This window comes from Isoptericola croceus (genome assembly GCF_029382255.1).
In the GTDB taxonomy this organism is placed as follows: Bacteria; Actinomycetota; Actinomycetes; order Actinomycetales; family Cellulomonadaceae; genus Isoptericola; species Isoptericola croceus.
In genome coordinates, this window is sequence record NZ_JARLLG010000005.1 from 1 (window position 1) to 55561 (window position 55561).

The following is a 55561-nucleotide window of genomic DNA, read 5'->3' on the forward strand; positions in this document are numbered from 1 at the left end:
CGGCGTTGAAGTTGACGGTGTCGAGGTCGACGGCGTTGAAGTTGACGGTGTCGAGGTCGACGGCGTTGAAGTTGACGGTGTCGAGGTCGACGGCGTTGAGGTCGACGGCACCGAGGTCGACGGAGACGACCGTGAGCTGACGTCCGAGTTCGACAAGGACCGGGTCCAGCGTGGCGAAGAGCAGACCTTCAGCGCTTCGGGCTTCGAGCCCGGCGAGGAGGTCCAGGCCCGGATCAACTCTGAGCCGCTCAACCTCACGGTCCAGACCGCGAACGCGGACGGCGAGGTCAGCTGGACCTTCATCGTCCCGGCCGACTTCGAGGCGGGTCCCCACACGGGTACCGCCACGAGCATCGACGTCGGCGACGCCACCGTCGCCGCCTTCGTGGTCTACCTCACGCCGTCCGGCGCCGACGGAACCCCAGGTGGCTCCGGTGGCACCGGAACCGGAACCGCATCGGGAGGCACTCCCACCGCAACAGGAAGCAAGGGCGGAATGCTCCCCAAGACCGGATCGGAGGTCGCGACGTATCTCTCGCTCGCGTTCCTCCTGACGGGCGCAGGGGCACTGGCGATGCGTGTCGCCAAGCGTCGGTCGGTGACCGACTGAGTCCGTCGCACGTCCCATGACCTGACGACCCGGCGCGAGATCACTCGCGCCGGGTCGTCAGGTTCACCACCACCCGACTCTCAGACCTCAGGGGAGACATTGGCCGCACCAACGACCACGAGGCCGGTCTGGGTCATGATCGTCGCCGCAGTGCTCGGCATCATCGTCGCGACGCACACGGCCGCCACGTTCCTCTGGATCTCTCCGCAGAACCCGTTCAACCGCGCCGTCGCCGAGCCGCTCGAGTCGGCGATGGACCCGGTGTTCCAGCAGAACTGGTCCCTCTTCGCTCCCACCCCCATCAACGTGGAGAACTCACTGCACGTGCGCGCGCTCGACGCCGAGCTCAACGCGACCGACTGGGTCGACGTCACGGACCTCGAGATCAGCGCCAACTTCACCCATCACGTGCTCCCCAACCGCGGAAGCCGGCCGACGCGAATGCTTGCTGCGCGCGCCTACGCCCAGTTCAACAAGCTGTCGGACGGCGAGCTGAAGGTGTTGGGAAACCACTACCACGAGGACGCCTGGCCCCGGCTGGCCGAGGCTCTGGACGACGCCGACGGCTCGTCGTCCGCGGCCCGGCGCAGCCTGGTGCTCAGCTACGACCGCACGATGGCCGCCTACGCCACCGAGTTCGCGCGGGCCACGGTGACGGAGATCGAGCCTAAGTACGTCCAGTTCCGCGTGGTCCGGCAGCGTGCCGCCTCGTTCGCCCAGCGTGGGGGCACACCCCAGGAACCCACCACGTACTCGTTCGGCCGGCGCCCGATGTACGAGTTTCCGCGTCAGGACTCCGACGCCTTCCGCGACGCGATCGAGAGGTTCCACGGATGATCGTCACGCGAACGGTCCAGGAGATCACAAGCCTGGCAGACCGCGGGCTGGGCTGGGTGAGCGACCGGCGTCGCGCCACCTATGGCACAGCCCTCGTGCGCATCGCGTTCGGTGGGGGCGCGTTCGTCTTTCTCCTCGCTCACCTGCCGAACCGCGCGTACCTGTGGGGCGAGGCCGCACGCTGGGCCGCGCCGCTCGACGACAACGGCGGCTTCACCGCGCCTTTCACCGTCTTCGCCGGCGGACTGCCAGCGGTGCAGCTCACCGTGGCGTACCTGGTCGTGACGGTGCTGGCCGCGCTGGTCACGATCGGTTGGCGAAGCCGATGGGTCACCCCGGTCTTTCTCGTCCTGTGGGTCAGCCTCCTGGAGTCGAACCCGCTGACCGGCGACCAGAGCGACAACATCTTCCGCATCCTGCTGCTCTACCTGTGCTTCGCCGACCTCGGCGGGCGCTGGTCGCTGGATGCGCGCCGTCGTGCCCGGACCGTCGCGCGGTACGGGCAGCCACGCCCCCTCGGCAGGTTCGCCTCGGAGCGCGCGAATGCCCAGGCCGTCCAGCTCGGCACGCTGCTGCACAACTTTGCCGTCATCATGGCGGGCGCCCAGATCTGCCTCATCTACGTCGCGTCCGGCCTCTACAAGGCCCAGGGCCTGCGCTGGCAGGACGGCACGGCCATCTACTACCCGTTGCAGCTGTCGCACTACCGGCCGTGGCCGTGGCTGGCGGACCTGCTCGTCCAGAACACGCTGATGGTGGCGGCCGTCACCTACTTCTCGGTGTTCATCCAGCTGTTCTTCCCGCTGATGCTGCTTCGCCGGTGGACGCGCATCATCGCGATCCTCGGCGTCTTCGCGATGCACACCGGCATCGCCATCGCCATGGGGCTGCCGTTCTTCTCGCTCTTCATCATGGCGGGCGACTGCCTCTTCGTCCGCGACACGACCTTCGCGGCCATCCAGAGCTGGGTGCGGGCCAGAGGTTCCGTCCTGGCGAAGCGCTGGCGACGACGCGCCGGACGGTCGCCGGAGGATCGTGCTGCGGAACCGCAGCAGGAAACCGCCGAGGGCGAGCTTGCGCGGCAGTAAGGGCTCGCCCGGGGTGGCGGGTCACCTGAGGTGACCCGCCACCGGTCAGCCCACGCGGTGCAGCCAGCGCACCGGGGCACCGGCGCCGGCATAGCGGAAGGCCTCCAGCTCGTCGTCCCACGCGCTGCCGAGCACGAGGTCCAACGCCGCCCGCAGGGCGTGCGTGTCCTGGAGCGACTCCATCGCGCTGCGCACCCGGTCTTCCGGGATGACGACGTTGCCGTGCACGTCCGTCATCGCGTGGAACAGACCGAGGTCCGGCGTGTGCGACCAACGCGCACCGTCGGAGCCGTGGCTGGCGTCCTCGGTGACCTCGTACCGCAGGTGGTCCCAGCCCCGCAGGGCAGAGGCCAGCCGGGCACCCGTGCCCTGGGTGCCCTGCCACGGGTGCTCCGCTCGATAGAGCCCCCTCGCCGCCGGCTGGGGTGACCAGTCGAGCGACACGTCTCCGCCCAGCACGTTGCCCGCCGCCCACTCGAGGTGGGGGCAGAGCGCGCGCGGCGCAGAGTGCACGAACAGCACGCCACGAGTGATTGCGCCAGCCATCTTGTCCTCCCTGGGTTCCGAGGTCCGTCTTCCCCTACGTCCTCGACCCATGGAAGCGCTGGTCAGCGCCGTCCTACGGCGTGTCGTGTTGCGTTCTCGTCACATCTTGCCCGACGACCTCGGCGCATGCGAGGGGGATTCCGACATTTGAGGCACCTCAGAGGCGCTCGCGCAGCTCTCGCATCGCCTTCTTGCGGATGCCGCGCTCAAGCCGGTCGAGGTACAGCTTGCCGTCGAGGTGGTCGCACTCGTGCTGCAGGCAGCGGGCCATGAGGTCGGTTCCTTCGACCACCACCGGCTCGCCCTCGAGGTCGATGCCCTCGACACGGGCGTACCAGGCACGTTCGGTCGCATAGAAGAGCCCTGGGACCGAGAGGCAGCCCTCATCGCCGTCCTGGACCTCCTCGGAGAGGTCGACGATCCGCGGGTTCAGCACGTAGCCGATCTCGTCGTCGACGTTCCACGAGAACGCCCTGAGGTTCACACCGATCTGGTTGGCGGCCAGCCCGGCGCGACCCTCGGCGTCGACGGTCTCGAGAAGATCCGCGACGAGCCCGCGGACCCTGTCGTCGATCGTCGTGATCTCGTCGCACGCCGTGCGCAGCACGGGGTCGGGCACCACCCGGATCTCTCGCATCGCCATGCGCCACATTCTTCCACGCCGACGCCGTGACCTGCGGCATCCGGGGTCCGCCGGCGGCACGTCACACCGGCCAGCTCGCGGGGTTCCGATAAGATCACGCCGCGCCCCGTTAGCTCAGCTGGTCAGAGCAGTCGACTCATAATCGATCGGTCGCGGGTTCAAGTCCCGCACGGGGCACCCATCGGTCGCGAGCCTGAGATCCTGCTCGGGTGCGCTGTCCTCGGTGACACGACGAAGGGTGGGTGCGGCGCAGTCGCGGCACCCACCCTCGGGACGATCAGGAACTACTTGAACGCGTCCTTGACGTCGTCACCGGCCTTCTTGAGGTTGGCCTTGGACTGGTCAGCCTTACCCTCGGCCTCCAGCTCCTCGTTGTCGGACACCTTGCCGGAAGCCTCCTTGATCTTGCCAGCGGCTTCCTCGGCGGTGTGCTTGGCCTTGTCATCGATACCCATGAACGGCCTCCTCTCGTCGGTATTTCGACACTAGGAGCGCACGGTTCTCGACGCACCTCGGACCAGGCACGTCACTCCAACATCGTGGTCACCTTGTACACCTCGCCGTTGCGGTCGTACGTGATCCACTCCCCCACCTGGCGACCGTCGTCGAAGTGCCCGGAGCGCATCCGCGTCCCGTCGACTCGGAACCACTCCCAGAAGCCGTGCAGCTGCCCGTCGAGGAGGTGCCCGGTCCCCCGGACCGTGCCGTCGCGGTGGAACTCGATGTGCTCGACGAGCCCCGGCGAGTCCGCGTCTCCCGAGTGTGTCGGTGTCATGAACCCATCATGCGCCCACGGCGCGACCGCTACCGTGGGTGCATGTTCTCGCGACGCCGCCAGCTCACTCCCGCCGTCCGCCGCGCCGTCCCCGTCGAGAACGGGGAACGACACCTGGCCGGCGCCGAGCTGGCCGGCGGGGAGCACGTGGTCGCGACCACGGCGGGCCTCGCGGTCGTCACCGGTGACGACGAGCCCCGGTTGACACTGCACCGCCCGTGGTGCGACGTCGACAGGGCGGCGTTCGACCCGGAGCGGTCTGTCCTGACCGTCGAGTGGGTGGATGCCGCACCGGACCTGTTGCTGCACCTGACCGACCCCGCCGCGACGAACCTGCCGGCCGTCCTGCGCGAACGCGTGCTCTGGTCCGTCGTCCTGGCCGAGACCCTCGAGGTCCCGGGCGGCCAGGTGCGGGTCGCGGTACGCCGTCGGCTCGACGGCACGCTGTTCTCCCAGGCGATCGCCGGAGAGGGCGTCGACCTCGCCCAGGCGGACGTCGCCAGCGTGGTGAACGCCACGGAGTCGAAGCTCCGGGGCGCGTGCGGACTACCCCTGTGAACCTGGTATTGTTTTTTCCGGTTCGCCGGTCGGCAGGAACGCTCGCCGGGCACGGACCAACGATCCCGCGTAGCTCAGCTGGCAGAGCATCCGACTGTTAATCGGACGGTCACTGGTTCAAGTCCAGTCGCGGGAGCACTCACGCAAGGCCCGTCCCGTGATCGGGGCGGGCCTCCTGCGGCTCCAGATCTGGGCCTCCCTGCGACGAGGGTGTCCTGGAGACGATCGCTGCGGAATATCGCACCGCCGTCGGGCACTTGACCTGAGACGTGGCCACCAACACGTCCGTCGGTCTGCGTTCCGCACGCGGACCGATCCTGCTCTCGCTCATGCTCTCGACGGCGTTGGTCGCCCTGGACGCGACGATCATCGCCACGGCCTCGGCGACGATCGCCAGGGACCTGGGCGGGTTCGAGCAGCTGCCGTGGCTCTTCTCCACCTATCTCCTGGCGCAGGCGGTGGGCACACCGCTGTGCGGCCGCCTGGCGGACGTGCTCGGGCGCAAGCGCATGATGCTGGCCGGTGTCGCCCTGTTCTTCCTCGGTTCGGTGCTCTGCGGCGCGGCGTGGTCGATGGGGGCGCTCATCGCGGGCCGGGTCCTGCAAGGGCTGGGCGCGGGCGCGGTCATGCCGACGTCGCTGACCATCGCCGCGGACATCTACACCCTCGAGGAGCGTGCCAAGACCCAGGGCTACCTGGCGTCCGTGTGGGCGATCTCGTCGGTCGTCGGCCCCACGCTCGGCGGCGTCTTCTCCGAGTTCGTGAGCTGGCGCTGGATCTTCTTCGTCAACGTCCCCCTGTGCGCGGTCGCCGCCTGGATGCTGGTGCGCCGCTACCACGAGTCGCCCCGCGAGGGTGCTCGTGAGCCCATCGACTACGCGGGTGCCGCGCTGCTCGCGACCGGCAGCACGGCACTGCTGCTGGGCCTGCTCGAGGGTGGGAGCACCTGGGCCTGGCACTCCCCCGCTTCCCTGGCGATCTTCGTCGCAGCCGTCACGCTGCTCGCCGGGTTCGCGCTGCGGGCTCGGCGTGCCCGGTACCCGATCATCGACCTGAGCATCCTGCGACGGCGGGTGATCGCCGTCCCGTCGGCGGCAGCCCTGATGGTCGGCGTCATCGTGCTCGGGCTGTCCACGTACATCCCGATCTACGCCCAGGGCGTGCTCGGCGTCGGGCCGCTCGTGGCGGGCTTCACGCTGGCAGCGATGATGGTCGGGTGGCCCCTGTCCGCCACCAATGCGGGGCACCTCTACCTGCGGCTCGGGTTCCGGCTGACCGCAGTGATCGGCTCGGCCCTGGTGCTGACCGGGACGGCGCTCGCCCTGCTGCTCGGCGCCTCGACCGCCGTCGTGGCCGTCGCCGGTGTGTGCTTCCTCGTGGGCGTCGGGATGGGCCTGACGGCGGTCCCCACGCTGATCGCCGCCCAGTCGGCGGCGTCGTTCTCCGAGCGGGGAGCGGTGACGGGCACCAACATGTTCGCCCGGTCGCTGGGTTCCGCCGTCGGCGTCGCGGTCTGCGGGGCGATCATCAACTCCCGGACCGCGGTGGGGGCCGACGGCGTCCCTGAAGGCCCCGGGTTGATGTCGGCGATGCATGTCGTGTTCGTCGTCATCGCGGCCTGCGCCGCGGTGCTCGTCGTCCTCGCTGCCCTCATGCCCGCCGACCGCCAGCAGGCACGCGAACGCCGCGCGGGATCGGCGTCGACGACCCCCACCCGCGCGGCGTAGCGGGAAGACTCAGCCTTCGTGCGCGGCCTTCTTTGCGGCGCGCGCGGCTCCGAGCTCGGAGGTCGCGTCAGCCGTGGAGAGCTCGCCGGACGCCGACTCCAGGTGCGCCCGCACGAACCAGTGGAACTGCTCCAGCTCGCGCAGGTTGCCGATCAGCAGGTCGTTCGTGACGTCGTCGAGCTCCGCCGTGGCGACGGCCGCCTGCCGGTGCGCCGTGATGACGCCCTGGTAGACCTCGTCGAGCGCCCCCAGGTGCTCGATCGTGGTGGCCCGCCCCAGGTGGTAGTCCTCCCAGGTGCGCGAGGCGACGAGGGCCCCGGGGGTGCCGACCGGTTCGGCACCGAGCGTCGCGATGCGCTCGGCGACGTCGTCGGCCATGAGGCGCACGGCGTCGACCTGCGGGTCCAGCATCTCGTGCACCGCGATGAAGTGCGGCCCCACCACGTTCCAGTGGACGTGCTTGAGCGTCAGGTGCAGATCGGTCAGCGAGTTCAGCCGGTCCTGCAGGATCTCGGCGACCTTGGCACCGTCCTCGGCCGTCAGCGACGGCACGGTGTAGGTGGGCACGTGCTTGGCAGGGGACATCAGTCGCTCCTTCGGTCGGGTCCGACCATCGTGCCCACGGGAGCCGGTCGTCGCGACCGGACCCGCGGTCACACGCTCTCGCGCAGCTCCCGACGCTCGTTCTCGATCGTGACGAGCCGCTGGAACGCCGCCCGATACGCCTCGGCGTCCCCTGCCGGGTCGAGCCGCTGCACACGGCTCTTGGCGTCCGCGATGCGGCGGGTGAGCCCCAGGTCGATCACCTTGCGCACGACGTCGGCCACGTACGCCGCGATGACGCTCTCGCGGTCCTCGGGCACCGGGGCCACGGCCAGCTCCGTCACCAGGGGGCCGACGGCGTCCCCCGCCTCGGTGACGACCGTCTCGACCCAGCGGCTCCCGCCGAGGCCGGCGCCCGTCCCCACACCTCCGGCCGCTCGGAGAGCGGCGTGCACGGCCCGCCAGGCCGGTGTCGCGAAAGCGTCCTCGTCCAGCCCGTCGAACGTGGCCGGGACGTGCTGCGGGTACTGCAGCGCGACGACGAGGGCGAGTCGTTCGATGCGCGCGACCGGGTCACGGGGATCCGGAGCGGTCACCACCGGTGTGACCGGTCCACCCTCCGCGCCCGACGCCGCAGCCTCCTGCCGCGCGCCGCGCGCCTCGTGCTCGTCCCGCCGTCGCCCGGGACCGGGACGGTCCGGCGCACGGCCCACCTCCCGGCGGACCTCCTCCGGGTCGAGCCCGATCCAGCGAGCGAGCGACCGGCTGTAACCCATCTGCATCGAGCGGTCCCGGATGCCGGCGACGAGCGGTGCCGCTGCCCGCAGCGCACCGACACGACCCTCGACCGTGTCGAGGTCGAAGCCGTCCAGCGTGGTGCGGATGACGAACTCGAAGAGCGGCACCCGTCCGTCCACGAGGGCCTTGACGCCCTCGGGGCCTCGCGCCATGCGCAGGTCGCAGGGGTCCATGCCGCTCGGCTCGACCGCGACGAACGTCTGGGCATGGAAGCGCTGGTCCTCGCCGAAGGCACGCATCGCCGCCTTCTGCCCGGCCGCATCGCCGTCGAACGTGAAGATGATCTCCCCGCCGAGCGAGGCGCCGGAAGCAAGCTGCAGCCCGCCGCCGGCCGTGGTGTCTCCCAGCAGCCGGCGCACGACCTTCGCGTGGTCGCCGCCGAACGCGGTGCCGCACGTCGCCACGGCGACCTGCACCCCGGACAGGTGGGCGGCCATCACGTCGGTGTATCCCTCGACGATCACCACCCGCTTCGACTGCGCGATGGCGCGCTTGGCCAGGTCGATCCCGTACAGGACCTGGGCCTTCTTGTAGAGGCTGGTCTCCGGCGTGTTGAGGTACTTGGGGCCCTGGTCCTCGTCGAAGAGCCTGCGCGCACCGAACCCGATGACGGCGCCCGTGACGTCCCGGATCGGCCAGACGAGCCGGCCGCGGAAGCGGTCGTAGATGCCGCGCTGCCCCTGGCTCACGAGCCCGGAGGCGACGAGCTCGGGCTGGGTGAAGCCGCGGCCCTGCAGGTGGCGCAGCAACGAGTCCCACCCGGTGGGCGCGAACCCGACGCCGAACATCTCGGCGTCGGCCCGCCCGAAGCTGCGTTCCGCGAGGAAGGCTCGGGCCGCCTGCGCCCCGGGCGCGAAGAGCTGGTCGGCGTAGTACTCCGCGGCGGCGCGGTGGGCCTCGATGAGTCGCTGCCTGCGGCCCGGCTCCTCGCGCGGTCCGCGCTGGGCGGCGCCGCCGGTGCGGGAGTCCTCGTAGCGCAGCTGCACACCGACCCGGTCGGCGAGGTGCTCCACGGCGTCCGTGAAGGCCATGCCGTCGATCTTCTGCACGAACGAGATGACGTCGCCGCCCTCGCCGCAGCCGAAGCAGTGCCAGCGCCCGACCCCGGGACGCACGTGGAACGAGGGGCTGCGCTCGTCGTGGAAGGGGCACAGGCCCTTCATCGAGCCGACGCCGGCGGGCTTGAGGGTGACGTGCGCCGAGACGATCTCCTCGATCCGCGCGCGCTCGCGTACCGCCTCCACGTCCTCGCGCTTGATCAGCCCAGCCACGTCACGGATTCTATGCCCGGAGGGTCGCCGTCCGGCCCTGGTCGCGCGCTGCGGGCGTCAGGGCTTGCGCACCAGCCGTGCGTGCAGCTGCATCGCGGAGACGTCCGTGAGCGAGGCGACCTGGTCGACCACGACGCGCAGCCGAGCGTCGTCGTCGGCGGCCTCGGCCCAGTCCGCCGCGAAAGCGGGCTCCAGGGCCACCGGCGCCCGGTCCACGAGCACCTTCACGAGGTCGGAGATGATCTCGCGCTGGGCACCGTAGACGGGCTCGGACTCGCGCGGCGCCATCACGTAGGCCACGGCGACGCCCTTGAGGGCGAGGATCTCGTCGGCCGTCTCCTCCGGCACCACGAGCCGGGCCGAGTACCGGGTGAGCGGGCCCTCGCCGTAGACCTCGCGGGTGGCGCGCTGCGCCGAGCCGCTGAACCGGCCGATGAGCTGGCTCGTGGCGTCCTTGAGCGCGGCGAGCGACCGGCGCGACCCGTCGAAGTCGGTGACCAGGTAGCCGGTGTCCCGCAGGCGGCACAGGGCGGCGTCGAGTGCCTCGGGGTCGTGCCAGTCCCCGTACCAGGACCGCACGTGCTCGACCACGCGGGCACGCTCGGCCTCGTCGTCGAGCAGCCGCAGGTCCACCCGACCGCCGACCACGGCGTCCTCGACGTCGTGCACCGAGTAGCTGATGTCGTCGGCGAGGTCCATGACCTGCGCCTCCATGCATCGCACTCCCCCGCGTGGCGCCCCCTGGCGCAGCCACGCGAACACCGGGGCGTCGTCCGGGTAGACCCCGAACTTGTGCGTGGAGCGCCCGTCGGGACGCGGCGGCCCCTCGCCCAGCCGCCAGGGGTACTTGACGCTCGCGTCGAGCGAGGCGCGCGTGAGGTTGAGGCCGCGGGGGGCGCCGTCGTCGGCGATGATCTTCGGTTCCAGGCGGGTCAGGAGCCGCAGGGTCTGCGCGTTGCCCTCGAAACCACCGATGCTTCCGGCGATCTCCGCGAGCTCCCGCTCACCGTTGTGCCCGAACGGCGGGTGGCCGAGGTCGTGCGTCAGGCAGGCCGTGTCCACGAGGTCGGGGTCGCAGCCGAGCGCGCGGCCCATCTCACGCCCCACCTGGGCGACCTCGAGCGAGTGCGTCAGCCGCGTCCGCACGAAGTCGTCGCTGCCGGGGGTGAGCACCTGCGTCTTGGCCCCGAGCCGGCGCAGTCCTGAGGAGTGCACCACCCGCGCCCGGTCCCGCTCGAACGGGGTGCGGTGCTTGGACTTCGGCGGCTCGGTGGCCCACCGTTCGGTGTCGGCGTCGGTGTACGACGCCGTTCCCTCCTCGCCCGGGGCGGGACGCGGCCCCATCCCGACGACCGACGGGTCGAACGCGTCCTGCGAGAAGGTCTGCACGGGCCCAGACTAGTCAGGCGGGCTGACGCACCCGCTCGCGCCGCCCGAGCAGCAGGTGGTCGATGCTGTAGCGACCGGCTCCCACGGCCACGAGGATGAGCGTGGCCGCGGCCAGCGTGAGGACGAGCTCGTAGCCACCCTGGTCGACGAAGAGGCCCGCGCCGGCGTGGACGAAGGCAAAGGCACCGATCATGTTGACGATGAGCAGGGCGCCCGCCACGGGCACCACCAGTCCCAGGATGAGTGCCGCTCCGCCGACGAGCTCGACGAGGGCGGCGAACCAGGCCGCCGCCACGGCAGCCGGGATGCCCATCTGGTCGAAGAACGCGGCGGTGCCGTCGATCCCCTGGGTGAAGAGCTTCTGCCAGCCGTGCGCGACGAAGACGATGCCGATCGCGGCACGGGCGACGAGCAGGGCGATGTCGCGGGCTGCGGTGGGGAGTGTCATGGGGTTCCTCTCGGTCGTGCAGAACAGGTAGTTGTGGCAACAACCAATCACTGTACATGAGTCGTTGTCACGCGCAACTAGTTCGCCGGGAGCGCCATCCAGAACGCGCGATAGACACCGGTGCGCAGCTCCTGCTCCCAGGCGGCGTACTGGGGCATCTCCCGCTCGCGCGCGACGGCGAGCTCGGCCTCCACGTCGTACGGGAGGCGGACGATCTGCAGGCCGAACGGCGCGGGTTCGACGGCGTCGGGCACGCCCTCGAGGATCACGTAGCTCGCGCTCGGCTCGTCGAGGGCGTTGCCCACGCTGCCCACGTTGAACAGCGTCCGCCCGCGGTCCGTCTCGACGTAGGCGTCGTGGACGTCGCCGTAGCCGACCATCGTCGGCTCCGGACCGGGCCCCGTGAGGTCCGTCGCGGCGAACATGCCCGCGAACTCCTCGGGTGTGTGGTGGAAGTGCACGCGCGTGTGCACGCTCGTCGCCGAGGCGTGGAACAGCCGGATGCGCCGGCCGCTGACCAGCAGGTCGTGGCACAGCGGACGGCGGGCGATCAGTTCGCGTTGGTCGGCGCGCAGCTCGTCGCGCCACCACACCATCTCGGGCGGGCCGTCGTCGGGGATCTGTGGCAGGAAGTCGTCCCAGTTCCCCCGCACGTTGACCTCGCACACCTGCTCGGTGCGATCGACGACGGCGCTCCCCCGCGGTCCCTTGCCGACGTCGTCACCCAGGTTGAGGATGCGGGTGATCCCGCGACGCTCGACGTCCGCGAGGACGGCGTCGAGCGCGGTGAGGTTGCCGTGGACGTCGGAGAGGATCGCGATCTGCTCGGTGGCCACGTCCCGATGCTCCCACACCCACCTCCGCCGCCTCGTCGTCGGTCCTCACGTGCGTTCGAGCACCCCGCGCACGTAGGCGATCTGCGCCGCGTGCTCGAGGGAGTCGAGGCCCACGCTCACCAGGCGCACCCCACGGGTGACCGGGGGATCCCAGGAGTCGTCGACGACGACGTCCAGGTCTGCGTCCTCGAGACCCGCGAGGACGTCGGCGGACTCTGCCGCCACCGCGTCGACGTAGCCCAGCAGCAGGTCGGCCGACGCACGGACCCTGGCGACGTCGTCGGACCTGTGCCCGTAGCCCGTGTCGTCCGGCCCGAACGGCACGTCGAAACGCTCCGCCCAGCCGCGCGACCACACCTGGTCGCGGCCGGCGGCGTCGGCCACCTGGACGTCCTGGTCCCGGCCGATGTGCCAGGCGAGCCAGGCGATGGTGTTCGCCCCCGGGTCGAGCCGCGCCACGAGCGCGTCGTCCGGCAGCCCGGCGACCGCGCTGCGCACCGTCGGGCCGATCCGCGAGTACAGGTCCTTCAGCACCGCGATGCCGTCCATCGGATCCTCCGTCCTTCGGGTGGGTACAGGTCAGGCGAGGCGATGGACGCCGACGCCGGGCCCGTCGCCCGGCACCGCGATCCCGTCGGCCGTGAGCCGCAGGCCGACGTCGCCGTACAGCGTCTCGGGGGACGCTCCCGGTGCCAGCAGGTGGTGCGGCAGCACCGCTCCCTCCCACGGGCCGCGGGCCAGCACGACCAGCACCCGTTCGCTCGGCGACTCGCGCAGGAACACCACGGCGTCGTCGGCCACGACGGCCCACCGCATGCCGCCGTCGCGCAGCGCGGACGAGCCCCGCCGCAGGGCCGACAGCCGCCGGTAGACGTCCATCGTGGCGGCGTCCCACCGCGGACCGCCGCCACGAGCGCCCTGGTCCCAGGCCATCGTGGTCCGCGCGTGCTCTCCGTTGTCGCCGGTCGCGCCGACCTCGTCGCCGGCGAACACCACCGGCGTGCCGGGGTAGGTGAAGAGCAACGCCGCGGCGACCTCGACCCCGGCGGAGCCGACGACGGTGCGCAGCCGCGGCGTGTCGTGCGAGCCGAGCAGGTTCCACTGCCGGGCGGTCACCGACCACGGCACCGCCGAGTCGAACTCCCGCATCGTGGCCACCATCGCACCGCCGGGACGGCGCGCGGCTCCGACCGGGAGCCCGTGAGCACCGGCCGGGGAACCGTCCACCGCCAGCCACGACCAGGCCGGCCGGGTGAAGCCGGTGTAGTTCATGTTGGCGTGCCAGCCACCGCCCTGCAGGTCCGCCGTCGCGTCGTGGAAGTGCTCGGCGATCAGCGCCCCGTCGGCTCGCTCGCCGACGACGGCGGCACGCAGCTCGCGCGCGACGGCGTGCGCACGGTCGGCGCTCCCCCACCGGCCGGTCATGTTCGCGACGTCGACCCGCCAGCCGTCCAGGGCGAAGGGCTCGCGCAGGTACCGCGTGATCGGGGCGTCGTCGCCGGTCACCATGCACCGCCAGGTCTCCTGCGCGGACCAGTCGAGCTTGGGCAGCGACCCGAACCCGAGCCAGGCCGCGTATCCCGTGCCGTCCGGCGTCGTCGCCACGTCCGGGCCGCCCGGCGGTGCCCACACGTACATCGTGTGCTCCGGCGAGTCCGGGTGGGCCAGCGCCCGCGCGAACCACTCGTGCCCCTCGCCGGTGTGGTTGGTGGTGATGTCGCCCATCAGCCGCATCCCGCGGGCGTGGACCGCCTGCGACAGCCGGGCGTAGGCCGCGTCGCCGCCGAGCGAGGGGTCCACGTGGTCGAACGTCGAGGCGTCGTAGCGGTGGTTGGACCGCCCGGGGAACACCGGGGTGAGGTAGACGGTGCCGACGCCGAGCGCGGACAGGTGGTCGAGGTGCTCCACGATCCCGTCGAGATCGCCGCCGTAGAGCTGGGTGCCCGCGAGCACCCCGTCGCCGGCGGGCTCGTCGTCCCACGCCGCGGGCGCGGCCCACTCCGGCACGGGACGGGAGGACGCCGCGGTGGAGCGCGCGAACCGGTCGGGGAAGATCTGGTAGACCGGACCGTCCGCCAGCCAGGCCGGCGCCGGGGCGTGCGTGGTCAGGCGGAAGCTGCCGGCGTCCGGCACGTCCCGGTCGTGCACGCCGCGCCCGTCCAGCCAGCGGTACCCGCCCGGCGAGTCCAGGAGGAAGCGGTAGGGCGTGACCGGGTTGTGGACCACGACCTCGGCCACGTAGAAGTCCTCGCTGTCCGTGCCGCCGTCGGACCGCGCAGACGTCACGCGCGGTTCGCCGTCACGCACGGTGCGCAGCCAGACGCTCTCGACGCCTGAGCCCTTCGGCACCCGGACCCGGACGGGGACGGTGTCACCCGCCGCGGGAGTACCGGCAGGGACGTGCAGGGACGAGCCGTCGTGGTGCGGCAGGTCCAGCAGGTGCGACGTGCGAGTCATGGGTTCCTCTCGGTCGGCGGCCCCGCGCCGACCGAGCCCGGTCTCGGGCTGCTCAGCGACGGCGGCCGATCGCCCACCCGGCGGCGAGCGCGATCGCGATCCCGACGATCTGCCCGCCGAGGATCACCTTGTTGAGGTCGAGCACAGGCTGCCACCGGGCACCCTCGGACGAGACGACGAACACCCCCAGCGGCTTGACCTGCAGACCGTAGACGCCCGCCCCGCCACCGCCATCGCCAGACCCCTCACCGCGGGTCTCGCCGCGGAGCTCGCCCTGGGCGTCGCCCGAGGCGTCGGAGCCGTCGCCGGGATCGTCGGCATGGTCGTCGGCGTCGGACGCCTCGGACCGGGCACCGAGCTGGAAGGAGCGGGACCAGCCGGCCAGGTGGCCGGTGCCCTTCCCGCTGCCCGTCCCCTGCCCGGAGCCGTGACCGGCGCCCGTCACGGCACCGCCGCCGGAGCCGGTCACGATGCCACCGCACACGCGGGCGACAGGGACGATCAGGTGACCCTGGTGCTCGTAGGGCTCACCGTACGCGCGGCGCACGGAGAACGAGTCGTCCGCGGCGTCGGTGAGCCGCCGGAGGTCTGGGGTGAAGCCGTGCGAGTCGTCCGTCATGTGCCCAGGCTAGGGCCGTGCCGTGAGCACCGCCACAGCCGGGACGCGGCCCGTCAGCCCTTGACGGACCCCGCGGTGAGCCCGCCCACGATGTACTTCTGCAGGAACAGGAACAGCACCAGGATCGGGATCGTGGAGATCACCGCACCGGCCGCGAACAGCCCCCAGTTGGCCTCGAGCAGGCTGGACACCCACGAGTACAGCCCGACGGCGAGGGTCCAGTTCGACTCGGACTGCAGCAGCACCCGGGCGATGACGAACTCCCCGAACGTCGCGATGATGGACAGCAGCGCCACGACGGCCAGGATCGGGGTGACCAGGCGCAGGATGATCGTCCAGTACGTCTGGGCGTGGGTGGCGCCGTCGATCTTCGCCGCCTCGTCGAGCTCGCGCGGGATCGTGTTGAAGAACCCGTACATCAGGAACGTGTTCACGCCCAGCGCCCCGCCGAGGTACACGCAGACCAGCGCCACCTTCGAGTTGAGGCCGAGGGCCGGCACGACCTCACCCAGGCTGATGAGCAGCAGGAAGATCGCCACGAAGGCGAGCATCTGCGGGAACATCTGCACGATCAGCAGCGTCGTGAGGCCAGCGCGCCGCCCCTCGAAGCGGAACCGGCTGAACGCGTACGCCGCGGCAGCACCCATCAGCACCGTGCCGATCGAGGTGACGACCGCGATCTGCACCGAGTTGGCGACCCACGACCAGAACCTCGTGTCACCGAGCGCGGCGTAGTTCGCCCCGCTGACCGTGTCGAAGAGCTGGTTGGAGCCGGTCAGGGTGCCACCCGCGGAGAGCGAGGCGGAGACGACGTAGACGATCGGGAAGACGGCGTAGACGACGAACACGACACCGACGACGTGCCGCCAGCCCGTGTCGGCGAACCAGGCACCCGTGGTCCGACGGCGGCGTGCCGGCCCCGGCGTGACACGCCCGCTGACGCGGCTCTCGGAGATCGTGGAGGCAGTCATGTCAGTTGATCTCCTCGAGCGAGCGGGTGCGCTTGAACGCGATGGCCGAGATCGTCGCGATGATCACGAAGATGACGATGGACAGCGCGCTCGCCAGGCCGAAGTTCTTCGGGGCGGTGCCGTCCAGCCCGGCCACGGAGTACACCATCGTGATGAGGATGTCCGTGTGACCCAGCGGCACGGAGGCGTCCGCGAACCGTGGACCACCGCCGGTGAGCATGTAGACCAGGGCGAAGTTGTTGAAGTTGAACGCGAAGCTCGAGATGAGCAGGGGCGTGGTGGACACCAGCAGCAGCGGCATCGTCACCGAGCTCCAGGTGCGCAGCCGGCCCGCGCCGTCGATCTTCGCCGCCTCCATCACGTCCGTGGGCAGCGACTGCAGGGCGCCGGTGCAGATGAGGAACATGTACGGGAAACCGAGCCACAGGTTGACCCCGATGAGCGAGAGCTTCGCCAGCCACGGGTCGGTGAGCCACGGGATCGCAGCACCGCCCAGGAGCACCTGGTTGATGAACCCGAAGCTGCGGTTGAGCAGGCCGGACCACAGCAGCGGCGCCACGAAGCCCGGGATCGCGTAGGGCAGGATCAGCAGCGTGCGGTAGACCTTGCGTCCGCGCAGGTGCGGGGCGTTGAAGACGGTGGCCAGGAACATCCCGAGCAGGAACGTGGTGGCGACCGACGCGAACGCGAAGACGAACGTCCACGCCACGACCTGGAAGAACGGACCGGCGTACCGGGAGTCGCTGAAGGCGGTGGTGAAGTTGTCGAACCCGACGAAGACGCGCCAGCCCACCTGGAGGGTGGAGCCGTCGGCGGCCTCGAACCGGCCCTCGCCGTTGGGTGCGTAGACGGCACCGGTGGTGGTGTCCGTCATCGTGTCCGCGGACTCGTCGTACAGGAGCGTCGGGGTGAAGGTGTAGCCGGTACGTGCGTCCTGGGTCCGGATCGACCCGTCGTTCGGGTCCTCGGAGACGGGCACCCGCAGGTTGGTGACCTCGGTCTGGCGCTCGAGGATCTCCTGACGGTCCAGCACCTGCCAGCCGTCCACCGCCGCGATCCGGCCGTCGGTCACTGTGGCCCCGACCGGGCTGAGGGCGTCCTCCGCGCCGCCCACCGCCGTCGTCCCGTCCGCTGCGAGGACGGCGAAGCCGAGCTCGTCGCCGTCGGCCACGACGGTCAGCGGCAGGCTCGGAGAACCCTCGACGCGACGTTCGTTCTGCGCGAGCAGCGCGGTGATCGCGTCGTCCTTGGTGGAGTTGTGACCGTCACCGTAGTTGGTGAAGGCGACCCAGCCGGTGTAGGCGATCGTGAAGATCTGGAACGTGAAGAGGAAGATCAGGCCGGGCAGCACGTACTTCAGCGGCACCGTGCGCCGGGAGAAGTAGACCCAGTCGGCGACGACGAGCATCGCCAGCATGGCTCCCAGGACGACCCACGACTCGGCAACCCAGGCGGACCACACCACGTACGCGCCGAACGCGTTCACGACGGCCATGATCGCGAGCTTGACGAGGAACCCGGGGCCGTAGCGGCCGGCCGGCGACTCGTCGCGCCGTGCCGCCCGGCGGGCGCGACGTTCGTCGGGTGGTGGGGTGGATCCGCCGGACCTCGCGCGGGTGGCTTCGGTGGCGTGCTGCAGGTCGGTCATCGGGGGCCTTCCGGGGGGCGCGTGACGGGCCGCGGCTACGGCCGCGGCCCGTCACGAGAGCGGGGACGTCAGGAGCTCAGGGCACCTTCGATGTCCGAGATCATCTTCTGCCAGGCGGCGGCAGGGTCGGCGGAACCGGAGAGGATGTTCGCCTCGGTCACACCCCAGAACGCCCAGACCGAGCCCATCTCGGGGATGGACGGCATCGGCACGGCGTCGGCACCGACCTCGCGGAAGCCCGCGACGATCGGGTCGGACGACGCGGCGTCGGCCGCGGTGGTCAGCGCCGGCGGGCGGCCGCCGGCCTCGAACAGCGCGGTCTGCGCCTCCTGGGTGGACAGGTAGTTCACCAGGAAGTCGTTGGCGAGCAGCGCGTTCTCGCTCCGGGCGCTGACGTAGAAGCCCTGGACGCCCACGAACGGCTGCGCGGACTCGTCCCCCGCTGCGGGAACGGGGTCGATCGCGAGGTCGAGGTCGGCGAACTGCTCGAGCATCCACGGCCCGCCCACGATGAACGGCGACTCACCGCCCGCGAACGCCTCCACGGCGATGTCGTAGGTGATGTCGGTGCTCAGGGTGCCGGCCTCGCCCTGCTCGGCGAGCCACTCGGCGAAGGCGTCGCCCGCGTCGTCACCCATGGCGATCTCGGGCGAGTACGACCCGTCGGCGTTCTGCTCGAAGACGGGCGCCCCGAACGACGTCTGGAACGGGTAGTACGTGTACGGGTCGCCCTCGGTGGACGTCTGGATGAGGAACGGGTACTTCGTCCCGGCGTCCTCACCGGCCGCGATCGCGTCGTCCCACGTGGCGGGCGCGGAGTCTGCCAGCTCGGTGTTGCGGATGAGGGCGATGTTCTCGATCGCATAGGGCAGGCCGTAGACCTGGCCGTCGGCGGTGAACGCCTGGACGGCGACCTCCTCGAACTCCGCGGCCTTGTCGCCGAGCTCGACAGGGGCCACGACGCCGTTGGTGGTGAGCTCACCGAGCCAGTCGTGTGCACCGACGGTGACGTCGGGACCTTCCCCGGTGGGGACCTGCGCGATGAAGTCGGCCCGGATGTCCTCGAAGGGCTTGAGGACGAGCTCGACGTCCGCACCGGTCTCGGCCTCGAAGTCCGCTGCGGCGCTCTCGACCGCGGTCTGGCGGGTCTCGTCGACCCAGACCGTCAGGGTGCCGCCGTCGCCGGCCGCCTCGGTGGCCGCCGTGTCGTCGGTGGCCTCGCCGGTGTCGTCGGTCCCGCCACACGCCGTCAGGGCGAGCGTCGTGACCAGGGCGGAGGCAAGAAGGATGCTCCGTCGCATCGTGGTACTCCCAGCATCAGTCGGGTGGCCCGGCGGCTCGTGCCGATAGGCCCTGCTGAGGGACGAACCTAAGAGGTTCAGTCGCGTTTTGCAAGATCTTGCAATAACGTTTCTGTAACACGACGTACACGGCGACGTCCGCCCTGCGGTCGCCCAGGACGAGGAGGTCCGTTGTCCCCTACGATCGGCGGCGTGCGAACCCGACTGAGCGACCTGGCCGAGCAGGCCGGCGTCTCCACCGCGACGGTCTCGCGCGTGCTCAACGGCAAGCCAGGGGTCGCCAGCACGACCCGTCAGGCCGTCCTGGCCGCTCTCGACGTCCTCGGGTACGAGCGCCCTTCCGCCCTGCGCGGACGTTCCGCCGGACTCGTCGGACTGGTCGTCCCCGAGCTCACCAACCCGGTGTTCCCCGCGTTCGCGCAAGCCATCGAGTCGATCCTGGCCCAGCACGGGTACACGCCGCTGCTGTGCACGCAGGCTCCCGGCGGCACCACGGAGGACGAGTACGTCTCCACGCTCGTGGACCACTCGGTCGACGGCATCGTCTTCATCTCCGGCCTGCACGCCGACACCCGGGCGGACCACACCCGGTACGAGCTGCTCCGCGGCCAGGGCATCCCCATCGTGCTGATCAACGGGTACGCGCCAGGGATCGACGCTCCCTTCGTCTCGCCCGACGACGCCGCCAGCGTCGATGTCGCGGTCCAGCACCTGGTCACCCTCGGGCACCGTCGGATCGGGCTGGCCATCGGACCCGAGCGATACGTCCCCGCCCAGCGCAAGCTGGCGGCGTTCACGGCGGCGCTCGTGCGCCACGGGCTGGCCGACGACGAGGCCGCGGCACGCCGGCACGTGACCAGCACGCTGTACACGCTCGAGGGCGGGCAGGCCGCCGCGGCAGAGCTGCTTGCCGCTGACCACACCGCCATCGTGTGCGGCTCGGACCTGATGGCCCTGGGCGTCGTGCGGGCGGCCCGCGCACGAGGGCTGCGCGTCCCCGCGGACGTCTCCGTCGTCGGGTATGACGACGCCCCGTTGATCGCCTTCACCGAGCCGCCGCTGACTACCGTGCGCCAGCCGGTGGAGGCGATGGCCCACGCCGCGGTCAGCGCTCTGCTCACCGAGATCGGCGGAGACCGTGCACCGCGGACAGAGCTGCTGTTCGCGCCGGAACTGGTCGTGCGCGGATCGACCGGCGTCGCCCCGCGGGCCTGAGCCCAGCCGGTTTGCCACCGATCCCCGGCCATCGCAGGCTTGTGGGCGAGCGCGACACGCCCGGTCCGTGACCTCGGCGGCGTTGAAAGGCTTGCAGCAAGGCATACACTCGGATGCCGTACCGACCCACGACCCATCGAGGACCTCATGGCCACCACCGTGCCGACCACTCCGACAGATGCCCCGCTCACCGCGGACGCCACCGTGCACGTCGGGTCCGACGCTGCCCGCGAGTGGTGGCGCGACGCCGTGATCTACCAGGTCTACCCCCGGTCCTTCGCCGACGGCGACGGCGACGGCATCGGCGACATCCCCGGCATCACGGCGCGGCTCGACCACCTGCGGACCCTGGGTATCGACGCCGTCTGGCTCTCGCCGTTCTACCGGTCGCCGCAGAAGGACGCCGGCTACGACGTCGCCGACTACCGCGACGTCGACCCGTTGTTCGGCACGCTGGCCGACTTCGACGAGATGCTCGCCGGCGCCCACGAGCGCGGCATGCGCGTCATCGTGGACCTGGTGCCGAACCACACGTCGGACCAGCACGCCTGGTTCCAGCAGGCGCTGGCCGCCGCCCCGGGCTCGCCCGAACGGGCGCGCTACATCTTCCGCGACGGCCGCGGCCCCGCCGGCGACGAACCGCCCAACAACTGGCAGTCGATCTTCGGCGGTGCCGCCTGGACCCGGCTCGAGGCGTCGAGCACGGCCGACGGTGACGCCTTCGACGAGCCGAACCCGCAGTGGTACCTGCACCTGTTCGACTCCTCACAGCCCGACCTCGACTGGAACCACCCCGAGGTCCGTGCGGAGTTCGAGGACGTGCTGCGGTTCTGGCTCGACAAGGGCGTGGACGGGTTCCGCGTCGACGTCGCCCACGGGATGGTCAAGGCCGACGGCCTGCCGGACTGGCACGGCCACGTCTCGATGGTCGAGGGCAGCAGCGGCGACGACGAGCAGCCCACCGACCCCGGCGCGCCCGAGGACGGCTCGACCGGGGCGGGCAACCAGGGCCCGATGTTCGACCAGGACGGCGTCCACGAGATCTACCGGGCCTGGCACCGCGTGCTCGCCGAGTACGAGGGCGACCGCTGCCTCGTGGCCGAGGCGTGGGTCGAGCCCCTCTCACGGCTGGCCCGCTACGTGCGCCCGGACGAGATGCACCAGGCCTTCAACTTCTCCTTCCTGACCACCGCCTGGGACGCGGCCGCGCTGCGCCGGGTGGTCGCGGCGTCGTACCGGGCCAACGACGAGGTCGGCGCTCCGACCACGTGGGTGCTCTCCAACCACGACGTGGTGCGGCACGCCACCCGGCTCGGGCTCCCGACCGCCGGCGTGCGGCCGAACGGCGTCTTCGCCACCGACCCGCAGCCCGACGAGGAGCTGGGCCTGCGCCGCGCCCGCGCTGCCTCGCTGCTGATGCTCGGCATGCCAGGGTCGGCCTATCTCTACCAGGGTGAGGAGCTCGGGCTGCCCGAGCACACGACCCTGCCGAACGAGGTGCGCCAGGACCCCGGACACTTCCGCACCGACGGTGCCGAGGCCGGCCGCGACGGCTGTCGCGTGCCGCTGCCCTGGGAGGCCGCCGCCGCCGGGTACGGCTTCGGGCCGACCGGCGACACCTGGCTCCCGCAGCCCGAGTCCTACCGTCGGTATGCGGCGGACACCCAGTACGGCGTCGCGGGTTCCACGTTCGAGATGTACCGGGCGGCGCTGGCCGTCCGCCGCGCCGAGGGCCTCGGGCACGGCGGGCTCACCTGGCTCGACCCCTGGGTGGACTCCCCCGACGTCGTCGCCTTCACCAACCGCGGTGTCGTCGTCGTCGCCAACCTCAGGTCGGCCCCGGTCCCGCTGCCCGACGGCGAGGTGCTCCTGGCCTCCGGCGAGCTGGCCGGCACGACGCTCCCGGCTGACACGACCGTCTGGCTCCGCGCCTGACCTGGGGACGGGCAGGCTGGATGCGGGGCATGCAGCGAGGTCTCGGTAACCTCCTGGTGTCCCGCGTCCAGCCGTCGCGGCAGGGCGCACGATCCGTACGAACGGGAGACCCGTGTCCGCGAGCTCACCGGGCGGCGCCTCGCTGCCTGCCGGCGTCACGCCCCTCACCCCGACCGACCCTCGGTTCCTGGGTGTCCACCGCGTCCTGGGCAGGATCGGCCGCGGCGGCATGGGACTGGTCTTCCTGGGCGAGACACGCACCGGAACCCGGCTGGCGATCAAGGTCGTCCGGCCGGAGTATGCGCAGGACACCGAGTTCCGCACCCGGTTCCGCCGCGAGGCCGCCGCGGCGCAGCGGGTACACAGCCGCTTCACCGCGGCGCTCGTCGACGCCGACCTGGACGGACCGGCACCGTGGATCGCCACCGAGTACATCCCCGGTCCGACACTGTCGGTCGTCGTGTCCGACGACGGCCCGCTGGCCGAACGCGACGTCCGGTCCCTGATCGATCACCTCGCCGGTGCCCTGCGGGACATCCATGGTGCCGGACTGGTCCACCGCGACCTCAAGCCCGCGAACGTGCTGCTCGGCCCGGACGGCCCGCGACTCATCGACATGGGGATCGCCCGCGCTGCGGACGCGACGTCGTTGACGGTCACCGGGATGCAGCTGGGCACACCCATGTTCATGGCGCCCGAGCAGGCCACCGTCGACGAGCCGACCGCCGCCACGGACGTGTGGGCGCTGGGTGCGGTGGCCTACTTCGCGGCCACCGGGAAGCGGCCCTTCGGGGATGCGCGTGCCGACATCATGTACTACCGGGTCGTCCACGAGGAGCCGCGCCTCGACGCCTGCCCGGCCACCCTGCGGCCGTTCGTCGAGGCATGCCTGACCAAGGACCCGGCCGGGCGCCCCACCGTGGCCGAGATCCTCGACGCCGGGGCCGGTCTTCCCGGTCCACGACGGTCGACCGGCATGACCCCGGACGTCCCGATCGCGCCCGACCCGGAGCCGATGGACGACACCCCCGCGGACGACACCCAGGTCCCCGGAGCCGTCGCCGGCCTCGACCCGGCTTCCGGACCCGATGCCGCACCTGCCGCCGCGCCCGCCGCCGGCAACCGCCGGGGCTGGATCATCGGAGGGCTCGCCGCCGCGGGAGTCGTGCTCGGCGGCACGGGTGTCGCACTGGCGATGAACTGGCCCCTTGCCGGCGGCCCGCAGGTCCTTGGTGGGCCGCCACCCGCGTCGCTGTCGGCCACCACCCGCAGCGAGATCGACCCCTGCGTGGTGGGGCGCTGGGAACAGACCTCGATGACCGACACCTGGAACCTGCTCGGAGAGCCCGTCGCCGTCACGGGATGGAACGGTCGTGTTCTCGAGATCCAGCCGGACGGCACGGAGACCGTGACCTACGACGACGCCGATCCGGTGACCGGCGAGATGAGCGTCGGCACGATCGTGGACACCTGGAGCGGTACGTCGACCTACCGGATCACCACCAGCGACGGCCTGCTCCGCTTCACCGCGACAGACCACTCCGGCGCGTCGGTGGACCGCGACCTGGCTGGGTTCACCGAGACCTACGAGCCGCCGTCGGCTCCCAGCAGCGCCGTCGCCTACACCTGCGACGAGGCCACTCTCACCCAGCGGGAGCAGAGCGGCTCCTACGAGGCGACCTTCACGCGGACGGGCTGAGCGGTCCCTCGCACACGGTCTGACCAGCGCGGCCGCCCGGCGCGGCACGGCGTGCCCGGTCCCCCGCACTGCTAGCGTGCCCGAGGCGTCGCGATGCTGGCGACCCCTCCCGCTCCGAACCGGAAGGACGTGTCGTGCGTCGTCTTCGTGTGTCCAGAAGGGGGTGGGCGCATGCCGTGGATCTGGCCCGGGACGCGCTCGCCCGGCACGATGCGTTCCCCGATGGCGTCCGTGTGCCTCCGGTGGCACCAGATGCCTCGGCGGACCCGGCTTCCGAGCTGCACGAGCTCGGGCTGCTGAGCAGCGACGGCACGCTGAGCTCGGCCTGGAGTGCTGCGCTCGGTCAGCACCTGCGTGCTCAGGTCCGCGCGACGTTGCGCGCGCGTGCCGGGCTGGTCGGTGGGACCACCGGCCTGACGGTGGTGGAGGATCGCGCGCTCCTGGTGCACGACGCTGTGCGTGGCGGTTCCACGGACGACGACGTCGCGGCGGCCTCGGCACAGGTGGAGGTTCTGCTGGCGCGGGTCGAAGACCTGTGGCCGGCCGTCGCATCGACGTTGCCGCCCTTCGAGGTGCTGACCGCCGGCGCGGAGCGGGCCGCTCCGGCCAGGGAGCAGTCGCGTACGGTGCTCGATGCGCAGGCCGCCGAGCGGATGCGTACCGGCACGGACGTGGCATCACTACCGCCGGTGGCACAACTGATCGTCCGTGCCGAGCAGGCGTCGGTGACGGTGACCGTGGAGGCGTGGCCGACGCCGGCGGCGGCGCAGGTGGTGTGGTCGCGATGGTGGTCGGTGGCCGACGGCCGGCTGTTCGACGTGCAGATGCGTGATGATCACGCTGAGCTGGTCGAGCGGGGTGCGGGTGATGTCGCGGCCGAGCTGCGGTGGGCGCTGGTCGGTGCGATCGACGCGACCACGAGACCGTCCATCGACGCGCCGACGGGGGGTGCGCGATGAGTTCGGGCATGGCGGGGATGGACATCCAGGCGGTGCGCCGCCTGGGTGAAGTGCTCGATCAGGGCGCCGGTGACCTGGAGGCGGCGCGGGGGCTGGTCGGCGCGCATCTGGACACCCCGCTGGGTTGGGGGCCCAACATCGACGAGCTGTACTGGCAGTGGCACGGGCAGATCGCTCCGTCGCTGGACGAGGCGGCCCGGCTGCTGCGTGACGCCGCGGGGGCCACGCGCAGCAACGCGGACGATCAGGAGCGCACCTCGAACGACTACCTCGGCGCCGGCGCAGGGGTGTCCGCTGGGGCGGAGGCGACGGGCACGGCCACGGTGAGCGGGGATGGCGGTCCGCTGGACTGGCTCGCTGATCGAGGTAGCGAGCTGTGGGACTCCGCCGGGGTCGCCGTCGAGTGGGTCACCGACCGCGGTCAGGACGCCGGGGGCGCGGTCGCGGGCTGGTGGGACGCGACGAGCGACGACTGGCGCAACGCCTTCGACGCCCGTGTTCAGCTGTGGGATGCGACCGCCGGTTCCCTGCTGGACGGCCGCGCTCCTCGGACGACGGAGGTCGTCGCGTCGTGGCTCTTGGCCGATGGCGCTCTTGTCGGCGCGGCGGTCACCACGTTGACACCGTGGGAGGTCAATCTCTTCGACGACGGCGAACCGTACGCGGGTGACCCGCGACCCGTTCCGACGGGAGACGACACAGAGGGCACTCCTCCCCTCACCTCGCCGGCGAACCTCGAGGACCTTACACGGAGCGTCACAGACGCCTACAACGCTGGCGACGGCGTGGTGCGTATCACCACTGTCGAGTCCGACCAAGGACCCCGGGTCATCGTCAGCGTTCCTGGCACCCAGCCATGGTCACCGCTGGCCGGGGACAATCCCATGGACCTGACGGGGAACCTTGTCACCGCAGGCGGGGGGAGCTCGACGATGAGTCAGGCGGTGGAGCTGGCGATGCAGAACGCTGACATCCCCGACGGTGCGGAGGTGATGCTGGTGGGTCACTCCCAGGGCGGCATGACGGTGGCCGATCTGACCTCGGACCCCCAGTTCGTCGCCGAGCACAACGTCACGACCGCGATGACGTTCGGTTCTCCGATCGACAGCCAGCGCATCGACCCGAGCGTGTCGGTCCTGGAGCTGCAGCACTCCGGGGACGTTGTCCCGAAGCTCGACCTGGGCGACAGCATCGCCCCGATCAGCCCGCCGCCCGGTTTCGATCCCGGTGAGCAGCACAGCACCGTCACCTTGGACAACCCTGCCAGGTGGTACGACGCCCTGGGAAACCACTCGCACAGGAATTACAGCGACTCTATCGAGCAGAGTTCCGACCCCGACCTCCTCGCCTTCACCGGGCAGCTGCGCCAGGACGGATTCCTCACCGGGACACCGAGCAACACCAGCGCGGTCGACATCTCCGTCGGCCGGAAGGGCTGAACAACCATGAAGGATGCTCCAACCTTACTGCGCCGCACCATGGCAGCGATCGTGATGCCAGCCCTGCTGCTACCACTGCTGGCAGGCTGCGGCGCAGCCGAGGCCTCCTGTGAGAAGACCTACGAGGAGCTGACCTTGAGCGTGCCGGGCGTCATCACCGCCGACGTCACCTGCGTGCGGAGGTTCGGCGACGAGAGGGAAGGCGGGACCGTCACGGTAGACGCTTCCACCAAGCAGGGGGTCGTAGCCGTCATGGAGGACGTCCTACGCGCCTACGCAGCCTCCCCGGACCTCAAACATGCCGAGAGTCCGTACATGTACTTCACGAACAAGGACGGCAGCATCGGTACTGCGCCGACGGACCTGGGATTCAACGGGACACCTTCGTTGCGCAACATCCGCGAGCACTACGGCATCGAGCCCGGATAGACCCTCCCCAAGTCCATCCGACGCCACCGGAGAGTCTCAGCACCATGCAACCTGCTCCCACCACGCTGCGCCGCACCATGGCAGCGATCGTGATGCCAGCCCTGCTGCTACCACTGCTGGCTGGCTGCGGCGCAGCCGAAGCGTCCTGTGAGAAGACCTACGAGGAGCTCACCCTGAGCGTGCCGGGCGTCATCACCGCCGACGTCACCTGCGTGCGGAGGTTCGGCGACGAGAGGCAGGGCGGGACCGTGACGGTGGAGGCATCCACCGAAAAAGAGGCCATCGCCATCATGGAGGACGTGCTGCGCGCCTACGCAGCCTCCCCGGACCTCCAACATGCCGAAGTGCCGCGGTTTTCCTTCTGGAGTGAAGACAGCACGATCGGTGTCGGACCAGACGATCTCGACTTCAATGGGAGGGCGTCTCTGCGCAACATCCGCGAGCACTACGGCATCGAGCCCGAATAGACCCTCCCCAAGTCCATGCAACCTGCTCCCACCACGCTACGCCGCAGTCGAGGCATTCTGGGAGGAGACCTACGAGGAACTGACCTCGGCCTGTACGAGACTCGCTCACTGGTCGGTGCGAGATCTGCGATCGCCGAGGCAGTGAGGGTGCGTGCGATAGTTATCAGCATTTCTCGTCCGTGCGGGGTTTCATTTCGGCGATGCGCCACCACGTGTTAGGCCCGTTGTGCACGACGACGTACTCGACGACGACGCGGTCGGGGGTGTCCCCACGATCGATGAGCTCGCCGTCGCCGTCGTACGCCCGGGACGCGCTCCTGTCGATGCAGACATCGATGGTGACTCGCTCGAGGCCTGCGTCGGAGGGCTGGTAGCCGGTGACAGTCATGCTCGCGGCCTGGCCTGCACCGTCGCTATATGCACCAGCGGCCTCACCCTCGGCATAGAGATCTGCGTAGAAGGGCCAAAGATCGAGGCTGAGGTAGTCCTCAAGTTCCTCCCAGCCCTCGTACCCTGCGGCGCCCACCGCCGCTGCGGCTGCACTGAAGTCGATGATGCGCTTCTTGGCGGCATCGATGTTGTCCTGCTTGAGCTGCTCAGCCTCGTCAAGAGTCGGCGTCGGCTCCGGGGTGGGCTCGTCCTCCACGGTCGGCGACCGAGAAGCTGCCGGTGCCAGCGCGGCCTCGGGTTCGGCATCCCCCGCACACCCGGCCAGACACAACGAGAGAGCAACCACCACGATGGCCGCGGTTCGGGGTCGACGGCAGGTCGGCGCCGTCATGACTGCGTGACGAGCACCTGGAGCTCGCCCAGGCGGATCGGTGCCGAGCGAGACTGCGGCGGGATGGTGATGCTGCCGGACTGCCCCGCACCAGACCATTCCACGACCCAGTGCGCCGTCCCGGTCAGCATGAACTCGCCGGACCGGTCGTTCTGCGAACCAGTCAGGCCACACGTCGGACTCGCCAGTCGGCCATCACCGCTGGCAGCCTCGGTCCACTCCGTACCGGCCGCATCACTGCCAGAACAGACGACCTCATGCACGACAGCGCCCGACCCCTCATCGGCTAGCGTCCACTCGATGCGATCCAGGGTTGCCGTCGCGGTCACGGTGATCGATCCCTCTGACGCCGACTCCGTGATCGGCCCCGTCGTACTCGGAGCCGGATCAGCAACCCACAACCACACTGGCATGCCCACCAGACCCACCGAGTCACTCATCACCTCAGTGGTCGGCGGAGTGGATCCGATCTCGCCCATGGTGAGCCGCATCGCCGCGACGGCGCGGTCGGCAAGCTCTCGTGGTGACGGGCCGGCATCCGGCGCGGACGCCGCCCAGTAGATCGACGTGCCTGGGCAGTCGGCAAACACTCCCCCCGTGTTCACGCAGATGGCGGGTGTGCAGATCACGACGACGCCGTCGCTGTTGCCCTGCCAGACAGGGTCGTCGGCGTCTGGCTGGGGATCTGCGACCTGCACGTAGCATCGGCCATTCCAGGTGCCGGCGACTGTTCGGCAGTGGATCCGCTCGCCCTGGTAGGTGCAGGTGGTGGTCACATCGTCCCCGCCCCCGCCCCCGCCCCCCTCTCCCTCACCAGCATTGCTACCGCCTCCCCCGCCAGTGTCGGCGTTCGAACAGTCGATAACGACCTCCTCTGTGGCTGAGTCCCAGTGCTCGATGCAGCCGGTGGCGGCGGCCTGGCTGGACGTCGTGACGGCCGCTAGCGCCGAGGTGGTGACAAGCGAGAGGATGAGGATACGTGCGATAGTTGTCAGCATTTCTCGTCCGTGCGGGGTTTCATTTCGGCGATGCGCCACCACGTGTTGGGCCCGTTGTGCACGACGACGTACTCAACGACGACACGGTCGGGGGTGTCCCCACGATCGATGAGCTCGCCGTCGCCGTCGTACGCCCGGGACGCGCTCGCGTCGATGCAGACATCGATGGTGACCCGCTCGAGGCCTGCGTCAGAGGGCTGGTAGTCCGTGACGGTCATGCTCGCAGCCTGGCCTGCACCGTCGCTAGATGCACCAGCGTCCTCCCTCTCGGCATAGAGATCTGCGTAGAAGGGCCAAAGATCGGGGCTGAGGTAGTCCTCGAGGTCCTCCCAGCCCTCGTACCCTGCGGCGCCCACCGCCGCTGCGGCTGCACGGAAGTCGATGATGCGTTGCTTCGCGGCATCGATGTTGTCCTGCTTGAGCTGTTCAGCCTCGTCGAGAGTCGGCGTCGGCTCCGGAGTGGGCTCGTCCTCCACGGTGGGCGACGGAGAAGGCACGGGCGCCTCCTTGGCCTCAGGTTCGGGACCTCCCGCACAGCCGGCCAGACACAGCACGAGAGCAATCGCTGCGGCAGTCACGGCTCCTGCACGGCCGGTCTGCAAAGTGTTCACTTGATTGACTCCTTCACTACGTGGACAAAAAGGCGCCGAGAAGAGCTTGCCCCACCACGAGGCCAGTGCATGGATCGGGTCAGCATGTCTCCTCCGGGTGGGCGATGAGGTCGTCGATGCGCCACCAGGTGTCCGGTCCGTTGTGCGCGACGACATACTCCGCGAGGTAGCGGGACAGAGCGTCCTCGGTGCGCTCAACCGGCTTGCCGTCGCTGTCGAGCTGGGTGATCTGGCTGTAGTCCATGCATGCGTCGATGGTGACCCGTTCCAGACCGTTATCGGAGGGCTGGTAGTCGGTGACGGTCATGCTCACGATGTCTGCCTCGCCCTCGCTCGACGTTCCCTCGTCAGCCCAGCCCGAGAAGCTTTCGCTGTAGAAATCCCAGAGCTGTGGGCTGAAGTACTGCTCGAGGTCTTCCCAGTCGTCGTAGCCACCTGCTCCGATCTCGGCAGCCGCCGCCCAGAGTCGATGATGCGTTGCTTCGCGGCATCGATGTTGTCCTGCTTGAGCTGCTCAGCCTCGTCAAGAGTCGGCGTCGGCTCCGGGGTGGGCTCGTCCTCCACGGTCGGCGACGGAGAAGGCGCAGGCGCCTCCGCGGCCTCAGGTTCAGGACCTCCTGCACACCCGGCCAGGCACAGCGAGAGAGCAACCACCACGACGGCGGTCGGAGAGCGGTCGGGCTGCAGTTCAGTCATCAGATCCTCTACAGGGAGTTCGCCATGAGGCGGTCGAAGCCGTCGCGCGGGTGCTGCAGTGCGGCGAGCAGGCGAGCCGTCTCCGGTTCCAGGTCGCAGTCCAGCTGCCCGGTAGCGGTCAGCAACGCGTGGACCGCCCGGGACTCGGTGTCGACATCGCGGCTCTGGTGTGCGGCGAGGATGCGCATCCGCCACAGGCTCTCCTGTGCCGGTTCGACGCTGAGGCCCACCGCCACGGCCTGCTCTGCGGCTCGCCAGCGTCCCTCGAGGATCCGACGACGTGCCAGCTCGTAGGACGCATCCACGATCTCGGCGACCAGGCGTTGGCGGACGGGTTCAGCCCACGCATAGCGGCGCCCGCGCGCCCCGGCGAACGGCTCGCCACCCACCAGGCCGATTGCGCTCTCCAGGTTCTCCGTCGGTGCGGCCGCCGGCTGCCCACCGATCAGGAGGTCCCAGTCGCCGACGTCGGAGCTGACGGCCGGGTGGAGAACGTGCCCGGACCCGGACTGGTGACGTGGCAGGAACTCGCTGCCGTCCGGTGCCGTCCCGAGCCACCGACGCAGCTTGGAGAGCTGCGTGGACAGGCCGGCCTCGCTGACGCTGCGCTGCCCCGGCTGGACATCGCGCGCGATCACTTTCCCGGTCGCACCCGGGTGCAGCACCAGGTAGGCCGCGACCTCCAGCAGCCTCGGCCGATCTGCCGGCGCGACGGTCCCGCCGGCGTCGTGCAGGTCGACGGCTCCCAGCACGGTGACCCGCGGAGCACGAAGGCCGATCTGTTCGACGCTCGGCCCTGCGGGCCGCACCCGCGTCTCGTCGCCGTCCGCACGGTGCCGGGCAGCGGGGGTTCCCGCGACGTGCGTCGCATCCGGGTCGTCGACGTCGTCGAGGTCAGCGGGCTCGTCGACCGGGGCGATGGTCTCGACCTCGGCGAGGCTCAGCTCCCGCTCCGGCCGGCCCTCCAGCGCGTCGGGATCGGCCGACCCGAGGAGATGGAGCAGGTGACCGTATCGTTCGGTGGGCAGGCGCTGGGCCCGCAGCTCGAGCCCGACAGGCCCGAGGACGGCCTGCTCAGGCGTGCGTCCGCCCGACAGGTCGAGGTTCCATCCGGCGGCCTGGCCACCGGTGGTGACCACTGCGACCGCAACTCGCGGCTGCGAGGAAGTCAGGGCGTCCAGCTGGTGACGCTGCTGGTCGGTCAGCGCGCCGAGGACGATCACGATCTCGGGTGTCCACGCGTCTGGCGCGACACCGGCGGCACGCGCTTGGACGACGTCTGCGACCCCGCCGGCGGTGAGCGCTCGCCGATCCCGGTCGACTCGTTCGGCGAGGTCGGCAAGGACCTGGTCGACGGAGCGCACCGACCGGATGCGCCCGGTCCGCAGACCGTCCTCCAGTCGATCGAAGCCGCCGACGACCGTCACCTGCAGGTCGTCGGCCCACGGCGACAACGCGAGCTCGAGCGCGAGTGCTCCCAGCACCTCGCGGACCCGCTGCTCGTCACCTGTGACGGACAGCCCACCCAGGTGTTCGAGGTTCAGCAGGACGTGTCCGTCCCGCTCGTCGTGGCCGATCGTCACCAGCGCGGGGAACGGCGCTGCCGCCGCGCGGTCAGGCCGGCCCTCCTGGGCGCGGCGGGCGTCCAGGCGCCAGATCGTCCCGTCCGCGTGGCCGGTCCAGGGCTCCGGCAGCGCAGCAGGCTCGGCGAGGTAGAGGTCGAACGCCACCGAGGACAGGCGGCACGCCCGGACAGACGGCAACGGCGTTCCGGTGGCGGCGCAGGAGCTCGCGAGGCCGCGCAGCGCGGCGTCGACCGTCTCGACGGACATCGGATCCGCCGTCGTGCGCAGCAGTGCCTCGGTCCCGGCCACGTCCGCCGACGGCAGGCTCACCCGCTGACCTGGCCGGCGAAGGCGCTGCACGGTGCGGCGCCGGGCGGCGAGGAGGGTCAGTACGCCCGCGGCGAGGAGCGCACCGACGCCGTCTGCGGTGTGCACCACGTCGGCAGAGGGCGCCGGTGCGCCCGACTCCGAGGCGGCCTCCACGGCTGGGGCGGTCGCTGGTTGGTCGAGGTCTGGCCCGGGCGGAGCAGGAGGTGCCACGAGTGGGGCACCCACCTCCTGCGGCACTGCATCCAGCGGCTCCACGCCGGGAATCTGCACGCTCCAGCCGACATCGATGACCTCCGGGTCGCTCAGGCGCGCCCCGCCGGGCTGCTCGATGTCCCGGGAAGCCTCGAAGATCTCCGGGTACCGGTTGGCGTCCCCCAGCTCGTCCTGGGCGATCTGCGACAGGGAGTCGCCCTGGGCCACGGTGACCGTCCGGGCCGCGGAACCTTCATCCTGCCCGGCCTTCCCGTGGTCGTCGGCGACCGGGACCGTCAGCTCCCAGCCGACCTGGAGGAACGAGGGCCGACCGTCCAGCAGGTCGGCGTTGAGCTCGACGATCTCGTGGAAGCGGTGCCCGTCGCCCAGCCGGGACTCGGCGATCGACCACAGCGACTCACCGCGCTGCACGGTGTGCACCGCCGTCGTCGGGCGCTGTTCGGCCCCTGCCAGGGCGGCCTCGCCCGGCTCCACGAGGTCGGCCGCCGCGGCCGACTGCCAGGCCTGGCCGACGGCGTGTCCTACCAGCGCGGCGGTGGCATCCTGAGCCTGCTGCGCCGCCTGCTGCTCCATGGCTCGCTCGATCGCGACCCCGGCATGGTCCGGCGCCGGGGCCGCGTGCGCGACGTTCACCGACGGCACGGCGACGAAGAGCACCACGGCAGCACCGACGAGGCCTCGTGCAACAGCCTGCGGAACCCGCAGGCCCGGCATCCGCGGCACGCGGATCCCGCGCAACCGGGAGAACATCTCTACCAGCAGCGACACGGTCAGGAACGCCCACGACAGCCACGCGACGACCTTGATCAGCCCGACAGCCAGTGTCCCGTCGTCGGGTGAGGTGAGTGCACGAGTCACGTCGTCCCAGGCCGGCAGTCCGGCCCCGACCGGGTTCGCCCCCACCGCGAACAGCACGACGGGCAGCCCCACGATGATCCCGAGGATCACCAGCAGAGCGCCCAGGCCCAGGAGCCGACGTCGGAACATGCTCATTGCTCGATCCCTCCCACGACGCGCGCCAGCCGCGCCTCGGACGTACCGGTGACGGGCAGGCTCTTGACCCCGATGATCGACAGCACCTTGGTGTCGTAGCGGTCGCTGACCGTGACGACCAGCCGGGTGCCGTCGAACACCTCCGCGTTGCCGTCGACGTCCGCGGCACGGAGATAGGCGTTCGCGGCCGCACGTGCCTGCGCTGCCTCTACCGACGCGTCCTGGCCCCGCATCGCCTGCGAGGCGTTGATCTGCTGGCCTCCGGTGCGAGCTGCCTGCGCAGCCACGTCACGGACGTGCTGCAGCGCGAAGACCTGCCCGCCGAAGTCCACGGCGATACCGACGAACAGCATCATCGCCACGGTGGTCATCGCGACCCAGGTGGAGATCGCTCCGCGTTCGCGGACGTCGTCGTGAACCGACGCCGGTCGTGTGATGCGTCGCATGTCACCTCTCCCGGTAGGTGTCCAGCGGGCTCGTGGCCGTCTGGGTGATGGTCTTGCGCGCAGGGATCCCGGGGAGCGCGAGGCCGGCCAGGTTCACCTCGCACGTCACGGTCACCGACATCGTCGCGGGGGTCCCGACCGGTCTGGCGAACTCCGAGGTGTCCACCTCGACCGACTGCGTCAGGCAGTCGACGTCCTGGTTGGCCAGGCTCGCCCTCGCTCCCTCGCGTGCACGGGTCGCGGCGTCCGACTGCGTCCGCGCGATGGACGCCGAGCGGGCGGCCTCCGACGCCGCCGATCCCACGGCCAGCTCGGCCAGCGCGATCCTGCCGCCGAGCGCGATCGCGCCGAAGATCAGCAGCACCACGGGTACGACGATCACGAGCTCCACGGCCGAGGAGCCCCGTTCGGGGTGTGAGCGATCCGAGGTCCGCCTCATCCGGTGATCCTCTCCACGGGCATCGTCGCCGACTGGGTGACGGTCGGGTTCCACAGCGGGACCACGCTCTGCGACGTGACACTCACCTCGAACGTCGCCGCGGTGGCCGTGCGGGAGCCGCGCACGCTCGATGCCGACGTCGCGATGGACGACGACGCGACGAAGCTCCGGGCGGCAACTGTCCCGTCGTGGACGGTGCCGCCCTCGACCGCGGCGACACGCGCCCCTTCCTGTGCGGAGGCCAGCGCGGTCGCCTTGGCCTGATAGAGCAACGCACCCTGCATCCCGGCGAACAGCAGCAGCAGCACCACGGGGAAGACGACGACGAGCTCGACGGCGGCCGACCCTCGCTCGTGGTCCTGGGGACGACGACGGCGCCGATCATGTGGGCGCACCGGACGAGGGCGCACGTCAGCCGAAGATCGCGTTGACCCGGTCCATGACCCCGCTGTTGATGACGGCGGTCACCGCGACGGCGATCAGGACGATGGCTGCCAGCACGACGACGAGCTCGACGGTGTACGAGCCGCGCTCGGGCTCGGCGGCCAGCCGACGACGGGTCGCTCCGACCAGCGTGACGCCCGCCTGGTGTGCGGTGGCGACGATGCGGTTGAACATGGTGTCCTTTCCAGAGACGGTCACAGCCCACCCATGAGGTTGAGCAGGCTCGGCGTGATCATGATGATCACGAACATCACGGCAAGCAGGCCGATCGGGATGCTGAGGCGCTCGCTCGCAGCGTTCGCCGTGGACAGCTCCTCGCTCAGCGTGGCCGCACGCAGGCCCGCGGACCGGGCACGCAGCTGGTTGTAGACCTGAGAGCCTTCCTTGCTCAGGCGCATCACGTCGGCCAGCTCGGCGAGCTCGGGCAGACCCAGCTCGTCCGAGAGCGCGTTGAGTGCGTCCCAGGGCGCCTTGCCGTTCCAACGCGAGCGGGACAGCTCCTCGCCGACACGACGGAAGACCCAGCTGTCCCCGATCTCGGCGGCCATCTCCATGGCCTGGCGGGCACCGGCACCACCGAGCCGCTCCAGGGCGACGAGGTCGCAGTAGGCCCCGAGCGCCCGGGCGAACTCCTTGCGTGCCTTGCGGGCGTCGTCCCGCGCATTGAGGTCCGGCAGGAAGAACAGTCCGGCGGCGAGACCGAGCGACCCGAGCACGGGAACGGCCACCGGCAGGTGCACACCCGACACGATCAGGAAGTACGACACGAGCGGTGGGAACAGCAGGCCCACCAGCGCGAAGACGACCTTCTCACCGAAGTAGCGGTGCAACGAGATCTGCAGGAGCGCGAGCTCCTTGGTCGGAGTCCTCCCCCACACCGCCACCGGGAACCGCCTCAACGCCCAGACACCCAGCCGCTCGGCGAAGCCTGCGTCGGTGGAGATCGCGGCGTCCGCGGCGGCCTGTTGCTTCACACCCTCGGGAGAGTTGCGTCGCAGCACATCGGCCAGGTCGGGCTGTGCCGGGATGAGATGCCAGACGATCAGGGCGATGCCTGCGGCGAACAGTCCCCCGCCGAGCAGCGCGAGCTGCAGTCCGGTGGTCATCGCGCGTCACCTCCTCGCACCCCGGCGCCGAGGAATCGCGGAGCCTTCTGGCCGGCGGTCATCTGCCGCATCCACACCAGCAGGACGACGTACCCGGTGAGGTACACCACCAGCAGGAACTGCCCGAGCGGGGTGCCGTACGGGGCCATGTACTGACCGCTGAACGCGAGGAGCCCGAGCGCACCCACGGTCAGGACGGTGACCACCCGCGCCGTCGTGCGCGGCTTCGCCCGGTCCGCCTCGATGGCACGCGCATCGCGGACCTCACCGGCGACCGACTCCGCCAGCGTGTTCAGCACCGACGCCAGGCCCTGGCCGCGCCGCCGTGCGCCGAGGATCAGATACGCGGCCACGGTGTCGCCCACCTCGTCGTCCAGGTCGTCGGCGAACGCCCGCAACGCCTCCTCCGTGCCGACACGCGCACGGATCCGGGCCACGAGCCGAGTCACCTCGGGTCGGATCGCCTGGGGCGTGGAGCGCAGCGTGGCACGCAGCGCCTCCTCCAGGCCGACACCGACCGTCAGCACCCCTGCCAGCCCACGGGTCCACTCCTCGAGCGCCTCCAGCCTGGCGACCCGGTCGGCGCCGGCCGGAGCAGACAGCAGCAGCGGCAGTCCCGCGACGGCCAGCGGAGCCACCGGCACGGCGACCAGCCACCCGGTGACCAGATAGACGACGAACCCCAGCCCGGTGCCGGCGAGCAGGAGCACCCGGGTGCTACGCCGCGCGCCTTCCCAGCGGCGTCGGAGCACGGAACGACGGCGCGGACCGGCGTCCACCCGCTCCGGGCTGCGGCGAGCACCCGCCACCACAGCGATGATCCCCGCGACCGCGAGAGCGCCCCCCAGCGCCGGGACGAGCGGGGGCATCAGGCGACCTGCCCGCCGACACCGGCGGCCAGATAGGCGTTCAGGTCGAACCCGTAGCGCGCGAGGTCACGCAGCTCGTCGGGCAACGTCTCGGGCACGGCCGGCCCACCGGTCGGGCTGGGGGCGAAGACCCGCGTCGTCGCATACCCCTTGGCCACCTCGCCGGGGCTCACGTGGACGATCTCGGAGACCCAGCGATCACGACGCCACTGGTCGCCGCCCAGCGCGGTGGTCTCCAGGTGGACCTGCACGATGAGATCGACCGTCTCGGCGAGCTTGGACGTCGCCAGGTCACGGGTGACGTGCGGCCCGGCCTCCATGGCGCAGGTGACGAGCTTGCGGATCGCCGCCTCGCCGTCGGACGAGTGGGTGGTCGAGATCGACCCGGTGCCCGACTCCATCGCTTTGATCATGGCCCAGACCTCCCGGCCACGGACCTCGCCCACGATCTGACGCGAGAGGTTGAAGCGGAACGAGTCGTACAGGGCCTCGTCCAGAGTGAACTCGCCAGCCTGCTTTCCGTCAGCCCCGATCTCACCCGATCCCGGACGCGCCTCCCAGGCATGCACGATCGGGTGCACCTCGGGCAGCTCGTGCAGATGCAGCTCGAACTCGGTCTCGAACGTCCCGATCTTCTCGTGCGGCTCGAACTCCGCGCACAGCGCGCGCACCATCGTGGTCTTGCCGGCGCCCTGCGGACCGGCCACCACGATCGACTTGCCGGCCCGGACGGCGGCCGACAGCAGCGAGGCCTGTACCGACGTGATCATCTGACGACCCACGAGGTCCGCGAGCGTCACCTTGCGGAGCCGGTGGCGGCGGATCACGACCGACGGGCGCGCCGTCACCCAGGCGGCCGCCGCCAGACGCGCACCACCGTCCAGGCGCATGTGCAGCCGGGGGCTCGCCGAGGAGAAGCTGCGCGCATTGACCTCGCTGCGGGAGGCGACGAAGGCCAGGAAGTCGAGCAGCTCGGCGTCCGAGTCCGCAACCGGCTCGGACCGGACGAGCATGCCGTCGGTCTTCTCCAGCCAGACGTTCGCCGCGCCGGTGATGATGATGTTCTCCACCGAGTCGTCATCGACGTAGGGCTGCAGCCGGCCGAGCCCGAACAGGGCGTTGAAGACGGCCTCGGCCATCTGCTCCTGCTCGACGAGGCTCCAGGTGGCCTGGCCGCCATGGATCCGATCTGCCACCGTCGACTGCAGCAGCTCGTTGATGATCGCGCGCCCCAGCTCACGCTCGGTCTCCAGGTCTGTGCCCCGCTCCTCACCGAGCGCCGCCGTGAGCTGCTCCGACGCCTGCGAACGCAAGGCGGCGACCTGCTTCCAGTCGATGCTGGCGACCGGCGGCACGAGCGGTGCGGGCTGCGCTCGCGGTGCGGGCTGCGCTCGCGGTGCGGGCTGCGCTCGCGGTGCGGGCCGCGCTCGCGGTGCGGGTTGCCTCTGGGGCGGCGCCGCCCGTCGCGACGACGGCGGAAAGGACGGCGGGGCAGCCCCCTGCGGCACGGAGGCCGCCGGCACGGCGGGGTCGCTCGCTACGGGAACGCCCGCGCCGCGGGCTCCGACGGCACCAGCGAGCGCGTGCGCCGCGAGCTCCGAGAACTCGGCGTTCGACGCGCCCCCGAAGATGGGCAGGCCCGTCGGGTCGTGAGGCGACTCGTTCATGACTGGAACCCCTCGGCAGCCAGGTCGAGGTGGGACCTGACGGTGGCCACGGCGGCTTGTGTGGCCTGCACCGCGGCACGCAGCGACTTGTTCAGCGGGGCACCGGCGAACTTGCGTCCCGGCGCCGTGCCGTGGGAGTAGACCTGTGCCGTGTCGGGATCCCAGCTCAACGACGACACGATCGGCAGACCCAAGACCTTGGCAGCCTCGCCGGCACCGTACGGCCGGCCCGCACCGACCAGCAGCGCACCGAGGCTCGGCAGGGCACCCGCCTGCTCGAAGGTGGACCGCAGGCTCGGCACCCACGACCCGGCGGCGACGAGTCCGGGCAGGTCGGTCCGCGTGGTCAGCAGAGCCAGGTCCGCGGCAGCGAGAAGCTTGTACCCGGATCCTTCGAGGCCGAGTCGCCCGACGTCGACGATCACGTCCTGGCCCTGACGCTCGAGGGCCTTGAACGCCGCGGCCATGGGCTCCCAGAGCAGCTCCAGGGCACGAGCCTGGGAGTGCCGCAGAGGGCCGGTCAGGACCTGCACCCGCGAGTCGGGGATCGCGAACAGCGATGGCGGCAGATCCTCGATGAGCGTGCCCTGCCGGTGGGAGACCGCGAGATCGACGATGGTCCGCGACGTCGGCAGCTGGCCGCCGCGGAAGTAGCCGGCGGCCAACGAGCGCGACCCGGACGGGTCGGCCTCGACGAGCACCACCGGACGCGGCCAGCTCAGCGCGAGACCCAGTGCGCTGGTGGTCACGCCTGGTGATCCCCCTGCCGAGGTGAGCGCGATGAGCGCCATCGGTCAGCCCTCCAGGTCAGGGTCGAGGACGATCGCGACCTTGCCCGAGGCGGCGCGTGCGGCGACCTCAGGAGCGTCGTCATAGTCGACCTGGACATTGAGGATCGTCGTGCCGGACAGGTCGTCCGCGGCCACGTCCACGACCTCTGCCTGCACGGCTTCGACCTCGCCTTCCGTGGTCACGATCCGTACGGTGTCCCCGACCCGCACCTGGCCGACCGGCAGCTGGCCGGCGGCGAGGCTGATGCCCACCACGGAGGTGCCGTCCGCCGGGATCGGGCTGTCGGTGACCTGTTCCGCGGTCACCAGTCCCCCGGCCGGCAGGTCCAGCGCCGCGCGCATGCCGATCACGGAGTCGAGATCGCTCGCGGGCAGTGCCTGCAGCGCCGGGTCGAGCCCGATCTGCACGGTCATGACGTCGTTGGCGGTGATGACCTGCCCACGCTCGATGGTGTGACGCATGGCGAGCACGCTCTGCGCCTCGGACGTCGAGCTGTACGCCCACAGGCTGAGCAACGCTCCGAGGCAGATCGCGGCGACACCAGCGACGATCAGAACTGGACGTCTCCGCAGCTTCGGAGGAGGGGCGACCGAAGGAGCCCCCGCCGGGCCGTCGCCGGAGTCGGGCCGCCGCCAGGGCGCGCGCGTCGCATCGGCAGGGACGGTGGTCGTCATGTCGCGTGTGAACCTCTCGCACGTGGGTGGCGGCGTCGTCCCCGGAGACGTCGAGTCGAGGCGCAGGCCTGCCGAACCACCACGAACGAGTTGATGACGGCGTGCCAGCCCCGACCCGTGGACGCCGCCCGGTCGGCTGACACATAGTCTCCGCAGCTCCTTCACGGGTCAACCCTGGGCGACGGCGTGTCGGCATGCGGTCCGACCAGGCGCGACTCAACCGCCCGAGACGTTGAGCTCCGCCTCGCGCAGCTTCGCCTCGAACTCGGCGTCGAGCTCGCGCGAGTCCAGCCAGCCGTACGGCAGGTGCGGCTTCTTGGGCGAACCGGCGCGCCCGCGCGGCCCCTCGGCGTCGGCCCCTGGGTAGGGCAAGGACAGGTCGAGACCGTGGAGGTGCGTGCGTAGCTCGTCGAGCGTGGAGACCATCGCCAGCGCACGGCGGGTCTCCCCGCCGACGGCGTATCCCTTGAGGTACCAGGCCATGTGCTTGCGCAGGTCGCGCATGCCCTTGGACTCGTCGCCGTCGTAGTAGTCGATCATCAGCTCGCCGTGGCGGTAGATGACCTCGGCGACCTCGCGCAGACCGGGACGCACGCGCTGGTCGGAGCCGTGGAAGGCGGCGGCCAGGTCGGCGAACAACCACGGGCGGCCCTGGCAGCCGCGGCCGACGACGACGCCGTCGGCGCCGGTCTCGCGGACCATGCGCAGCGCGTCCTCGGCCGCCCAGATGTCACCGTTGCCCAGCACGGGCACCGTACGCACCGCCTCCTTGAGCCGCGCGATCGCCGACCAGTCCGCCGTGCCGGAGTAGTGCTCCGCCGCCGTGCGGGCGTGCAGCGCGACGGCGGCCACCCCGAGCGACTCGGCCGTACGACCGGCGTCGAGGTAGGTGAGGTGGTCGTCGTCGATGCCCTTGCGCATCTTGACCGTCACCGGGACACCGTACGGCTCGGCGGCGTCGACGGCCGCGCGCACGATGTCGGTGAAGAGCTGCTTCTTCCAGGGCAGCGCGGAGCCGCCGCCCTTGCGGGTGACCTTGGGGACGGGGCAGCCGAAGTTCAGGTCGACGTGGTCGGCGCGGTCCTCGCCCGCGATGATCCTCACCGCCGCGCCCACGGTCGCCGGGTCGACCCCGTAGACCTGTGCCGAGCGCGGTGTCTCGTCGCCGCCGAAGGTGACGATGCGCAGCGCCTCGACGTTGCGCTCGACCAGGGCACGGCTCGTGACCATCTCGGCCACGTAGAGCCCTGGGTCGAAGCCCGTGGAGCGCCCGGCCTCACGGCACAGGGTGCGGAAGGCGCGGTTGGTGACACCGGCCATCGGCGCCAGCACCACGGGCGTACCCACGGTGATCGGGCCGATCTGCAGCGGGGGCAGCACACGAGCGCCCGACGCCGGTGCCTGCGCCGGGGAGGCAGGCTGCGGCGTCGTGCTGACGGGTTCGAGCGTGGAAGTCACATCCGCCATTGTCGCAAACGCGCCGGTGCGGCACAGGGCACTACAGCTTCACCACCGGGGTGACTCCGGTCACCGTGCGCTCGTCCTCCCAGCACTCGATGCCCTTGACGCCGGGCAGCCGATCACGTGTGAACACCGGGTCGAGGCCGGCGCTGCGCTGCTCGGTGAAGTCCGCCAGGAGCTTCCACACGAGGCCGGAGAGCAGGGCGATGGCCACGAGGTTGATCAGCGCCATGACGCCCATGATCCCGTCGGCCGTGTTCCAGACCAGGTCCGAGGAGGCCACCGAGCCGCCGAGGATCGCCAGCACCACGAGGGTGCGGTACCCCTGCAGCACACCGCGCGAGCTGGTGATGAACTCGATGTTGGACTCGCCGTAGTAGTAGTTGCCGAGGATCGAGCTGAACGCGAGCAGGAAGATGATCACGGTCAGCAACCCGTTCGCCCACGACCCCAGGCTCGCCACGAGCGCCTCCTGGGTCAGGGTGATCCCCGGGGCGGCGTTCGCCAGGTCCGGACCGGTTACCAGGATGATGAACGCGGTCACCGAGCACACGACGAACGTGTCGAAGTAGACGCCCAGCGACTGCACCAGCCCTTGCTTGACGGGGTGGGTGACAGCGGCCGCGGCGCCGGCGTTCGGGGCGGACCCGAGGCCTGCCTCGTTGGAGAACATGCCGCGCTTGACGCCCTGCATGATGACGGTGCCGAGCGTCGCGCCGAGGACCTCGTTGAACCCGAACGCGTCGCTGAAGATCGTCGAGACCACCTCGGGGACACGTTCGGCGTTCATCGCGACGACCACCAGCCCGGTCAGCAGGTAGACCAGCGCCATCGTCGGCACCACCGCCTGCGTGACGTGCGCGATGCGGCGGACCCCACCGAAGATCACCAGGCCCGTCAGCACGGCGAGGACGATGCCGACACCCCAGGCGAGCGCCCCTGCCCCGTCCTGGACGCCGGCGGTCGAGGCGACCGTGGCGGTGATCGTGTTGGCCTGCAGGGACGAGAAGGCGAACGGGAAGCAGAGGATCAGGACGACAGCGAACACGAGCCCCATCCACCGGGCCTTCAGGCCGCGTTGCATGTAGTAGGCAGGGCCTCCACGGAAGCCGTCGGCGTCCCGCGTCTTGAAGAGCTGTCCCAGCGTCGACTCGACGAAGGCCGACGCCCCGCCGACGAAGGCCATCAACCACATCCAGAACACGGCGCCTGGCCCTCCGACGGCGATCGCCGTCCCGACGCCGGCGATGTTGCCGACACCCACGCGCGAGGCTGCCGAGATGGTGAACGCACCGAACGCGGAGACCGACTGCGCCCGTCCGTCCGCCCCCTTCGGAGCAGGGTCCGTCAGGGTCCGGAACATCTCGGGGAGCAGTCGGAGCTGCACCACCCCGCTGCGCAGCGTGAAGTAGACACCGAGCACTGCCACCACGGGCAGGACGATCCAGGTCCACAGGCTGTCTCCGGCCGCGAGGATCAACGAGTTGAGCGCATCCATCCGCACAGCATGGTGTCCCGCCGCCCGAGATGCCAGGTGGGAGCGGGTAGTTCAGGAAGATCTGATCTCGGACCACGCCCGTCCGCGCAGGTCGCGACCAGGGCGAAGGTGTGTTGAGGTCGTATGCACCGACCGACAAGCGGGTCGGCCGAGCGACCGATCTGCCCCGACTCGTCCTTCGCCATGCACCTTGAGGCGACCTGTGAAATGTTCGAAGTACGGCAAGACCTGTCGTGACCGACAAAGGAGGTCAACATGCCACTCTGGCTGATTCTGATCCTGATCGGCGTCGTGCTGGTCGTCCTCGGCATTGCGACCGAGATCGGTATGTTCCTGCTGTGGATCGGCGTCGTCGTCCTGGTGATCAGCCTGGTCCTGGCGCTTGTGAACCGATCCAAGACCTGACCCTCACCTCGACCCGCTGCCATCCAAGCTAGCGGGAGCAGAACGGGGGCCGTCCTGATGGGCGGCCCCCGTTCTCGTGCTCGGCGGGTGCTGCGTCAGACGCCGGGCATCCGCTGGGCGAGGTAGCCGGCGACCTGGTCGAGCGCCACCCTCTCCTGGGCCATGGTGTCTCGGTCACGGATCGTGACGGCCTGGTCGTCGAGCGTGTCGAAGTCGACGGTCACGCAGTACGGGGTGCCGATCTCGTCCTGGCGGCGGTACCGCTTGCCGATGGCCTGGGTGACGTCGTGGTCGACGTTCCAGTGCTGGCGCAGCTCGGCGGCGAGCTTGTCGGCCGTGGGCAGCAGGTCGGTGCTCTTCGACAGCGGCAGCACGGCGGCCTTGACCGGCGCGATGCGCTTGTCGAGGCGCAGCACGGTGCGCTTGTCGACGCCGCCCTTGGTGTTGGGTGCCTCGTCCTCCGCGTAGGCCTCGATGAGGAACGCCATGAGGGAACGTGTCAGGCCGGCGGCCGGCTCGATGACGTACGGGAAGTACTTCTCGTTGGTCACCGGGTCGCGGTACTGCAGGTCCTTCCCGGAGTGCTCCGCGTGCGTCGACAGGTCGAAGTCGGTGCGGTTGGCGATGCCCTCCAGCTCGCCCCACTCGCTGCCGGTGAACCCGAAGCGGTACTCGATGTCCACGGTGCGCGTCGAGTAGTGCGAGAGCTTGTCCTGCGGGTGCTCGTACAGCCGCAGGTTCTCGGGGTCGATGCCCAGGTCCGTGTACCAGGCCATCCGTGTGTCGATCCAGTACTGGTGCCACTCGGCGTCGGTGCCCGGCTCGACGAAGTACTCCATCTCCATCTGCTCGAACTCACGGGTCCGGAAGATGAAGTTGCCCGGCGTGATCTCGTTGCGGAACGACTTGCCGATCTGCGCGATGCCGAACGGAGGCTTCTGCCGGGAGGTAGCGGCGACGTTGGCGAAGTTCACGAAGATGCCCTGCGCCGTCTCGGGGCGCAGGTAGTGCCGCCCGGACTCGTCCTCGACGGGGCCGAGGTAGGTGGACAGCATCATGTTGAAGTCGCGCGGCTCGGTCCACTGCCCGACCGTGCCGCAGTGCGGGCAGGAGATCACCGCGAGGCCGCCCTCGGGCTCGCGGCCCTTGCGCTCGGCGAACTCCTCGATCATCTGGTCCTCGCGGAACCGCTTGTGGCAGCTCAGGCACTCGGTCAGCGGATCGGTGAACGCGCCGAGGTGACCGGAGGCCTTCCACACGGGCGTGGGCAGGATGACGGACGAGTCGAGCCCCACGACGTCGGGGCGGCGCGTCATCGCGTTCCACCACTGCCGCTTGATGTTGTCCTTGAGCTCAACGCCCAGCGGCCCGTAGTCCCACGCGGAGCGGGTACCGCCGTAGATCTCGCCGGACTGGAAGACGAATCCCCGCCGCTTGGCGAGGGAGACGACGGCGTCGAGCTGGGCGGTCGCGGATGCAGCCACGGATCACTCCTGAGGTCGACCCCGCAGGTGGCTCCTGCGGGGCGGGTGTGCACGGTAGGACGGCGCCGGGGAACAGACGGCGGCGCCGGTCGCCCAGCCTACCGGGCTGCTCGGTCCCGGCCGGCTCGGGTGGCCCCGCCGTCGAAGCCGGTGCGGGTCATCACACCCCAGACCTGCTTCTTGCCGCGCAGGCTGGCCCACCAACCTTCCAGGCGCCACCACACCGTGAGCTGGCGGTAGCCGATGTTCTCCAGCACCGAGGCTGCCATGATCAGTGGGAGGTCGCGCCACCGCTCGTGGCGGTGGAAACCCCACTCCTCGACGGCCAGCGCACAGAGGGTGACGAAGGCGGCGTAGCCGTACGCCAGCAGCAGGAACAGCAGCGCGAACTCGACGTCGATGACGCCCAGAGCGAGACCCGCGGCCAGCATGATCAGGCCGAGCGCCTCCAGGAGCGGGGCGAAGAGCTCGAACACCCAGTAGTACGGCAGAGCGAGGAACCCGACTCGCCCGTACCGGGGCCGCAAGAGCATGCCCCGGTAGGCCGACAGCGTCTCCCACAGCCCGCGGTGCCAGCGCCGCCGCTGCCGCCGCAGCACCGCGAGGGACTCGGGGACCTCGGTCCAGGCCACCGGTTCGGCGACGAACCCGAGCCGGTAGTCCCGGCCCTGGTCCCGCAAGTGCCGGTGGAGCCGCAGAACCAGCTCGAAGTCCTCGCCGATGCTGCTGTTGTTCAGCCCGCCCACCTCGACGACCAGGTCGCGGCGGAACAGCCCGAAGGCTCCGCTGATCAGGATCAGGCAGCCCAACCGGGACCAGCCGGCCCGGCCGAGGAGGAAAGCGCGGAAGTACTCGACCACCTGGATGCGCGGCAGCCACCGGCGAGACAGCTGCACCCGGACGACGCGGCCGTCCACGATGCGACTGCCGTTGGCAGCGCGTACGGAACCCCCGCTGGCGACCATGCGGATGGGGTCGTCGCTGAAGGGTCGGGCGACCCGCAGCAGGGCGTCCGGCTCGAGCACCGAGTCGGCGTCGATGATGGCCACCAGGGTCTCGGTGGCGGCGTTGATCCCGGTGTTGACCGCCTCGGTCTTGCCGGAGTTGTCCTTGCTGACCACCACCAGCCGGGTGCGCCCGTCCCGAGGGACGAGGACCTGCCGCACGACTGCCTCGACCGGGACGTCCTGCGGCACCGCCCGCGGGACGGGCACCAGGTCAAAGGCATCGACCAGGCACTGCAGCGTCTGATCGGTACTGCCGTCGTCGACGACGACCACCTCGTGACGGGGATAGCGCAGAGTGAGCAGCGCCTTGACCGCCTGCACCACCCCGGCCTGCTCGTTGTGGGCCGGCACGATCACCGACACCCCGGGGATCAGCTCCCCGACGTGGCTCGCCACCTCGGCGGAGTCGCGGTGCTGCTGCATGCGCAGCTCGAGGGCGGCCAAGACGATGATGAGCAGGGAGAACGTGTTGACGACGGTGAAGTACACCAGCACCGGCGCTGCGCCGAGCGCGAGCAGCCATTCCAACCCGCCACGGACCACCACCAGCACCTCGGCCGCGCTCACTCGGTCACCGCTCCCCGCAGCCCCGCCACGAGCAGGGCCGACGCCACGGGCCGCCCCCGGCGCGGATCAGTGGCTTCGGTGCCGGCCATGTCGGACAACGTGGACCCTGCGCCGGGGTCGATCTGGAGCAGCGCCGCTGCTGCCAGCTCAGCCAGCCAGGGGTCCGGGTCGTGCAGCAACATCGCAAGAGCTGGCAGCGCCTCGGGATCGCCCAGGTCACCGAGCGCGGCTACGCACACGCGCCGTAACGAGAGTGGCACGCCCTGCCGCGTGTGCCGACCCAGGACTTCCGCGTCCTCGGCGCCACCGACGGCCCCCAGGGCCGCCGCGCAGGTCTGACGGACGGTGAGGTCGGCGTCGTCTCTGAGCAGGGCACGCAGCTGCGGGCGGCAGCGGGTGAACGCACCGACGCCGCTGACGTGAGCGGCGACGTCGCGGGTCCGCGGCTGCGGGTCGGCCAGACCGTCCAGCAGCGCGCCGGCGACCCCCGTACCCATGGCCAGCAGCGCCTCGGCGGCGACACAAGCGGGGATCCCGGCGTCGGTGGCACCGACCGCCCGCAGCAGCGGAGGCGCCGCGACAGGGTTGCCGATCAGCCCCAGGGCATGGGCTGCGGCTGCACGGACCTCCACGGTGCTGTCGCCGAGCGCATGGATGAGCTGCGGCACCGCCGGGTCCTGCTGGCACAGTCCGAGCACGTGGGCGGCCCGCGCACGGCGTACCGCTAGCAGGCTGGACAGCCGGCGAGCGGCCTCGCTCACCTCGCCGCGGATCGTCAGCAGGTGGATCAGCTCGTCAGCGGGCGTGCCCCGGACCTTGCCCAGCATCTCCACCGCCGAGCCCATGACCTCGCCGGCGGCGGGGCCGTGGGTGCGGGCCAGCCGCCGCGCGCCCGCGCCGTCGTGGTCCTCCCCCGCACCTACCACGAGAAGGTCGCGCCGGTAGGGGGCCATCAGTGCCACCTGGCGCCGCGCACGCAGCAGCCGCCGGACCCTGAGCAGCACTATCAAGAGCATCATCCCCAGGCACAGCCAGCCCGTGGTGGCGATGGCGATGTCCAGCGACTGCGGTCTCATCGCGTGCGGGCCAGCAACCCGTTGACACGGTGCAACAGCTCGCGGGGGCTGAAGGGCTTGATCACGTAGTCGGTCGCGCCGATGGCGAACCCGAGGTCGATGTCGGCGTCCTGCGACCGTGAGCTCAGCAGCAGGACCGGCACCTCCGGGGCGCCGCTTCCGCGGATCTTACGGAGCACGTCGATGCCCGACAGGCCGGGCATCATGACGTCGAGCACAACCATCCGGGGCAGGTCCGCCTGGAACGCCTCCCACGCGGACATCCCGTCGTCCACCGCCTGCACCGCGTATCCGGCCTGGCCCAGCTTGAACGCGACAAGGTCGCGGATGTCCTCGTCGTCGTCCGCGAGCAGCACCCGCGCCCCGCCCCCCAGAGTCATATCCCATCGGTAGCACCAGGACCGACCCCCCGCAAACGCGTCCGCGCTCTGCGGGGCGAACCCAGCGGTCCACCGGCACGGTGCGAGTGAGCTCGGACCGGCCGGACCGAGCAGTGATCGCCTTTCCGCATGCGCCAGGCGGTCTCAGCGCAGGTACCGTGACCAACGCCCCACCCGATCGCTTTGACTTCCCTTCCCACCAAGGCTGAGAATCGTTCTCATGACTCGCCGTGCCCCGCTCGTGCTCGCCGCCCTACCCCTCGCGCTCGCCCTCGTGGCGTGCTCTGCCGCGGACGGCGGAACCGGAGACGGCACCGGCGACGACGGCGTGCGGGTGCTCGCCAGCTTCTACCCGCTGCAGTACGTGGCCGAGCAGGTCGGCGGCGACCTCGTGAGCGTCGACAACCTCACTCCCCCGTCGGCGGAGCCGCACGACCTCGAGCTCGCCCCCGCGCAGGTGCGGGCGGTCGGTGACGCCGACGTCGTCGTGTTCCAGTCCGGCTTCCAGCCCGCGGTCGACGAGGCCGTGGCGGCCCGCGCCCCGCAGCACGTCGTCGACGCCGCCGAGGTCGTCGCGCTGGAGGCGGAGCCCGGCTCCGTCGGGCACGCGGGCGAGACCGCCGAGGAGCACGCCGAGCACGCCGACGACGACGCTGCGGACAGCCACGACCACGGAAGCCTCGACCCGCACTTCTGGCTCGACCCCACCCTGCTGGTCCCGGTGGCCCACGAGGTCGCCGCGCAGCTCGGTGCGGCCGACCCGGACAACGCCGCGACCTACACGGCGAACGCGGAGAACCTGGACGCCACCCTGCAGGACCTCGACACGGAGTACGCGGCCGCGCTGGAGGCCTGCCAGGGCGAGACCCTGGTGACGAGCCACGCCGCCTTCGGCTACCTGGCCGAGCGGTACGGGTTGTCACAGGTCGGCATCTCCGCCCTCGACCCGGAGGCTGAGCCGTCCCCGGCACGGCTGCGCGAGATCGGCGCCGTCGTCGTCGACAACGACGTGCGGACGATCTTCACCGAGACCCTCACCAGCCCCAAGGTCGCTGAGACCCTCGCCGGCGACCTCGGTGTCACCACCGCCGTGCTCGACCCGCTCGAGGGCCTGTCCACCGAGCTCTCCGCCTCCGGGGCGGACTACATTTCCATCATGGACGACAACCTCGCCGCCATCACCGAGGGCCTGGGCTGCGCGTGAGCACTCCCGTCATCGACGCTCGCGGCGTGCACGTCCACCTGGGCGCCAGCCACGTGCTGCGCGGCATCGACCTGCGGGTCGACTCCGGTGAGGTCGTCGCCCTCCTGGGCGCCAACGGCTCCGGCAAGTCCACCCTCGTGCGCACCGTGGTCGGTGTGCTGAGCCCGTCCCAGGGGCAGATCAGCCTGCTCGGGAGCCCGCTCGGCAACGGTGTCCCCTGGCATCGCGTCGGATACGTCCCCCAGCGCGTCAGCGCGGCGGCGGGCGTGCCGTCGACCGCGGCGGAGGTCGTCGCCTCCGGCCTGCTGCACGGCCGTCGCCTCGCCCTGCCCCGTGGCTGGAGGCGTCAGGTCCGCGAGGCGCTCGACCAGGTCGGGCTCGCCGACCGCGCCGACGACGCCACCGGCCAGCTCTCGGGCGGTCAGCAGCAGCGCGTCCTCATCGCGCGCGCCCTGGTCCGCCGCCCCGAGGTCCTCGTCCTCGACGAGCCCGTGGCCGGCGTCGACCGTCCCAGCCAGGAGGCCTTCGCCGCGACCATGACCCGGCTGATCGGTGACGGCCTGACGGTGCTGGTCGTCGTCCACGAGCTCGGCGAGCTCGCGGGTCTCGTCACCCGCGCCGTCGTGCTCCGGCACGGCCGGGTGGTGCACGACGGCGCCCCGCCGCGTCCGCACCCGGACCACGACGCCGCAGGGCACCAGCACGTGCACCCGCACACCTCGGAGCTGCCCGTCCACAGCGAGACCGAGTTCGGCCTCACCGACGGACCTTTCGGCGTCGGCGCGACGGAGGTGCACCCGTGAGCGAGCTCAGCCACATGTTCGGCGACCCCCTCATGCAACGAGCTCTCGTCGCCGCGCTGCTCGTCGGCGTCAGCGCGCCGGTGGTCGGCACGTACCTCGTCCAACGGCGGCTTGCGCTGCTGGGTGACGGCATCGGGCACGTCGCCCTGACCGGTGTGGCGCTCGGCTGGCTCGTCGGCGCGGGCCTGGGGCTGGTGCCCAACGACGTCCTGGCCATCCCCGGCGCGGTGGTCGCCGCCGTCGTCGGCTCCGTCCTCATCGAGGTCGTCCGACGGCGCGGACGCACCTCCGGCGACCTGGCCCTGGCCATCATGTTCTACGGCGGTATCGCCGGTGGCGTGCTCATCATCGGCATCGCGGGCGGGTCGTCGGGAAACCTCATGGCGTACCTGTTCGGGTCGATCTCGACCGTCACGTCGACGGACCTCGTCCTGACCGTCGTCCTGTGCGCCCTCATCCTGCTGGTCGGGATCGGGTTGCGCCCCGCCCTGTTCTCCGTGAGCCACGACGAGGAGTTCGCGGTCTCGTCCGGGCTGCCCGTCTGGGCGCTCAACATGGCCGTCGCGGTGCTCGCCGCGCTCACCGTCACCGTCGCGATGCGCGTGGTCGGGCTGCTGCTCGTCTCCGCGCTGATGATCGTGCCGGTGGCGATCGGCCAGCTCGTCACCCACTCGTTCCGCCGCACCATGGCGGTCGGCTCGGTGATCGGTGTCGTCGTGTGCGTCGTCGGCCTCAGCGCGACCTACTGGTACCCGGTCTCGCCCGGAGCCCTCATCGTCGTCCTGGCGATCGCCGTGTACGCGGTCGTGGCAGGCTTGCACCCGCTGCTGGCACGTCGCCAGCCCGCGCGAGACCCGCACCCCGACATCCCCGACGACGTCGAGGTCGATGTCGCCGCCACCACCACCGGGACCGAAGGAGAGTGCGAGAGATGAACCAGCAGCTGCGCATGACCAAGCAGCGCGCCGCCGTCGCCGGCGCGCTGGACGCCACCGACGAGTTCCGCAGCGCCCAGCAGCTGCACGAGCTGCTGCGCGACCGCGGTGACGCCGTCGGCCTGGCCACCGTCTACCGGACCCTGCAGGCGCTCGCCGCGGGCGGCGAGGTGGACGTGCTGCGCACCGACGACGGCGAGGCCCTGTACCGCCGGTGCGCACGCACCGAGCACCACCACCACCTGGTGTGCCGGTCCTGCGGACACGCCGTCGAGATCGACGGGCCCACCGTCGAGTCGTGGGCGGTCAGGGTCGGGGCGTCGCAGGGGTTCTCGGACATCGAGCACACGATCGAGCTGTGGGGCACCTGCGCGGACTGCCGCGCGGCGGCGGCGCACTCAGGTTAGGCCAGGCATACCTCAGCAAGGCATGATGGGGGCATGCTTCTCGCCCCGACCGTGTCCGCCGCGGCCGACGACGCCGGGCGCCACGGCGTCTTCACGCTCGAGGGCTTCCCGTTCTGGGCCGTCTACGTCATCGCCTTCTGCATCGTGATGGCACGCGCCCAGGCGACGTACTGGCTCGGCCGGGGCGTCGCCCGTGGCATGGGAGGGACCCGGGTGGCCCACCTGCTGGCCTCGCCGCGTGCGGTCCAGGTCGTCGACCGGATCCACCGGTGGGGACCGCCGGCCGTGACCGTGTCGTTCCTCACGGTGGGTGTACAGACGATCGTCAACCTGGCTGCCGGGTACCTGCGGATGCCGTTCCCGCGCTACCTCGTGGCACTCTTCGTCGGCTGCCTCCTCTGGGCGGCCATCTGGACCACCGTCGGCACGGCCGTCGTCTACGGCGCGATCCTGCTCTTCCTGCTCCACCCGGCGGCGCTCGCGGCGGCGGCCGTGCTCGCCGCCGGTGCCGTCGCCTGGCTCCTGCACCGCCGTCGCCATCGGTCGCGCCGGGCGGAGCCCGCTCCGCACGCAGCGGGCGTGGCGACCGAGCAGCACTGAGCACGCGCGCCGCGGACCCGTTCCGGACCACACTCGACGCTGTGTCAGACTTAGGCAATGCTTACCTCACCGCAGGTCACGTCCTCGGACGCGGCCCGTCAGGTGGCGATGCGGACCCGCCGACAGGTTGCGGCCTGCGCGATCACCCTCGGTGCGCTGACCCTCATCGTGGTCGCCAGCCTCGTGCTCGGCGTCCGTGACGTCTCGCTGCCCGTCGTCTGGGAAGCGCTCACCTCGCCCGTCGCCGGGAACGTCGACCACCAGGTGATCGCGGGACAGCGCGTCCCGCGCGCACTCGTCGGGATCGCCGCCGGGCTCGCCCTCGGTGTCGCCGGCGCCGTCATCCAGGGCGTCACCCGGAACCCGATCGCCGACCCCGGCCTGCTCGGGCTCAACTCGGGGGCCTCGCTCGCCGTCGTCTGCGCGGTCTGGCTGCTCGGCCTGACGGCTCCGTCGCAGTTCGTCTGGTTCGCCTTCCTGGGTGCGGCCGCCGCTGCGGCACTCGTGTTCTCCATCGGTGCCGGCCAGCCGGTGCGGCTCGCCCTCGTCGGCGCGACCGTCACCGCGCTGATCACGCCGCTCATCACCCTGGTGCTGCTGCGTGACCCGCAGGCCTTCAACCTGTACCGGTTCTGGGCCGTCGGCTCACTGACAGGCCGCGGCCTCGACACGCTCACGGTCGTCCTGCCGTTCATCGCCGTCGGCACCGTCCTGGCCGCCGGGCTGGCACACCGGCTCAACATGCTGGCGCTCGGCGACGACGTCGCCCGCGGCCTCGGCCAGCGGGTCGGCGTGACCCGCGCCGTGGCCGGCCTGACCATCGTGCTCCTGGCCGGGTCCGCGACCGCGCTGGCCGGTCCCGTCGCGCTGGTGGGCCTCGCCGTGCCGCACGCCGCCCGCCGGCTCGTCGGCACGGACTACCGATGGGTCGTCGTCCTGTCCGCGCTGCTCGGCCCGGTGATGCTCCTCGGCGCAGACGTCATCGGACGCCTGGTGCTGCCCGGTACCGAGCTGGAGGCCGGCGTCGTGGCGGCCGCCATCGGCGCCCCGGTGCTGGTCGCGGTCGCGCGCGGCCGCAAGGTTGCGGGGGTGTGAGATGACGCCGCTGACCGTCACCCCCGCCGTGACCGCCGTGCGCACGCGCCGTTCCCGCCGCCGCGCCGTCGTGCTCGCCTCCCTGGCCGTGCTCGTCGTCGCGTTGGCCACCCTCGCGCTCACCGTCGGCGCCGCGTCCCTGTCTCCGGGCCGCGCCCTGCTCGCCCTGTTCGGCGTCGGCGACGCCGGCGACCTGTTCGTCGTCCAGCGACTGCGGCTCCCCCGCCTCGGCGCCGCGCTGCTGGCCGGGGCAGCCTTCGGCCTGGCCGGCGCGCTCTTCCAGTCGACGCTGCGCAACCCGCTCGCGAGCCCGGACATCCTCGGCATCGCCGGCGGCGCCTCCGTCGGCGCCGTCACCGTGCTGCTCGGGCTGGGCATGACGGGCATGGCCGTGTCGCTCGGCGCGTTCCTCGGCGCCGCCACCATCGCGCTGCTCATCTGGTTCTTCGCCTGGCGGCAGGGCCTGCACTCGATCCGGTTCGTGCTGGTCGGCGTCGGGTTCGCCTACCTGGCCGCCTCGCTGCTCGCCTGGATGCTCGCCAGCGCGGACGAGCGTGACGCCGCCACCGCCCTCGTCTGGACCGTGGGGAGCGTCGCGGACGTCCGGGGTGCCGAGCTCGTGATGCTCGGCGTGGGGCTCGCCGTGCTGACCCTCGCCGCCGCCGTCGTCTCCCGGTGGCAGGGGCCGCTGGCGCTCGGGGACGACCACGCCCGGGGTCTGGGCGTCGCCACCGACTCCGCCCGCGTGACCACGCTCCTGGTCGCCGTCGGCCTCGTCGCGCTCGCCACGGCGACCGTCGGCCCGTTGGCCTTCGTCGCGCTCGTCGCCCCAGCCATCGCCCGGCGGCTGACCGACGACGGCGGACCCGCGCTGTCCGTCTCGGTCGCCACCGGTGCCGCGCTGGTCCTGTCGGCCGACATCGTCGCCCAGCACGGGCTGCTCGGCGTCGCTGCCCCCACCGGCATCGTCACCGGCATCGTCGGCGCCCCGTACCTGCTGTGGCTGCTCGCCACCCACGAGAGAAGAACCCGCGCATGATCGACATCCCTCCCACCACCGTGACGCCACGCGCCTCGAGCAGCTCAGGCGCCTCCCGTTCCGGCGACCTGACGGCCCACGGTGTCTCCATCGGCTACGACGGCCACCCGGTCATCGAAGGCCTCGACCTCACCCTGCCCGAGGGCCGGGTCACCGCGATCGTCGGCCCGAACGCCTGCGGCAAGTCGACGCTGCTGCGCGGGCTGGCACGGCTGCACCCCCTCACCGCGGGGCGGGTGACGCTCGGGGAGCAGGAGGTGACCGCCATGCCGCGCAAGGCGCTGGCCCGGCTGGTCGGCGTGCTCCCCCAGTCCTCCGTCGCTCCCGACGGCGTCCGGGTCGCCGAGCTCGTCGGTCGCGGCCGCTTTCCCCACCAGGGCTGGTTCGGTCGGCACAGCAGCGACGACGACGTCGTGGTGCAGCGCTCGCTCGTGGCGACCGGTGTGGCGGACCTCGCCGACCGGCCGGTGGCCGAGCTGTCCGGCGGCCAGCGCCAGCGCGTCTGGATCGCGATGGTGCTTGCCCAGGAGACCGACGTCGTGCTGCTCGACGAGCCCACGACGTTCCTGGACGTCACCCACCAGGTCGAGCTGCTCGACCTGTTGCACGACCTGAACCGCGAGCACGGCACGACGGTGGTCATGGTGCTCCACGAGCTCAACCTCGCCGCCCGGTACGCCGACCACCTGGTGGTCATGAGCGCTGGCCGGGTGGTCGCGCAGGGCACGCCGGCGGACGTGCTGGACGAGGCGACCGTCCTGGAGGCCTTCGGGCTCGACGCGAGGGTGGTGCGGGACCCGGTGGCCGGGTCACCCATGATCGTGCCGATCGGCCGGCACCACCGGCCGGACGGCACCCCGGCTCCGGACGGGTCCACCGAACCCACCTCGTGAGCGACCTCACAGCGAGAAGTGCTCACGGAGCGGATCCGGGCCTACACATCGCCATCTAGTGAGGTTAGCCTTGCCTCAATCATCGTCACTCGCGAGCCGATCGCGAGCCCACCGAGGAGTACCCGTGCGTCTTCGCCGTTCCCTGACCACCGCCGTCGGTCTCGCCGCCGTCGGCATGCTCGCCCTGACCGCGTGCGCCGCCGAGTCCGCTCCACAGGCGGGCACGGGCGAGCAGGCCACGGCCACCGACGAGGCCGCCGGCGCCACCGACGAGTTCCCGATCACCATCACCCACGCCCTGGGTGAGACGGTGATCGAGTCCGCACCTCAGCGGGTCGCGACGTGGGGCTGGGGCACCACCGAGGCCGCCCTCGCCGTCGGCGTCGTCCCGGTGGGCGTCGCCGAGCAGACCTGGACCGTCGGCGAGCAGGCGCTGCTGCCCTGGGTCGAGCAGGAGTACGAAGCGCTCGGCGCCGAGCTCCCGGTCATCCTCACCGACGCGGAGGGCGGCGCCTCGGTGCCGTACGAGGAGTTCGTCGAGGCCGACCCGGACCTCATCCTCGCCCCGTACTCGGGGATCACCGAGGAGCAGTACGACGTGCTCTCCGACATCGCCCCCGTCGTCGCCTACCCCGAGTCGCCGTGGACGACGCCCTGGGACGACATCGTGACGCTCACCGCCGAAGCACTGGGCCGTTCCGCCGCCGGTGAGCAGGTGCTCGCCGACATCGACACCTCCGTCGGCGACCTGGCCGCCGAGCACCCCGAGATGGAGGGCAAGACGTTCGCGGCGATCGTCGACTCGCCCTCCGAGGGCCTCGTCTACGTCTACACCCCGGCCGACCCCCGCGTCGGCATCCTCGAAGGTCTCGGCG

General features: G+C 71.0%; 57 protein-coding genes and 2 tRNA genes (1 of these 59 cut by a window edge). 24 read left to right on the forward strand and 35 right to left on the reverse strand.

From position 1 onward, the window contains the following. The 3 genes from PZC42_RS12035 to PZC42_RS12045 all read left to right on the forward strand — a co-directional run. The coding region (locus PZC42_RS12035) for an LPXTG cell wall anchor domain-containing protein (protein ID WP_277211395.1) at positions 1-610 on the forward strand (610 nt) is incomplete at its 5' end. 135 nt (positions 611-745) lie between these two features. Next, positions 746-1447 carry a DUF5819 family protein gene (locus PZC42_RS12040; protein WP_277211397.1) on the forward strand — a complete coding sequence of 234 codons (702 nt, stop codon included), beginning with the start codon at positions 746-748 and terminating at the stop codon, positions 1445-1447. Next, a complete protein-coding gene (locus tag PZC42_RS12045; protein WP_277211399.1) occupies positions 1444-2535 on the forward strand; it encodes an HTTM domain-containing protein in 1092 nt (363 codons plus the stop codon). The genes PZC42_RS12040 and PZC42_RS12045 overlap by 4 nt, the downstream gene beginning before the upstream one ends. A gap of 45 nt (positions 2536-2580) precedes the next feature. Here PZC42_RS12045 and PZC42_RS12050 read toward each other — a convergent pair whose 3' ends face one another. Then, positions 2581-3081 (reverse strand): DUF3145 domain-containing protein, encoded by a 501-nt coding sequence (locus PZC42_RS12050; protein ID WP_277211401.1) that lies wholly within the window; start codon positions 3079-3081, stop codon positions 2581-2583. A 157-nt stretch (positions 3082-3238) separates the two neighbouring features. Further along, positions 3239-3724, reverse strand: a complete 486-nt coding sequence (gene def / locus PZC42_RS12055) for a peptide deformylase (protein WP_277211403.1) — start codon at positions 3722-3724, stop codon at positions 3239-3241. A 103-nt stretch (positions 3725-3827) separates the two neighbouring features. Between def and PZC42_RS12060 the strand changes: the two genes are divergently transcribed. Further along, positions 3828-3901, forward strand: a tRNA-Ile gene (locus PZC42_RS12060). Between the two features lie 107 nt (positions 3902-4008). Here the strand turns inward: PZC42_RS12060 and PZC42_RS12065 are convergent. Both PZC42_RS12065 and PZC42_RS12070 read right to left on the reverse strand, forming a co-directional pair. Next, the gene (locus PZC42_RS12065; RefSeq protein ID WP_277211405.1) at positions 4009-4179 is read right to left on the reverse strand and encodes a CsbD family protein; all 171 of its coding nucleotides are present in this window, start codon (positions 4177-4179) and stop codon (positions 4009-4011) included. Positions 4180-4250: 71 nt separating this feature from the next. Further along, positions 4251-4499: a toxin-antitoxin system YwqK family antitoxin gene (locus PZC42_RS12070; protein ID WP_277211407.1), complete on the reverse strand. Its 249-nt coding sequence runs from the start codon at positions 4497-4499 to the stop codon at positions 4251-4253. Between the two features lie 42 nt (positions 4500-4541). Between PZC42_RS12070 and PZC42_RS12075 the strand changes: the two genes are divergently transcribed. From PZC42_RS12075 to PZC42_RS12085, 3 genes are all read left to right on the forward strand, one after another. Further along, a complete protein-coding gene (locus PZC42_RS12075; RefSeq protein WP_277211409.1) occupies positions 4542-5057 on the forward strand; it encodes a hypothetical protein in 516 nt (171 codons plus the stop codon). 63 nt (positions 5058-5120) lie between these two features. Next, positions 5121-5193: transfer RNA gene (locus tag PZC42_RS12080), tRNA-Asn, on the forward strand. Between the two features lie 193 nt (positions 5194-5386). Then, positions 5387-6784 carry an MDR family MFS transporter gene (locus PZC42_RS12085; RefSeq protein WP_306574924.1) on the forward strand — a complete coding sequence of 466 codons (1398 nt, stop codon included), beginning with the start codon at positions 5387-5389 and terminating at the stop codon, positions 6782-6784. A 9-nt stretch (positions 6785-6793) separates the two neighbouring features. Here PZC42_RS12085 and PZC42_RS12090 read toward each other — a convergent pair whose 3' ends face one another. The 11 genes from PZC42_RS12090 to PZC42_RS12140 all read right to left on the reverse strand — a co-directional run bounded on the left by PZC42_RS12090 (position 6794) and on the right by PZC42_RS12140 (position 19065). Continuing rightward, positions 6794-7369: a Dps family protein gene (locus PZC42_RS12090; protein ID WP_277211413.1), complete on the reverse strand. Its 576-nt coding sequence runs from the start codon at positions 7367-7369 to the stop codon at positions 6794-6796. A 68-nt stretch (positions 7370-7437) separates the two neighbouring features. Further along, on the reverse strand, positions 7438-9396 hold the full coding sequence (gene dnaG, locus PZC42_RS12095; protein ID WP_277211415.1) for a DNA primase: 1959 nt from the start codon (positions 9394-9396) through the stop codon (positions 7438-7440). A gap of 57 nt (positions 9397-9453) precedes the next feature. Further along, the gene (locus PZC42_RS12100) at positions 9454-10740 is read right to left on the reverse strand and encodes a deoxyguanosinetriphosphate triphosphohydrolase (RefSeq protein WP_277211930.1); all 1287 of its coding nucleotides are present in this window, start codon (positions 10738-10740) and stop codon (positions 9454-9456) included. A 58-nt stretch (positions 10741-10798) separates the two neighbouring features. Further along, positions 10799-11233, reverse strand: a complete 435-nt coding sequence (locus tag PZC42_RS12105) for a DoxX family protein (protein WP_277211417.1) — start codon at positions 11231-11233, stop codon at positions 10799-10801. A gap of 77 nt (positions 11234-11310) precedes the next feature. After that, on the reverse strand, positions 11311-12069 hold the full coding sequence (locus PZC42_RS12110) for a metallophosphoesterase family protein (protein ID WP_277211419.1): 759 nt from the start codon (positions 12067-12069) through the stop codon (positions 11311-11313). Positions 12070-12114: 45 nt separating this feature from the next. Further along, on the reverse strand, positions 12115-12618 hold the full coding sequence (locus tag PZC42_RS12115) for a mycothiol transferase (RefSeq protein WP_277211421.1): 504 nt from the start codon (positions 12616-12618) through the stop codon (positions 12115-12117). Positions 12619-12648: 30 nt separating this feature from the next. Further along, on the reverse strand, positions 12649-14526 hold the full coding sequence (locus PZC42_RS12120) for a glycoside hydrolase family 13 protein (RefSeq protein WP_277211422.1): 1878 nt from the start codon (positions 14524-14526) through the stop codon (positions 12649-12651). Between the two features lie 52 nt (positions 14527-14578). After that, complete coding sequence (locus tag PZC42_RS12125) at positions 14579-15145, reverse strand: hypothetical protein (protein WP_277211424.1); 567 nt, start codon at positions 15143-15145, stop codon at positions 14579-14581. Positions 15146-15198: 53 nt separating this feature from the next. After that, the gene (locus PZC42_RS12130) at positions 15199-16116 is read right to left on the reverse strand and encodes a sugar ABC transporter permease (protein WP_277211426.1); all 918 of its coding nucleotides are present in this window, start codon (positions 16114-16116) and stop codon (positions 15199-15201) included. 1 nt (position 16117) lies between these two features. Continuing rightward, complete coding sequence (locus PZC42_RS12135; RefSeq protein ID WP_277211428.1) at positions 16118-17764, reverse strand: ABC transporter permease subunit; 1647 nt, start codon at positions 17762-17764, stop codon at positions 16118-16120. A gap of 68 nt (positions 17765-17832) precedes the next feature. Next, complete coding sequence (locus PZC42_RS12140) at positions 17833-19065, reverse strand: sugar ABC transporter substrate-binding protein (protein ID WP_277211430.1); 1233 nt, start codon at positions 19063-19065, stop codon at positions 17833-17835. 192 nt (positions 19066-19257) lie between these two features. On the opposite strand from PZC42_RS12140, the gene PZC42_RS12145 reads away from it, so the two are divergent. The 7 genes from PZC42_RS12145 (at position 19258) to PZC42_RS12175 (ending at position 27208) form a co-directional block, all read left to right on the forward strand. After that, entirely contained in the window at positions 19258-20280 is a 1023-nt protein-coding gene (locus PZC42_RS12145) for a LacI family DNA-binding transcriptional regulator (protein WP_277211432.1), read from the forward strand. A 147-nt stretch (positions 20281-20427) separates the two neighbouring features. Continuing rightward, positions 20428-22215 carry a glycoside hydrolase family 13 protein gene (locus PZC42_RS12150; RefSeq protein WP_277211434.1) on the forward strand — a complete coding sequence of 596 codons (1788 nt, stop codon included), beginning with the start codon at positions 20428-20430 and terminating at the stop codon, positions 22213-22215. Positions 22216-22327: 112 nt separating this feature from the next. After that, the gene (locus PZC42_RS12155) at positions 22328-23914 is read left to right on the forward strand and encodes a serine/threonine-protein kinase (protein WP_277211436.1); all 1587 of its coding nucleotides are present in this window, start codon (positions 22328-22330) and stop codon (positions 23912-23914) included. Between the two features lie 176 nt (positions 23915-24090). After that, complete coding sequence (locus PZC42_RS12160) at positions 24091-24873, forward strand: hypothetical protein (protein WP_277211438.1); 783 nt, start codon at positions 24091-24093, stop codon at positions 24871-24873. Then, a complete protein-coding gene (locus tag PZC42_RS12165; protein WP_277211440.1) occupies positions 24870-26312 on the forward strand; it encodes a hypothetical protein in 1443 nt (480 codons plus the stop codon). Before PZC42_RS12160 ends, PZC42_RS12165 begins: the two co-directional genes overlap by 4 nt. Before the next feature lie 39 nt (positions 26313-26351). After that, positions 26352-26741, forward strand: coding sequence for a hypothetical protein (locus tag PZC42_RS12170; RefSeq protein ID WP_277211442.1), 390 nt, complete (start codon positions 26352-26354; stop codon positions 26739-26741). 77 nt (positions 26742-26818) lie between these two features. Further along, a complete protein-coding gene (locus PZC42_RS12175; RefSeq protein ID WP_277211444.1) occupies positions 26819-27208 on the forward strand; it encodes a hypothetical protein in 390 nt (129 codons plus the stop codon). A gap of 163 nt (positions 27209-27371) precedes the next feature. Here the strand turns inward: PZC42_RS12175 and PZC42_RS12180 are convergent, their stop codons facing one another. From PZC42_RS12180 to PZC42_RS12255, 16 genes are all read right to left on the reverse strand, one after another. Continuing rightward, a complete protein-coding gene (locus PZC42_RS12180) occupies positions 27372-27854 on the reverse strand; it encodes a hypothetical protein (RefSeq protein WP_277211446.1) in 483 nt (160 codons plus the stop codon). A gap of 131 nt (positions 27855-27985) precedes the next feature. Further along, a complete protein-coding gene (locus PZC42_RS12185; RefSeq protein ID WP_277211448.1) occupies positions 27986-28765 on the reverse strand; it encodes a hypothetical protein in 780 nt (259 codons plus the stop codon). Between the two features lie 215 nt (positions 28766-28980). Further along, entirely contained in the window at positions 28981-29484 is a 504-nt protein-coding gene (locus PZC42_RS12190) for a hypothetical protein (RefSeq protein ID WP_277211449.1), read from the reverse strand. Between the two features lie 193 nt (positions 29485-29677). Further along, positions 29678-29905, reverse strand: coding sequence for a hypothetical protein (locus tag PZC42_RS12195; protein ID WP_277211451.1), 228 nt, complete (start codon positions 29903-29905; stop codon positions 29678-29680). A 397-nt stretch (positions 29906-30302) separates the two neighbouring features. Then, entirely contained in the window at positions 30303-33395 is a 3093-nt protein-coding gene (locus tag PZC42_RS12200; protein ID WP_277211453.1) for a LysM peptidoglycan-binding domain-containing protein, read from the reverse strand. Then, positions 33392-33841, reverse strand: a complete 450-nt coding sequence (locus tag PZC42_RS12205; RefSeq protein WP_277211455.1) for a pilus assembly protein — start codon at positions 33839-33841, stop codon at positions 33392-33394. The genes PZC42_RS12200 and PZC42_RS12205 overlap by 4 nt, the downstream gene beginning before the upstream one ends. Before the next feature lies 1 nt (position 33842). Next, positions 33843-34280, reverse strand: a complete 438-nt coding sequence (locus tag PZC42_RS12210; RefSeq protein WP_277211457.1) for a TadE/TadG family type IV pilus assembly protein — start codon at positions 34278-34280, stop codon at positions 33843-33845. After that, positions 34277-34675, reverse strand: a complete 399-nt coding sequence (locus PZC42_RS12215; RefSeq protein WP_277211459.1) for a TadE/TadG family type IV pilus assembly protein — start codon at positions 34673-34675, stop codon at positions 34277-34279. The genes PZC42_RS12210 and PZC42_RS12215 overlap by 4 nt, the downstream gene beginning before the upstream one ends. A 16-nt stretch (positions 34676-34691) precedes the next feature. Beyond that, the gene (locus tag PZC42_RS12220; RefSeq protein WP_277211461.1) at positions 34692-34922 is read right to left on the reverse strand and encodes a hypothetical protein; all 231 of its coding nucleotides are present in this window, start codon (positions 34920-34922) and stop codon (positions 34692-34694) included. After that, a complete protein-coding gene (locus PZC42_RS12225; protein ID WP_277211463.1) occupies positions 34919-35830 on the reverse strand; it encodes a type II secretion system F family protein in 912 nt (303 codons plus the stop codon). The genes PZC42_RS12220 and PZC42_RS12225 overlap by 4 nt, the downstream gene beginning before the upstream one ends. Continuing rightward, positions 35827-36699, reverse strand: coding sequence for a type II secretion system F family protein (locus tag PZC42_RS12230; RefSeq protein ID WP_277211464.1), 873 nt, complete (start codon positions 36697-36699; stop codon positions 35827-35829). The genes PZC42_RS12225 and PZC42_RS12230 overlap by 4 nt, the downstream gene beginning before the upstream one ends. Continuing rightward, positions 36699-38366, reverse strand: a complete 1668-nt coding sequence (locus PZC42_RS12235; protein ID WP_277211467.1) for a TadA family conjugal transfer-associated ATPase — start codon at positions 38364-38366, stop codon at positions 36699-36701. Before PZC42_RS12235 ends, PZC42_RS12230 begins: the two co-directional genes overlap by 1 nt. Then, positions 38363-39115, reverse strand: coding sequence for a hypothetical protein (locus PZC42_RS12240; RefSeq protein WP_277211469.1), 753 nt, complete (start codon positions 39113-39115; stop codon positions 38363-38365). Before PZC42_RS12240 ends, PZC42_RS12235 begins: the two co-directional genes overlap by 4 nt. A 45-nt stretch (positions 39116-39160) precedes the next feature. Continuing rightward, positions 39161-39832 (reverse strand): SAF domain-containing protein, encoded by a 672-nt coding sequence (locus PZC42_RS12245; protein WP_277211470.1) that lies wholly within the window; start codon positions 39830-39832, stop codon positions 39161-39163. Between the two features lie 216 nt (positions 39833-40048). Further along, complete coding sequence (gene dusB, locus PZC42_RS12250) at positions 40049-41299, reverse strand: tRNA dihydrouridine synthase DusB (RefSeq protein ID WP_277211472.1); 1251 nt, start codon at positions 41297-41299, stop codon at positions 40049-40051. Between the two features lie 31 nt (positions 41300-41330). Continuing rightward, a complete protein-coding gene (locus tag PZC42_RS12255; RefSeq protein ID WP_277211474.1) occupies positions 41331-42791 on the reverse strand; it encodes an alanine/glycine:cation symporter family protein in 1461 nt (486 codons plus the stop codon). Positions 42792-43046: 255 nt separating this feature from the next. Between PZC42_RS12255 and PZC42_RS12260 the strand changes: the two genes are divergently transcribed. Beyond that, positions 43047-43196: a hypothetical protein gene (locus tag PZC42_RS12260; protein ID WP_277211476.1), complete on the forward strand. Its 150-nt coding sequence runs from the start codon at positions 43047-43049 to the stop codon at positions 43194-43196. 95 nt (positions 43197-43291) lie between these two features. Here PZC42_RS12260 and PZC42_RS12265 read toward each other — a convergent pair whose 3' ends face one another. From PZC42_RS12265 to PZC42_RS12280, 4 genes are all read right to left on the reverse strand, one after another. Further along, on the reverse strand, positions 43292-44680 hold the full coding sequence (locus tag PZC42_RS12265) for a glycine--tRNA ligase (protein ID WP_277211478.1): 1389 nt from the start codon (positions 44678-44680) through the stop codon (positions 43292-43294). 98 nt (positions 44681-44778) lie between these two features. After that, positions 44779-46254, reverse strand: coding sequence for a glycosyltransferase family 2 protein (locus tag PZC42_RS12270; protein WP_277211480.1), 1476 nt, complete (start codon positions 46252-46254; stop codon positions 44779-44781). Beyond that, positions 46251-47330, reverse strand: coding sequence for a HEAT repeat domain-containing protein (locus PZC42_RS12275; RefSeq protein ID WP_277211482.1), 1080 nt, complete (start codon positions 47328-47330; stop codon positions 46251-46253). Before PZC42_RS12275 ends, PZC42_RS12270 begins: the two co-directional genes overlap by 4 nt. Continuing rightward, on the reverse strand, positions 47327-47710 hold the full coding sequence (locus PZC42_RS12280; RefSeq protein WP_277211484.1) for a response regulator transcription factor: 384 nt from the start codon (positions 47708-47710) through the stop codon (positions 47327-47329). Before PZC42_RS12280 ends, PZC42_RS12275 begins: the two co-directional genes overlap by 4 nt. A gap of 220 nt (positions 47711-47930) precedes the next feature. Between PZC42_RS12280 and PZC42_RS12285 the strand changes: the two genes are divergently transcribed. The 9 genes from PZC42_RS12285 to PZC42_RS12325 all read left to right on the forward strand — a co-directional run. Continuing rightward, on the forward strand, positions 47931-48914 hold the full coding sequence (locus PZC42_RS12285; protein ID WP_277211486.1) for a metal ABC transporter solute-binding protein, Zn/Mn family: 984 nt from the start codon (positions 47931-47933) through the stop codon (positions 48912-48914). Continuing rightward, positions 48911-49717 carry a metal ABC transporter ATP-binding protein gene (locus tag PZC42_RS12290; RefSeq protein WP_277211488.1) on the forward strand — a complete coding sequence of 269 codons (807 nt, stop codon included), beginning with the start codon at positions 48911-48913 and terminating at the stop codon, positions 49715-49717. The genes PZC42_RS12285 and PZC42_RS12290 overlap by 4 nt, the downstream gene beginning before the upstream one ends. A gap of 14 nt (positions 49718-49731) precedes the next feature. After that, positions 49732-50652, forward strand: coding sequence for a metal ABC transporter permease (locus tag PZC42_RS12295; RefSeq protein WP_277211932.1), 921 nt, complete (start codon positions 49732-49734; stop codon positions 50650-50652). Beyond that, on the forward strand, positions 50649-51059 hold the full coding sequence (locus PZC42_RS12300; RefSeq protein ID WP_277211490.1) for a Fur family transcriptional regulator: 411 nt from the start codon (positions 50649-50651) through the stop codon (positions 51057-51059). Before PZC42_RS12295 ends, PZC42_RS12300 begins: the two co-directional genes overlap by 4 nt. A gap of 33 nt (positions 51060-51092) precedes the next feature. Continuing rightward, a complete protein-coding gene (locus PZC42_RS12305; RefSeq protein WP_277211492.1) occupies positions 51093-51659 on the forward strand; it encodes a DedA family protein in 567 nt (188 codons plus the stop codon). Positions 51660-51716: 57 nt separating this feature from the next. Continuing rightward, on the forward strand, positions 51717-52754 hold the full coding sequence (locus PZC42_RS12310) for a FecCD family ABC transporter permease (protein ID WP_277211494.1): 1038 nt from the start codon (positions 51717-51719) through the stop codon (positions 52752-52754). A 1-nt stretch (position 52755) separates the two neighbouring features. After that, the gene (locus PZC42_RS12315; RefSeq protein WP_277211497.1) at positions 52756-53793 is read left to right on the forward strand and encodes a FecCD family ABC transporter permease; all 1038 of its coding nucleotides are present in this window, start codon (positions 52756-52758) and stop codon (positions 53791-53793) included. Then, on the forward strand, positions 53790-54686 hold the full coding sequence (locus tag PZC42_RS12320; RefSeq protein ID WP_277211499.1) for an ABC transporter ATP-binding protein: 897 nt from the start codon (positions 53790-53792) through the stop codon (positions 54684-54686). Before PZC42_RS12315 ends, PZC42_RS12320 begins: the two co-directional genes overlap by 4 nt. A 124-nt stretch (positions 54687-54810) precedes the next feature. Beyond that, a protein-coding gene (locus PZC42_RS12325; RefSeq protein ID WP_277211501.1) for an ABC transporter substrate-binding protein crosses the window boundary here: on the forward strand, positions 54811-55561 show its 5' portion. 308 nt of this gene lie beyond the right edge of the window; 751 of the gene's 1059 nt are visible here — the first part of the coding sequence; its start codon is at positions 54811-54813; its stop codon lies off the right edge, out of view.

What these genes read in the sequence shown, in the direction of transcription:
- PZC42_RS12205 (WP_277211455.1), bottom strand. Translation starts at nt 33,841, where the DNA reads ATGCGACGCATCACACGACCGGCGTCGGTTCACGACGACGTCCGCGAA.
- PZC42_RS12300 (WP_277211490.1), top strand. Translation starts at nt 50,649, where the DNA reads ATGAACCAGCAGCTGCGCATGACCAAGCAGCGCGCCGCCGTCGCCGGC.
- PZC42_RS12170 (WP_277211442.1), top strand. Translation starts at nt 26,352, where the DNA reads ATGGCAGCGATCGTGATGCCAGCCCTGCTGCTACCACTGCTGGCAGGC.
- PZC42_RS12040 (WP_277211397.1), top strand. Translation starts at nt 746, where the DNA reads ATGATCGTCGCCGCAGTGCTCGGCATCATCGTCGCGACGCACACGGCC.
- PZC42_RS12100 (WP_277211930.1), bottom strand. Translation starts at nt 10,740, where the DNA reads ATGGGGCCGCGTCCCGCCCCGGGCGAGGAGGGAACGGCGTCGTACACC.
- PZC42_RS12175 (WP_277211444.1), top strand. Translation starts at nt 26,819, where the DNA reads ATGGCAGCGATCGTGATGCCAGCCCTGCTGCTACCACTGCTGGCTGGC.
- PZC42_RS12195 (WP_277211451.1), bottom strand. Translation starts at nt 29,905, where the DNA reads ATGACCGTCACCGACTACCAGCCCTCCGATAACGGTCTGGAACGGGTC.
- PZC42_RS12315 (WP_277211497.1), top strand. Translation starts at nt 52,756, where the DNA reads ATGACGCCGCTGACCGTCACCCCCGCCGTGACCGCCGTGCGCACGCGC.
- PZC42_RS12310 (WP_277211494.1), top strand. Translation starts at nt 51,717, where the DNA reads ATGCTTACCTCACCGCAGGTCACGTCCTCGGACGCGGCCCGTCAGGTG.
- def (WP_277211403.1), bottom strand. Translation starts at nt 3,724, where the DNA reads ATGGCGATGCGAGAGATCCGGGTGGTGCCCGACCCCGTGCTGCGCACG.
- PZC42_RS12200 (WP_277211453.1), bottom strand. Translation starts at nt 33,395, where the DNA reads ATGAGCATGTTCCGACGTCGGCTCCTGGGCCTGGGCGCTCTGCTGGTG.
- PZC42_RS12285 (WP_277211486.1), top strand. Translation starts at nt 47,931, where the DNA reads ATGACTCGCCGTGCCCCGCTCGTGCTCGCCGCCCTACCCCTCGCGCTC.
- PZC42_RS12230 (WP_277211464.1), bottom strand. Translation starts at nt 36,699, where the DNA reads ATGCCCCCGCTCGTCCCGGCGCTGGGGGGCGCTCTCGCGGTCGCGGGG.
- PZC42_RS12135 (WP_277211428.1), bottom strand. Translation starts at nt 17,764, where the DNA reads ATGACCGACCTGCAGCACGCCACCGAAGCCACCCGCGCGAGGTCCGGC.
- PZC42_RS12280 (WP_277211484.1), bottom strand. Translation starts at nt 47,710, where the DNA reads ATGACTCTGGGGGGCGGGGCGCGGGTGCTGCTCGCGGACGACGACGAG.
- PZC42_RS12075 (WP_277211409.1), top strand. Translation starts at nt 4,542, where the DNA reads ATGTTCTCGCGACGCCGCCAGCTCACTCCCGCCGTCCGCCGCGCCGTC.
- PZC42_RS12090 (WP_277211413.1), bottom strand. Translation starts at nt 7,369, where the DNA reads ATGTCCCCTGCCAAGCACGTGCCCACCTACACCGTGCCGTCGCTGACG.
- PZC42_RS12105 (WP_277211417.1), bottom strand. Translation starts at nt 11,233, where the DNA reads ATGACACTCCCCACCGCAGCCCGCGACATCGCCCTGCTCGTCGCCCGT.
- PZC42_RS12140 (WP_277211430.1), bottom strand. Translation starts at nt 19,065, where the DNA reads ATGCGACGGAGCATCCTTCTTGCCTCCGCCCTGGTCACGACGCTCGCC.
- PZC42_RS12120 (WP_277211422.1), bottom strand. Translation starts at nt 14,526, where the DNA reads ATGACTCGCACGTCGCACCTGCTGGACCTGCCGCACCACGACGGCTCG.
- PZC42_RS12320 (WP_277211499.1), top strand. Translation starts at nt 53,790, where the DNA reads ATGATCGACATCCCTCCCACCACCGTGACGCCACGCGCCTCGAGCAGC.
- PZC42_RS12295 (WP_277211932.1), top strand. Translation starts at nt 49,732, where the DNA reads ATGTTCGGCGACCCCCTCATGCAACGAGCTCTCGTCGCCGCGCTGCTC.
- PZC42_RS12065 (WP_277211405.1), bottom strand. Translation starts at nt 4,179, where the DNA reads ATGGGTATCGATGACAAGGCCAAGCACACCGCCGAGGAAGCCGCTGGC.
- PZC42_RS12125 (WP_277211424.1), bottom strand. Translation starts at nt 15,145, where the DNA reads ATGACGGACGACTCGCACGGCTTCACCCCAGACCTCCGGCGGCTCACC.
- PZC42_RS12115 (WP_277211421.1), bottom strand. Translation starts at nt 12,618, where the DNA reads ATGGACGGCATCGCGGTGCTGAAGGACCTGTACTCGCGGATCGGCCCG.
- PZC42_RS12275 (WP_277211482.1), bottom strand. Translation starts at nt 47,330, where the DNA reads ATGAGACCGCAGTCGCTGGACATCGCCATCGCCACCACGGGCTGGCTG.
- PZC42_RS12070 (WP_277211407.1), bottom strand. Translation starts at nt 4,499, where the DNA reads ATGACACCGACACACTCGGGAGACGCGGACTCGCCGGGGCTCGTCGAG.
- PZC42_RS12050 (WP_277211401.1), bottom strand. Translation starts at nt 3,081, where the DNA reads ATGGCTGGCGCAATCACTCGTGGCGTGCTGTTCGTGCACTCTGCGCCG.
- PZC42_RS12045 (WP_277211399.1), top strand. Translation starts at nt 1,444, where the DNA reads ATGATCGTCACGCGAACGGTCCAGGAGATCACAAGCCTGGCAGACCGC.
- PZC42_RS12245 (WP_277211470.1), bottom strand. Translation starts at nt 39,832, where the DNA reads ATGACGACCACCGTCCCTGCCGATGCGACGCGCGCGCCCTGGCGGCGG.
- PZC42_RS12255 (WP_277211474.1), bottom strand. Translation starts at nt 42,791, where the DNA reads ATGGATGCGCTCAACTCGTTGATCCTCGCGGCCGGAGACAGCCTGTGG.
- PZC42_RS12085 (WP_306574924.1), top strand. Translation starts at nt 5,387, where the DNA reads ATGCTCTCGACGGCGTTGGTCGCCCTGGACGCGACGATCATCGCCACG.
- PZC42_RS12260 (WP_277211476.1), top strand. Translation starts at nt 43,047, where the DNA reads ATGCCACTCTGGCTGATTCTGATCCTGATCGGCGTCGTGCTGGTCGTC.
- PZC42_RS12235 (WP_277211467.1), bottom strand. Translation starts at nt 38,366, where the DNA reads ATGAACGAGTCGCCTCACGACCCGACGGGCCTGCCCATCTTCGGGGGC.
- PZC42_RS12225 (WP_277211463.1), bottom strand. Translation starts at nt 35,830, where the DNA reads ATGACCACCGGACTGCAGCTCGCGCTGCTCGGCGGGGGACTGTTCGCC.
- PZC42_RS12130 (WP_277211426.1), bottom strand. Translation starts at nt 16,116, where the DNA reads ATGACTGCCTCCACGATCTCCGAGAGCCGCGTCAGCGGGCGTGTCACG.
- dusB (WP_277211472.1), bottom strand. Translation starts at nt 41,299, where the DNA reads ATGGCGGATGTGACTTCCACGCTCGAACCCGTCAGCACGACGCCGCAG.
- PZC42_RS12305 (WP_277211492.1), top strand. Translation starts at nt 51,093, where the DNA reads ATGCTTCTCGCCCCGACCGTGTCCGCCGCGGCCGACGACGCCGGGCGC.
- PZC42_RS12150 (WP_277211434.1), top strand. Translation starts at nt 20,428, where the DNA reads ATGGCCACCACCGTGCCGACCACTCCGACAGATGCCCCGCTCACCGCG.
- PZC42_RS12165 (WP_277211440.1), top strand. Translation starts at nt 24,870, where the DNA reads ATGAGTTCGGGCATGGCGGGGATGGACATCCAGGCGGTGCGCCGCCTG.
- PZC42_RS12210 (WP_277211457.1), bottom strand. Translation starts at nt 34,280, where the DNA reads ATGAGGCGGACCTCGGATCGCTCACACCCCGAACGGGGCTCCTCGGCC.